The 56,745-nt window shown below is 55.1% G+C and carries 56 protein-coding genes and 2 pseudogenes (1 of these 58 only partly in view); 33 read left to right on the top strand and 25 right to left on the bottom strand.

What is annotated here, in order from left to right; genetic code table 11:
• A protein-coding gene (locus tag H6G52_RS16615; RefSeq protein WP_190529762.1) for an adenosine deaminase crosses the window boundary here: on the top strand, positions 1-510 show its 3' end. Its footprint begins 1,071 nt before the window's first position; the window shows 510 of its 1,581 coding nt (coding positions 1,072-1,581); its start codon lies beyond the left edge, outside the window; the stop codon is at positions 508-510.
• A 36-nt stretch (positions 511-546) separates the two neighbouring features.
• Here the strand turns inward: H6G52_RS16615 and H6G52_RS16610 are convergent, their stop codons facing one another.
• Genes H6G52_RS16610 through H6G52_RS16600 form a run of 3 tightly spaced genes read right to left on the bottom strand, consistent with a single transcriptional unit; the run spans position 547 to position 2,559 of the window.
• On the bottom strand, positions 547-1,092 hold the full coding sequence (locus H6G52_RS16610; RefSeq protein WP_190529760.1) for a Uma2 family endonuclease: 546 nt from the start codon (positions 1,090-1,092) through the stop codon (positions 547-549).
• A gap of 32 nt (positions 1,093-1,124) precedes the next feature.
• Entirely contained in the window at positions 1,125-1,670 is a 546-nt protein-coding gene (locus H6G52_RS16605) for a Uma2 family endonuclease (RefSeq protein WP_190355973.1), read from the bottom strand.
• Between the two features lie 55 nt (positions 1,671-1,725).
• Entirely contained in the window at positions 1,726-2,559 is an 834-nt protein-coding gene (locus H6G52_RS16600; protein ID WP_190529758.1) for an alpha/beta hydrolase, read from the bottom strand.
• A gap of 200 nt (positions 2,560-2,759) precedes the next feature.
• Here H6G52_RS16600 and H6G52_RS16595 point away from each other — a divergent pair, with 200 nt between their 5' ends.
• From H6G52_RS16595 to H6G52_RS16575, 5 genes are all read left to right on the top strand, one after another.
• Entirely contained in the window at positions 2,760-4,967 is a 2,208-nt protein-coding gene (locus H6G52_RS16595) for a phosphoketolase (RefSeq protein ID WP_190529756.1), read from the top strand.
• Positions 4,968-5,268: 301 nt separating this feature from the next.
• Entirely contained in the window at positions 5,269-5,814 is a 546-nt protein-coding gene (locus H6G52_RS16590) for a 7-cyano-7-deazaguanine synthase (RefSeq protein WP_370567730.1), read from the top strand.
• The gene (locus H6G52_RS16585; RefSeq protein WP_190529752.1) at positions 5,801-6,787 is read left to right on the top strand and encodes a hypothetical protein; all 987 of its coding nucleotides are present in this window, start codon (positions 5,801-5,803) and stop codon (positions 6,785-6,787) included. Before H6G52_RS16590 ends, H6G52_RS16585 begins: the two co-directional genes overlap by 14 nt.
• Positions 6,787-7,722 carry a CBASS oligonucleotide cyclase gene (locus H6G52_RS16580; protein ID WP_190529751.1) on the top strand — a complete coding sequence of 312 codons (936 nt, stop codon included), beginning with the start codon at positions 6,787-6,789 and terminating at the stop codon, positions 7,720-7,722. Before H6G52_RS16585 ends, H6G52_RS16580 begins: the two co-directional genes overlap by 1 nt.
• Positions 7,715-8,308: a hypothetical protein gene (locus H6G52_RS16575; protein ID WP_190529749.1), complete on the top strand. Its 594-nt coding sequence runs from the start codon at positions 7,715-7,717 to the stop codon at positions 8,306-8,308. Before H6G52_RS16580 ends, H6G52_RS16575 begins: the two co-directional genes overlap by 8 nt.
• Before the next feature lie 26 nt (positions 8,309-8,334).
• On the opposite strand, the gene H6G52_RS16570 is transcribed toward H6G52_RS16575, so the two are convergent.
• Positions 8,335-8,895, bottom strand: a complete 561-nt coding sequence (locus H6G52_RS16570; RefSeq protein ID WP_190529747.1) for a 3'-5' exoribonuclease domain-containing protein — start codon at positions 8,893-8,895, stop codon at positions 8,335-8,337.
• A 391-nt stretch (positions 8,896-9,286) separates the two neighbouring features.
• Between H6G52_RS16570 and H6G52_RS16565 the strand changes: the two genes are divergently transcribed.
• From H6G52_RS16565 to H6G52_RS16540, 6 genes are all read left to right on the top strand, one after another.
• Positions 9,287-10,234 carry a DNA adenine methylase gene (locus H6G52_RS16565; RefSeq protein ID WP_190529745.1) on the top strand — a complete coding sequence of 316 codons (948 nt, stop codon included), beginning with the start codon at positions 9,287-9,289 and terminating at the stop codon, positions 10,232-10,234.
• Positions 10,206-10,940 carry an HNH endonuclease gene (locus tag H6G52_RS16560; protein ID WP_190529743.1) on the top strand — a complete coding sequence of 245 codons (735 nt, stop codon included), beginning with the start codon at positions 10,206-10,208 and terminating at the stop codon, positions 10,938-10,940. Before H6G52_RS16565 ends, H6G52_RS16560 begins: the two co-directional genes overlap by 29 nt.
• A gap of 34 nt (positions 10,941-10,974) precedes the next feature.
• A complete protein-coding gene (locus tag H6G52_RS16555) occupies positions 10,975-11,121 on the top strand; it encodes a hypothetical protein (protein WP_190529741.1) in 147 nt (48 codons plus the stop codon).
• 245 nt (positions 11,122-11,366) lie between these two features.
• Entirely contained in the window at positions 11,367-11,678 is a 312-nt protein-coding gene (locus H6G52_RS16550; RefSeq protein WP_190529739.1) for a hypothetical protein, read from the top strand.
• 212 nt (positions 11,679-11,890) lie between these two features.
• Complete coding sequence (locus H6G52_RS16545; protein WP_190529737.1) at positions 11,891-12,028, top strand: hypothetical protein; 138 nt, start codon at positions 11,891-11,893, stop codon at positions 12,026-12,028.
• A 57-nt stretch (positions 12,029-12,085) separates the two neighbouring features.
• The gene (locus H6G52_RS16540) at positions 12,086-12,535 is read left to right on the top strand and encodes a hypothetical protein (RefSeq protein ID WP_190529734.1); all 450 of its coding nucleotides are present in this window, start codon (positions 12,086-12,088) and stop codon (positions 12,533-12,535) included.
• A gap of 122 nt (positions 12,536-12,657) precedes the next feature.
• Here the strand turns inward: H6G52_RS16540 and H6G52_RS16535 are convergent, their stop codons facing one another.
• The 10 genes from H6G52_RS16535 to H6G52_RS16490 all read right to left on the bottom strand — a co-directional run bounded on the left by H6G52_RS16535 (position 12,658) and on the right by H6G52_RS16490 (position 21,434).
• Complete coding sequence (locus H6G52_RS16535) at positions 12,658-13,260, bottom strand: sugar O-acetyltransferase (protein WP_190529732.1); 603 nt, start codon at positions 13,258-13,260, stop codon at positions 12,658-12,660.
• Between the two features lie 200 nt (positions 13,261-13,460).
• A complete protein-coding gene (locus H6G52_RS16530; RefSeq protein ID WP_190355961.1) occupies positions 13,461-13,820 on the bottom strand; it encodes a hypothetical protein in 360 nt (119 codons plus the stop codon).
• A 95-nt stretch (positions 13,821-13,915) separates the two neighbouring features.
• Positions 13,916-14,500, bottom strand: coding sequence for a hypothetical protein (locus H6G52_RS16525; protein WP_190529730.1), 585 nt, complete (start codon positions 14,498-14,500; stop codon positions 13,916-13,918).
• Between the two features lie 163 nt (positions 14,501-14,663).
• Positions 14,664-15,248, bottom strand: a complete 585-nt coding sequence (locus tag H6G52_RS16520) for a hypothetical protein (RefSeq protein ID WP_190529728.1) — start codon at positions 15,246-15,248, stop codon at positions 14,664-14,666.
• A gap of 258 nt (positions 15,249-15,506) precedes the next feature.
• Positions 15,507-16,319, bottom strand: a complete 813-nt coding sequence (locus tag H6G52_RS16515; RefSeq protein ID WP_190529726.1) for a hypothetical protein — start codon at positions 16,317-16,319, stop codon at positions 15,507-15,509.
• A 58-nt stretch (positions 16,320-16,377) separates the two neighbouring features.
• Positions 16,378-17,388: an S-layer homology domain-containing protein gene (locus tag H6G52_RS16510; protein ID WP_190529724.1), complete on the bottom strand. Its 1,011-nt coding sequence runs from the start codon at positions 17,386-17,388 to the stop codon at positions 16,378-16,380.
• Positions 17,389-17,567: 179 nt separating this feature from the next.
• On the bottom strand, positions 17,568-19,331 hold the full coding sequence (rlmB, locus tag H6G52_RS16505; protein WP_190529722.1) for a 23S rRNA (guanosine(2251)-2'-O)-methyltransferase RlmB: 1,764 nt from the start codon (positions 19,329-19,331) through the stop codon (positions 17,568-17,570).
• Positions 19,328-19,771, bottom strand: coding sequence for a Mini-ribonuclease 3 (locus H6G52_RS16500; RefSeq protein WP_199291639.1), 444 nt, complete (start codon positions 19,769-19,771; stop codon positions 19,328-19,330). The genes rlmB and H6G52_RS16500 overlap by 4 nt, the downstream gene beginning before the upstream one ends.
• Before the next feature lie 77 nt (positions 19,772-19,848).
• On the bottom strand, positions 19,849-20,226 hold the full coding sequence (locus H6G52_RS16495; RefSeq protein ID WP_099534531.1) for an STAS domain-containing protein: 378 nt from the start codon (positions 20,224-20,226) through the stop codon (positions 19,849-19,851).
• Positions 20,227-20,501: 275 nt separating this feature from the next.
• Positions 20,502-21,434 carry an inositol monophosphatase family protein gene (locus H6G52_RS16490; RefSeq protein WP_242026452.1) on the bottom strand — a complete coding sequence of 311 codons (933 nt, stop codon included), beginning with the start codon at positions 21,432-21,434 and terminating at the stop codon, positions 20,502-20,504.
• 183 nt (positions 21,435-21,617) lie between these two features.
• On the opposite strand from H6G52_RS16490, the gene H6G52_RS16485 reads away from it, so the two are divergent.
• The 6 genes from H6G52_RS16485 (at position 21,618) to H6G52_RS16460 (ending at position 30,573) form a co-directional block, all read left to right on the top strand.
• Positions 21,618-25,565, top strand: a complete 3,948-nt coding sequence (locus H6G52_RS16485; protein ID WP_190529720.1) for a glycosyltransferase — start codon at positions 21,618-21,620, stop codon at positions 25,563-25,565.
• Between the two features lie 76 nt (positions 25,566-25,641).
• The gene (locus H6G52_RS16480; protein ID WP_199291641.1) at positions 25,642-25,845 is read left to right on the top strand and encodes a hypothetical protein; all 204 of its coding nucleotides are present in this window, start codon (positions 25,642-25,644) and stop codon (positions 25,843-25,845) included.
• Positions 25,846-26,358: 513 nt separating this feature from the next.
• Entirely contained in the window at positions 26,359-26,739 is a 381-nt protein-coding gene (locus H6G52_RS16475; protein WP_190529718.1) for a YccF domain-containing protein, read from the top strand.
• A 101-nt stretch (positions 26,740-26,840) separates the two neighbouring features.
• The gene (locus tag H6G52_RS16470) at positions 26,841-28,721 is read left to right on the top strand and encodes a glycosyltransferase family 2 protein (RefSeq protein WP_190529716.1); all 1,881 of its coding nucleotides are present in this window, start codon (positions 26,841-26,843) and stop codon (positions 28,719-28,721) included.
• Positions 28,722-29,036: 315 nt separating this feature from the next.
• Positions 29,037-29,777 (top strand): dihydrofolate reductase family protein, encoded by a 741-nt coding sequence (locus tag H6G52_RS16465; RefSeq protein ID WP_190529714.1) that lies wholly within the window; start codon positions 29,037-29,039, stop codon positions 29,775-29,777.
• A 64-nt stretch (positions 29,778-29,841) separates the two neighbouring features.
• Positions 29,842-30,573 (top strand): prepilin-type N-terminal cleavage/methylation domain-containing protein, encoded by a 732-nt coding sequence (locus H6G52_RS16460; RefSeq protein ID WP_190529712.1) that lies wholly within the window; start codon positions 29,842-29,844, stop codon positions 30,571-30,573.
• A 20-nt stretch (positions 30,574-30,593) separates the two neighbouring features.
• Here H6G52_RS16460 and H6G52_RS16455 read toward each other — a convergent pair whose 3' ends face one another.
• Positions 30,594-31,007 (bottom strand): YbjN domain-containing protein, encoded by a 414-nt coding sequence (locus tag H6G52_RS16455; RefSeq protein WP_158234344.1) that lies wholly within the window; start codon positions 31,005-31,007, stop codon positions 30,594-30,596.
• 155 nt (positions 31,008-31,162) lie between these two features.
• Here H6G52_RS16455 and H6G52_RS16450 point away from each other — a divergent pair, with 155 nt between their 5' ends.
• Complete coding sequence (locus H6G52_RS16450) at positions 31,163-32,392, top strand: glycosyltransferase family 4 protein (protein WP_190529710.1); 1,230 nt, start codon at positions 31,163-31,165, stop codon at positions 32,390-32,392.
• Here the strand turns inward: H6G52_RS16450 and H6G52_RS16445 are convergent.
• Positions 32,389-33,321 carry a class I SAM-dependent methyltransferase gene (locus tag H6G52_RS16445; protein WP_190529708.1) on the bottom strand — a complete coding sequence of 311 codons (933 nt, stop codon included), beginning with the start codon at positions 33,319-33,321 and terminating at the stop codon, positions 32,389-32,391. The genes H6G52_RS16450 and H6G52_RS16445 overlap by 4 nt on opposite strands.
• Before the next feature lie 338 nt (positions 33,322-33,659).
• On the opposite strand from H6G52_RS16445, the gene H6G52_RS16440 reads away from it, so the two are divergent.
• The 3 genes from H6G52_RS16440 (at position 33,660) to H6G52_RS16430 (ending at position 36,483) form a co-directional block, all read left to right on the top strand.
• Positions 33,660-33,860 carry a hypothetical protein gene (locus H6G52_RS16440; protein WP_099532214.1) on the top strand — a complete coding sequence of 67 codons (201 nt, stop codon included), beginning with the start codon at positions 33,660-33,662 and terminating at the stop codon, positions 33,858-33,860.
• Between the two features lie 187 nt (positions 33,861-34,047).
• Positions 34,048-35,220, top strand: coding sequence for an AI-2E family transporter (locus H6G52_RS16435; protein WP_099532213.1), 1,173 nt, complete (start codon positions 34,048-34,050; stop codon positions 35,218-35,220).
• A gap of 177 nt (positions 35,221-35,397) precedes the next feature.
• The gene (locus H6G52_RS16430; protein WP_190529705.1) at positions 35,398-36,483 is read left to right on the top strand and encodes a pentapeptide repeat-containing protein; all 1,086 of its coding nucleotides are present in this window, start codon (positions 35,398-35,400) and stop codon (positions 36,481-36,483) included.
• 38 nt (positions 36,484-36,521) lie between these two features.
• Here H6G52_RS16430 and H6G52_RS16425 read toward each other — a convergent pair whose 3' ends face one another.
• The gene (locus H6G52_RS16425; protein WP_190529703.1) at positions 36,522-37,142 is read right to left on the bottom strand and encodes a hypothetical protein; all 621 of its coding nucleotides are present in this window, start codon (positions 37,140-37,142) and stop codon (positions 36,522-36,524) included.
• Between the two features lie 313 nt (positions 37,143-37,455).
• Between H6G52_RS16425 and H6G52_RS16420 the strand changes: the two genes are divergently transcribed.
• The gene (locus tag H6G52_RS16420) at positions 37,456-37,731 is read left to right on the top strand and encodes a YggT family protein (RefSeq protein ID WP_099532210.1); all 276 of its coding nucleotides are present in this window, start codon (positions 37,456-37,458) and stop codon (positions 37,729-37,731) included.
• A gap of 24 nt (positions 37,732-37,755) precedes the next feature.
• Here H6G52_RS16420 and H6G52_RS16415 read toward each other — a convergent pair whose 3' ends face one another.
• The 5 genes from H6G52_RS16415 to lysS form a co-directional block, all read right to left on the bottom strand.
• A complete protein-coding gene (locus H6G52_RS16415) occupies positions 37,756-38,436 on the bottom strand; it encodes a DUF1361 domain-containing protein (RefSeq protein ID WP_190529701.1) in 681 nt (226 codons plus the stop codon).
• Positions 38,437-38,649: 213 nt separating this feature from the next.
• Positions 38,650-40,722 carry a tetratricopeptide repeat protein gene (locus tag H6G52_RS16410; RefSeq protein ID WP_190529699.1) on the bottom strand — a complete coding sequence of 691 codons (2,073 nt, stop codon included), beginning with the start codon at positions 40,720-40,722 and terminating at the stop codon, positions 38,650-38,652.
• Positions 40,723-41,068: 346 nt separating this feature from the next.
• Positions 41,069-41,818 carry a hypothetical protein gene (locus H6G52_RS16405; protein ID WP_190529697.1) on the bottom strand — a complete coding sequence of 250 codons (750 nt, stop codon included), beginning with the start codon at positions 41,816-41,818 and terminating at the stop codon, positions 41,069-41,071.
• A gap of 90 nt (positions 41,819-41,908) precedes the next feature.
• Entirely contained in the window at positions 41,909-42,979 is a 1,071-nt protein-coding gene (locus H6G52_RS16400; protein WP_190529695.1) for an RsmB/NOP family class I SAM-dependent RNA methyltransferase, read from the bottom strand.
• Between the two features lie 87 nt (positions 42,980-43,066).
• Entirely contained in the window at positions 43,067-44,680 is a 1,614-nt protein-coding gene (gene lysS, locus H6G52_RS16395; protein WP_190529694.1) for a lysine--tRNA ligase, read from the bottom strand.
• 254 nt (positions 44,681-44,934) lie between these two features.
• Between lysS and H6G52_RS16390 the strand changes: the two genes are divergently transcribed.
• Positions 44,935-45,612, top strand: a complete 678-nt coding sequence (locus tag H6G52_RS16390) for a Uma2 family endonuclease (RefSeq protein WP_190529692.1) — start codon at positions 44,935-44,937, stop codon at positions 45,610-45,612.
• Between the two features lie 85 nt (positions 45,613-45,697).
• Here H6G52_RS16390 and H6G52_RS16385 read toward each other — a convergent pair whose 3' ends face one another.
• A complete protein-coding gene (locus H6G52_RS16385) occupies positions 45,698-47,029 on the bottom strand; it encodes an N-acetylmuramoyl-L-alanine amidase (RefSeq protein WP_190529690.1) in 1,332 nt (443 codons plus the stop codon).
• Positions 47,030-47,156: 127 nt separating this feature from the next.
• On the opposite strand from H6G52_RS16385, the gene H6G52_RS16380 reads away from it, so the two are divergent.
• The 5 genes and pseudogenes from H6G52_RS16380 (at position 47,157) to H6G52_RS18395 (ending at position 52,161) form a co-directional block, all read left to right on the top strand.
• On the top strand, positions 47,157-48,776 hold the full coding sequence (locus H6G52_RS16380) for a septum site-determining protein MinC (protein ID WP_190529688.1): 1,620 nt from the start codon (positions 47,157-47,159) through the stop codon (positions 48,774-48,776).
• A gap of 160 nt (positions 48,777-48,936) precedes the next feature.
• Entirely contained in the window at positions 48,937-49,746 is an 810-nt protein-coding gene (gene minD, locus H6G52_RS16375; protein ID WP_099533566.1) for a septum site-determining protein MinD, read from the top strand.
• Between the two features lie 252 nt (positions 49,747-49,998).
• Positions 49,999-50,256: pseudogene (minE, locus tag H6G52_RS19190) on the top strand (cell division topological specificity factor MinE); the annotation flags it as partial.
• Positions 50,257-50,371: 115 nt separating this feature from the next.
• Positions 50,372-51,193 carry a bifunctional 4-hydroxy-2-oxoglutarate aldolase/2-dehydro-3-deoxy-phosphogluconate aldolase gene (locus H6G52_RS16365; RefSeq protein ID WP_190529684.1) on the top strand — a complete coding sequence of 274 codons (822 nt, stop codon included), beginning with the start codon at positions 50,372-50,374 and terminating at the stop codon, positions 51,191-51,193.
• Between the two features lie 524 nt (positions 51,194-51,717).
• Positions 51,718-52,161, top strand: coding sequence for a L,D-transpeptidase (locus H6G52_RS18395; RefSeq protein ID WP_190529780.1), 444 nt, complete (start codon positions 51,718-51,720; stop codon positions 52,159-52,161).
• Here the strand turns inward: H6G52_RS18395 and H6G52_RS16355 are convergent.
• Positions 52,158-52,796 carry a hypothetical protein gene (locus tag H6G52_RS16355; RefSeq protein ID WP_190529682.1) on the bottom strand — a complete coding sequence of 213 codons (639 nt, stop codon included), beginning with the start codon at positions 52,794-52,796 and terminating at the stop codon, positions 52,158-52,160. The genes H6G52_RS18395 and H6G52_RS16355 overlap by 4 nt on opposite strands.
• A 64-nt stretch (positions 52,797-52,860) precedes the next feature.
• On the opposite strand from H6G52_RS16355, the gene H6G52_RS16350 reads away from it, so the two are divergent.
• From H6G52_RS16350 to H6G52_RS18645, 4 genes and pseudogenes are all read left to right on the top strand, one after another.
• The gene (locus H6G52_RS16350) at positions 52,861-53,436 is read left to right on the top strand and encodes an IS607 family transposase (protein ID WP_190529680.1); all 576 of its coding nucleotides are present in this window, start codon (positions 52,861-52,863) and stop codon (positions 53,434-53,436) included.
• A gap of 7 nt (positions 53,437-53,443) precedes the next feature.
• Complete coding sequence (locus H6G52_RS16345) at positions 53,444-54,517, top strand: transposase (RefSeq protein WP_199312478.1); 1,074 nt, start codon at positions 53,444-53,446, stop codon at positions 54,515-54,517.
• A 139-nt stretch (positions 54,518-54,656) separates the two neighbouring features.
• Positions 54,657-55,487: a 5'/3'-nucleotidase SurE gene (surE, locus tag H6G52_RS16340; RefSeq protein ID WP_099533571.1), complete on the top strand. Its 831-nt coding sequence runs from the start codon at positions 54,657-54,659 to the stop codon at positions 55,485-55,487.
• A 221-nt stretch (positions 55,488-55,708) separates the two neighbouring features.
• Positions 55,709-55,849 (top strand): annotated as a pseudogene (locus H6G52_RS18645) (IS982 family transposase); the annotation flags it as partial.
• Positions 55,850-56,008: 159 nt separating this feature from the next.
• Here H6G52_RS18645 and H6G52_RS16335 read toward each other — a convergent pair.
• Positions 56,009-56,398, bottom strand: coding sequence for a hypothetical protein (locus H6G52_RS16335; protein ID WP_190529678.1), 390 nt, complete (start codon positions 56,396-56,398; stop codon positions 56,009-56,011).
• Positions 56,399-56,745: the final 347 nt, after the last annotated feature.

Here is a 56,745-nt window from a genome sequence, read left to right as displayed (position 1 = left end):
AGTCGCATTGGCCATGGGGTGAGCATTCTCTATGAAAACAATCCCTTTCAATTGATGGCAGAAATGCGCAAACGGGGCGTGTTAGTCGAAATTTGTCTCACCAGCAATGAGGTGATTTTGAACGTGGCTGGCAACCAACATCCCTTCCGCGAATATCTCGCGGCCGGTGTGCCGATGACGTTGGCTTCCGATGATGAGGGCATTGCTCGCATTGATTTGAGCAACGAGTATGGATTGGCAATCTTGCGCTATCAGTTGAGCTATGCCGATCTCAAACGGTTGGCGCGCAATAGTTTGGAATATAGTTTCCTCTCGGGAGCCAGTCTTTGGAATTCGTCAAATTTTGACGCAGTGACTGCCGCCTGTGCCCAAGATTCGCCCAACGCTGCTTCCATTTCGGCGGGTTGTCGGGGCTTTTTGGCCCAGAGCGATCGCGCCCGGGTGCAGTGGAAACTTGAATCGGAGTTTGCCCAGTTTGAAGCCTTGCCCTCGTTTCGCACTGGCCCATAACGCAGGAAATTCACGATTTTCCTACGCCCGATTTTCCTACGGTTGAAAGAGCTGAACTAGATCGATCGCGCAGTCCGGGAAAGCCAGCGGGGCGATCGGGCGATCGCTCACCGTTTCTTCTTGGCTATAGCGGCCCGCTTCCGGTTGCCGAAACACCACCACCCGCCGATTCACCAAATCCACCACCCAATATTCCGGAATTCCCACCCGCGCGTAGAGATCCCGCTTGTGGGTCAGGTCTGTGGTCAGGGTCGATCGGGCAATTTCAATCACCCAAAACAGATCCGCTGGCCCCGGGTGGCGATCGCGAAAGGCTGATCGAGGCAACCGAACAATTGCCAAATCCGGCTCCGGCTCCGAGTCATCCAACGTAATTGGGTGTGCCTCACTAATCCAAGCTCGATCGCGCAACAACAACCGCAACCGATCGCCCAAACTGCTGCACTGGTAGCGGTGTTCTGGCCCTTCCGGTGACATTTCAATAATTTGCCCGTTCAACAGTTCCACGCGGCGATCGACCAGCAGGCCCGCCGCGATCATTTGGTGATATTCCGCCACAGTCCATTGCGCCAGGGTCAACATAATTGCGTTGTCGCGTCGTCACGCGGCAGACTCTACGGTTGAAAGAGCTGGGCCAAGTCGATCGCGCAGTCCGGAAAAGCCAGCGGGGCGATCGGGCGATCGCTCACCGTTTCCTCTTGGCTGTAGCGGCCCGCTTCCGGTTGCCGAAACACCACCACCCGCCGATTCACCAAATCCACCACCCAATATTCCGGAATTCCCACCCGCGCGTAGAGATCCCGCTTGTGGGTCAGGTCTGTGGTCAGGGTCGATCGGGCAATTTCAATCACCCAAAACAGATCCGCCGCGCCGGGATGTCGTTGGACAAATTGGGATCGATCGCCCCGCACCACTGCAATATCCGGCTCCGGTTCCGAATGGTCTAGGGTAATCGGTCGCGCTTCCCGCACATAGGCTCGCCCCCGCAGGCGATCGCGCAGCCACTCCGCCAGGGTTTCGCCGCGATAGGTATGCTCCGGCCCTTCCGGTGACATTTCAATAATTTGCCCGTTCAACAGTTCCACACGGCGATCGACCAATAGGCCCGCCGCGATCATTTGGTGATATTCCGCCACAGTCCATTGCGCCAGGGTCAACATAGGCGACCAGTTTCGATCGGGGAATTGTCCCCAGTCTATCAACAGGTTTGATGGCCTAGGGCGCGGCGTTTTGGGTCTCGACTAGGGCGGCAAATTCCGCGAGAGACTGCCGCAATCGATCGCCCGCCACTTCACTCAAATCATTGTGGCCGGCACCAGCGATCCAGAGCGATCGCTTCATTCCGGGAGCGGCGGCGTAGAGTTGCTGCCCGTGGGACCAATTAATCGTTTGATCCTGTTGACCATGAATGACTAAAACGGGCGATCGCACCTGGGCCAACTTACTGTGATTGGTGAACTTGTCAAAGGGGAAAATCGCAATCGGTAACACCACCCGAAAAGCAGAGGTGAAAGTGCTTTCCAAAATTAAGCCTCCCACCGGATGCCGTCGCGCCAACTCCGTGGCCGATCCACCCCCGAGCGATTGCCCATAAACCAGAAGATTGCGCGGCGCAATTTTCAAAGTTTGGGTGAGATATTGATATGCCGCTTCCGCATCTTCATAGGCATTGGCCTCGCTGGGGCTGCCGTCACTGGTTCCATAGCCACGATAATCGTAGGCAAACACCGGATAGCCCCAGTTATGTAACTGAAACAGCCAGGGCCGAATTTGCCCCAAGTCACTGGCATTACCGTGAATATAAAGAATGGTCGATCGGGCGTTTTTCTGTGGCAAATAAAGGGCTGAAATTTTTTCCCGAGGATTGACCGGAATTTTCAAAATTTCAGGGCTGTCAACATAGCTCGGCGGCGGTGGCAAAAAGATCATGCTATCCGCCCGAAAGAAGACATACAGCGTAATTGCCACATAGACAAAAACAATTGATCGAATCAATCGCTGCCAACTCAGTTCACCAATTAACAGCGATCGCAACTGGGAAGACCACATTACCAGTGACCCATTTTGATTTTTATCAGCTAGTTTGACCGATGGTCGCCGCCCGCGGCCCGCCAACCGGCCACCCGCACCACAGGCAGCCAAGGGGCCGGTTTTGATCGGCTTGCGACTTTAGCAACATCAAGGTTGTAAAATATCGCCTCAAGACTGGCCTTACAGTCGAGAGAGTCGAACCACTAGGTGAATTGCCCATGACCGCCACAACCCCCGCACCCACGACCACGCCTGCGTTTTGCGACGGCATTCAATACTTCGGTGCGCCTTGGCCCGAATTTGACACCCTGGGTGCTGCGCCAGCCGTGGATGCGACCACAGGGGCGATCGCCAGTCCGAGCGATCAAGCGGCGGCCTTCCAAACTCTCCTGGCGGCCGATGCCCTGCGCTACCTGATTGTGCAAATGACCGCCAGCAAGGAATCGGGCCACCCCGGCGGCTATGCCAGTTCCGCCGATGTGATGGCGGCGCTGATCATGCTGGGCTACAAGAACTTCACCACGGAAGTGGGTCACCATGCCCCCGGTTTCTATTCCCAGGTATTCTTGGATCGATCGCTCGAAGCCATGGGCATCACAACGGTGCAGCAACTGCGCGATCGTTTCCGGGAAACCCACGGGCTGCTGGGTCACCTGTCGGGACAAATTCCCGGCTTGCTCGCCCCCGCCGGCCCCCTGGGCCAGGGTCAGCACTTCGCCATGGCCGGCGCGAAGCTGTTTCCCGGCACGCTGTTCCCCGTAACGATCGGGGATGGCGGCCTGGGCGAACCCTACATCATGAGCAGCTTTGGCCACTTCAACACCGCCTATCCGCAGGCCACCAACTTCCTGCCGATCCTGATTTGGAACGGCTATAGCCAAGAGCACCACAGCATGGTCTCCACCAAATCCAACGCCGCCATGGAAGCCTACTGGCGCGGCAACGGCTTTGAAGAAGTGGTGTTGCTGGATGCCAAGGCTTTCGACGATGCCGACCAAGCGGGCGATTACGTCGATAGCACCCAGTTCTCCTTTGCCCAGCGGTTGGTTTTTGCCCAAGCGGTGCTGGAAGCCACCGACAAGGCGGCGAAGTTGGCCTTGGGTGGCAAGCTGACGGTGCTGATCATCAAGCAACTGAAGGGGGCGGGTGTCCACAAGCGCGGGGCCCAATCTCACAACCTCTATCCCGGTGACAACCTGGAGCGGGACTATATTGTGGCGGCCCTGAAGGAACGGGCCCTGTCGCCGGAGGCTTGGCAACTGGTGCGGACGAATTTTGAGCGATCGGGCGGTGGCCCCGGCTCCCAAGTGGCCGTCACCGAAAGCGTTCGGCCCCTGGCGGATTTGGGCAAGCTGAACCTGGTGGAATTCCCGGCCGGCGAAAAGAAAGTTTCGACCACGGCCATGGGCGATCTGGTGGTGCAAGTGGGCAAGGCTGACCCGGATTTCATCGTCACCAACGCCGACGGTAACGCCGCCTCGGGCATCAACAACATCAACGTGGGCCTGAAAATTGTTCACCCCACCACCGACCCCACCTATTTCCAACAGCCCGATGGTCAGGTCTACGAACCCCTGAACGAAGATGCCTGCGCCGGGTTGGCCGTGGGTCAAGCGCTGTTTGGGGCGCGATCGCTCTGGTGTTCCTACGAGTCCTTTGCGATCAACGGGCTGCCGATTTGGCAAACCGTCACCCAAGCCATGGCCGAACTGCGCCGCCCCACCCCCGCCACGGTCTGCCTGTTCACGGCGGGTGCGTTGGAGCAGGGCCGCAACGGCTGGACGCACCAACGCCCGGAAATCGAAAACTACTTCGCGGCGATGATGCGCAACGGCAATATCTTCCCGCTGTTCCCCTGCGATGCCAACAGCACCCAGGCTTGTTATGAGTGGGCGCTGGCTCAGGTGAACAAGGGGATCACAATTACGGTCAGCAAGTCGCCGCTGCCGATCGTTTCGACCTTTGAGCAAACGCGCCAAGCCTTGCAGGATGGCGGTTTTGTGTTGCAAGAAACGCCCGGTGAGAAAACGGTGGTCTTGGCGGTGATTGGCGATATGACGCTGACCCCGGCGATCGCGGCGGCGGAACAGTTGGCGGCCCAGGGCATCGGTTCGCGGATTGTGGCGGTGATCAGCCCCCGTCGCCTGTACCGATCGACCGATGTGGCGGTGGAGATGTGCTCGGAGCCGGATGCTCACTTTGTGGATGATGCGACGTTCGATCGGCTCTTTGGCGGTGATGCGTTGTTGGGCGTGACCGGCGGCACGAGTGCGATGCTGGAGCCGATCGTCTTGCGTAGCACGGCCCCGCGCGATGTGTTTGCCTGGAAGCGCGGCGAAACGACGGCTACTGCTGGCCAACTGATGGGTCTGAACGGTCTGACGGCGGAGAACCTGGTAAAACGGGCGATCGCGCTGTTGGGTTAGGGCTGTGACGATCCCAGGGCGATCGTCGTGGTAGAAGTGCTATAAGTGGGGGTATTATCTCGCAGTTGCGGGGTAATACCCCTTGGACTAGAGTTAGACTGTAGCTGATTGATAACACTCTGCTGAAGGAGTTATCCTGCATATACGGTCTAATAAATACCTGGCCCTCCAATCGGAGATGAGGATGTAGTGAAGATATCGTTTAGTAGCTTCAAAAGTAAAAATGATTAAGAAATAATGCACTGTCATACAGTACTGATTGTATACGAGAGGCTTTATTGTGGAGCTGAGATTACCTGAAGTGAATTTGCTGTTGAGTGGTGGGATAGATTCGACAGCCCTAGTTGCTTTTTATATTTCACAAGGATTGCTTGTGAAAGGATTTCACTTTAACTATGGACATCCTAGTAGTGCTGCCGAGAAGCGTGCAGTCAAAAATATTTCATCTTACTATAAAATTCCTGTAACAGAAATTAATTTAGGCTTATCAATAGTTAGTAACAAGGGAGAGTACTACTGCCGAAACGCTATTCTATTATTTTCTGTTGCTAGCCTTTCTTCCTCCAAATCAGCTAGACTCGCTATAGGTATTCATAAAGGTACTCCATACTACGACTCCTCTAAAGCCTTCGTCGATGACATGCAAAGAATTCTCGATGGATATTTTAGTGGTTCTACCCAAATTGAAGCCCCATTTTTAGAGCTTACAAAAAGCGAGATACTAAGTCTCTGTGACGAGTTGAAAGTTCCAGTTGAAATTACCTACAGCTGTGAGCGAAACAGCGACATTCCTTGTGGGGAATGCTCATCCTGTATTGATAGGAGAATATTAAATGAGAGTGAGTGAAATTTGTAAGTCACGACAAATTCTTACAATCAATACATCTACACCCATTATTATTCCGTCTTTTTCAAGTCGCGGCTTTCCTTTCATCGAAGACATTTACAACAACACAAAACGATATCTGAGTAAATCTTCTTTAATAAGTGCCTACGACATTCATTATGGAAACATTTCTCAAGATGATATATACTCTTCAGATATTCTCTTTATTGATAGCGGCGGTTATGAAGCTAAACCTGTTTCAGATTTAACTGAATCATATGTAGATGGGCGTTTATCAAACGGATGGTCAACCGATTATTACGAAGCCGTCCTAGAAAGATTACAGCCTCTTTCCAGACTAGTAATTGTGAATTACGATTACTCAGACCCTCATCCTATTAGCACTCAAGTTAATTTAGCAAAAAAACTTTTCCAAAAATATCCCAATTATGCTGCCAACTTTCTATACAAGCCAGAAGATGGTAAGAGCTTAATTAATTTAGGCACTTTAACTAATAACATTCAATTGATCGAACCATTCTCAATTTTAGGAATTACTGAGAAAGAGTTAGGAGGCTCACTTTTTGAGAGATGCTGCAATCTTCTTCAAATTCGTACTGCACTTCTAGAGATAGGACTGGAAACACCAATTCATATTTTCGGTTGCTTGGATCCTGCTACTATGGTTATTTACTTTTTATGCGGGGCTGATGTTTTTGATGGATTAGCTTGGTTGCGGTACACATTTGATCACGGGTTTGTGGCATATCATTCAACTGCAACCGTTTTGAAGAAACAATGGTGTATTTCTGAAGAGGATTTATTACTTACCCGTTGGATTTCCAACCTTGAGTATCTTGAAGCTTTAACTAGAAGCATGAAAAAGTTCTGTAAAACAGGCTTGATTAATGAATTTTGTCTAGGTCAAAGTCTTCTTACACAAGTGTTGTGTTTGGTTAAACTAACAGGTATTGAGTTTGAGGGAGGAAGCTGATGAGCAGTAGTAGTGGCTCAAGATATACCCCAAAGAGTTCAGAAATTGAGCGACTGATTCAGCAAGTTAGAGATTGCACTGAAGAATCGGTCTACAACAGCCAAGCTAATAGTCTTCTTCAAGAAGTATTAAAAGATTTTAACCAAAGGGATACTTCAAAGAACTGGAATTATATTAATGCCTTAAAAGATGCAATAAATGAGGGAATTGAAGGAACCTTTGATCTAGCTTTTGGTGGCTCGGTTCGCAAGCACACCTACATTAACGGTTTGAGCGATGTTGATTTACTTGTACAAATAAACAATACCTCGTTGGCGCAGGCATCACCACGGGAAGTTTTAAGGCATTTTGAATCTCAAATCAAAGCTGCGTTAAGGAATGTGGATGGCGTTCAGATTTCGTCCGGTAATTTGGCAGTAACAGTGTCTTACCCAGATGGCACTAAACTGCAACTGTTACCCACAATAAGAACAGCTTCAGGGTTCCGAATTGCAAGTTCTAGAGATCCGGGGCAATGGAGCAATGTTGTACGCCCAGCTTCTTTTGCTCGTAAGCTGACCGAAGTAAATCAAGCTAATTCTGGGAAGGTAGTGCCAATTATCAAGCTATTCAAGGGGCTGATGCATGAGTGTGGAGTAGACCTATCAGGTTATCACGCTGAATCGCTTGCTATAAAGGTTTTTGAGAACTATCAGGGTGGTACATCTTATAAAGAAATGTTGATTTTTATGTGCCGTGCCTCTACAGATTTTGTTAAATCACCAATAGCAGATCGTACTGGGCAGTCTTTGCATGTAGATGATTACTTAGGCTCAGCTAATAGTCTCCAGCGGCATCAAGTTTCTAAATCATTATCAAGGTTGGTAGCACAAATGGAGGTAGCTGACACACGACGATCACTAGCAAAATGGCAAGAGTGGTTTGGTGATGAGTAATCCTAACAATCCTCTAGTCGAACAACTCAAAACAATGAGTCGGCGAGCTAATCAGATGGCTACTATGCATAGTAGACTCAGAGACCACTACGATTGGTGGAATTCAACAACAAACATTTTCTTGTTAATCTTTTCAGCTTGTTTACTTGCGATCGCCTTTATTTCTGATGATTTCCTGCAACGTACTACGGGTATTTCACCTGATATCTTTAAGTGGATTAACGGTATTACTGCTACAGCCAATTTCTCGGTCAGTCTTGTGCTCCTCGCTTGGCAACCTGCTGAAAAAGCTGCGGCACATGCTCAGGCAGTAAATCACTATGCAAAGATGAGGTATGAAATTAAGCGATTGGAAGCCAAGTCAACCCAACTAACTGAAGATAAGGTTAGTACGCTAGAGGAGGCTTATTTCAACACACGTGACCTGCCTGGAATATCAGAGAGACAATTTCTTCCTCTGAAACAGTGGCATTTGTTTAAAATAGCCATCAGTAAGGAAATTGATGCAAATCCATATGTACCTTTGTGGTTCTTACGATTGAAGATCTTACTGAAAAGCAATAGAAGGCCCCCCAGTCAACCTTAGCCCCAGCTAGTTGGCACTAACAACGATCAGCTTTCAAATTTCATATTCTCTGCCAACATGTTGCAAAATAAAGTTCCTTGCTCGATAGCGTCATCCAAGGCAACGTGACTGTGTGAAATAGTAGAAATCCAACGTTTCGGCATATTTCGTTTGGCAGCTTGTGAATACTCTGTTTTAAGTATGGCCATTGCGTAAGTCTTGATATCTAATGCTGAATGAGAGAATGGGCTTTCGCCGGTGAATCGAATCAAATACCAGTACACAAATAAAAAATCAAACCCGGCGGGGTAAGCCACAAATACTGGGTTTTCAGGTAATGACTTCAACCAAGCCAGATAACTCTGCATAGCATTTGAAGGCTCTTGAGGGTCGATCTGAGTTGCTTGCCAAGCATCAGGTTGGCTTTGCCACCATTCCATTGTTTTAGGATCGGCGCTTCCGTCGGAAAGAGGTTTAAGGTTAATAGCGAAAGTTCCAACCAGGGTTTTATCTTTCAAGTAGGCAGCAGATGCAAGGCTAAGCATTGAGTTCGGCCCAGGGATAGGACCGTTAGTTTCAATATCGGTACTGACATAAACTTCAGTCATGATTGTTTAGACAAATAGTCAAGCTGCTTCTTAATTATGATCTATTTACTGACATCAGTCCAAAACCATTTTCATATGTGCTTAGTAATCAAGGTAAGGGCTGTATCTTGCCGTGGATGATGCACAGCGTTCGATCGCCCCTCTGGCAGTGATACGTTGTCGGGCGTGACCGGCGGCACGATCTCCACGTTGGAGTCGATCGTCTGATGGGCCTCAACGGTCTGACGGCGGAGAAACTGGTGAAACGGGCGATCATTGCAGCCGAATGAATCGTTAGCCGTCTTAAACTTCAGCCTCGCCCCCCTGTCGCCCTCAAAAAAATGCTTGAATTAAGCGATAAGCTCAAACCATCCTGATAAGCCACTGTAAGATCATTTGTCCTTGTATGGCGATGGCAAACCTACCCCACTTCATTCAATATCAAGGCAGCAAAAGGAAGCTAGCAAAACACATCCTCCAGTTCTTTCCCAAAAAACTCAATAGGCTAGTAGAGCCTTTTGCTGGAACTGCTGCAATTAGTGTTGCTACGTCCGCAAGTCAGATCACCCAGAGTTTTTGGTTAAATGATCTGAACCATCCGCTGATCAAGCTCCTAGAACTAGCTGTAGAAAAACCAGACGAAATAGCCGATTTTTACTTAGAGCTATGGAATCAACAACATCCCAATTCTGTAGACCATTACTTTGAAGTCAGATCAAAATTCAATGAGACTAACGATCCAAAACTACTTCTTTATCTACTAGCAAGATGCGTTAAAGGGTCAGTTCGCTACAATTCCGAAGGATTGTTTAACCAAAGTCCGGACAAAAGACGCAAAGGAACACGACCCGAAACAATGAGAAAAAACATAGTTGGTGTTTCTAGTTTGCTCAAAAGCAAATGTAAGTTTACCAATTTGGATTACCGAGAAGTATTAGAGCAAATCCAGGAAGATGATTTTATCTATATGGATCCTCCATACCAAGGTGTCTGCGGAAATAGAGATTCAAGATATTTGTCTGGAATAGATTTCGATGATTTTGTGTTGGTGCTTGAACAATTAAATCGCAAAGGATCTGCATTTATCATCAGTTACGACGGTAAATTGGGTGATAAGGCGTTTGGCAAAGTTCTTCCTAAGCGCTTAAACCTTGAAAAAATCGAAATCGAAGTTGGCAGATCTTCGCAGTCTACCTTACTAGGCAAAGCAGAAAATACAATTGAGTCGCTGTACTTGTCGCCAAGTTTATCCAAAAACTTAATGAATACTAAAATCTGTGATTTTAGCTATATTGACCAGCAACCAAAGCAGCTAACCCTCTTGGAAACGCATGGAGAATTCGCAGCAGCCACCCGATAACTTCCTGGAACTTTGCCGTTCTGTAACAGCAAAGAGACCGAAAGCAGTCATTGACCACATCTTGCAACACGGATTTATTACAACTGAGGAATTAAAAGAAACTTACGGTTATAACCATCCCCCAAGAGCAGCTAGAGATGTCAGAGAAAACGGTATCCCGTTAGAAACTTTTCGTGTTACTGGAAGCGATGGCAGAAAAATAGCTGCATATCGATTTGGAGATATTAGCAAGGCAAGATTCACTCGCCTTTCTGGCAGAACAGGTTTATCCAAGCAGATTAAAGAGGCGCTGATTAGCAGATATGGATGCAGGTGTTTTATTTATCTTGAAGAGGTCAATCAACGCGAATTACAAATTGATCATCGTGTCCCTTTTGAAGTTGCTGGTGAGCCGGATCTAGCCCCAGAAAATTTCATGTTGCTTTGTGGCTCAGCTAACCGGGCTAAGTCGTGGTCATGCGAACATTGCGAAAACTGGAACAGCATTAAGGATAAATCTATTTGTCTATCCTGCTACTGGGCTTATCCAGAAAGCTATGAGCATATTGCAATGCGGCAGATCAGAAGAATAGATCTGCTTTGGGAAGGAGATGACATTGAGATTTATGAAAGACTCAAGCAAAGGGCTGTCAGCCTAGAAAAGGAACTACCTGAGTTGGTCAAAGAGATTATTGAGCGTGAGCTTGAGCGCAGTGGCGACGGCTAACACTGCTTTCGTTCAGATGTAACAGAGGCTATTGATGAGTGTTCAAGGTTATCTGCCGTCGCACAGCTTCACCGTTATTTTGCTATGGATGATGTGCACAAGGTTCGATCGCCCCTTTGGTGGTGATCCGTTGTTGGGCGTGACCGGCGGCACGAATGCGATGCTGAAGCCGATCGTCTGATAAGCCTCAATGGTCTGACGGCGGAGAAGCTGGTGAAACGGGCGATCGCGCTGTTGGGTTAGAGCTGTGGTGTTGCTAGGGCGATCGTTGCGGTAGAAGTTCTATAAGTGGGGGTATTATCTCGTAACTGCGGGATAATACCCTTCATACTGAAATTACACTGCAACTGCTTGATAACGCTCTGCTGAAAGAGTCATCCCGCAGCTGCGGTCTAATAAATAATTAGGTGTCATTCGCACGTCTCTATGAATTCCAAGCACCAACAGTTGGTTGAGGTTCTCCGAGAGGTGCGCCAGTTCCTTTCGCGGCCCGACAATAACTTTGATTGGTCTTCATGGAAGGATGCACCGGCAGCACTTCGAGAGATTGACAGCATTGTTGCTCGCATTGACTCTGGCGACATACCCAAGCGTTCCGACATTGAGCTTTTGTTTCTTCCCACCGGCCCAATCCAGGAGGTCAGTGTGAGCAGTGGTTGGGGGCAGGAGTTCTGCGAGTTTGCCAGCCGTTTCGACACCGCGATTGCGAGAGCCTACGGTGAAGACGTTTTCGCGTAGTTAGGGCGATTCTTACCGGAGAGTTGGAGGCCGAAGTGAGGAAGTTACAAACCATGACACCTAGTTTGCAATCGTTACGCCCCGTGCGCCGGGTCGCTGAGCCTGGGTCGTTATCTTGCTATGGATAATGCGACGTTCGATCGCCTCTTCGGCAGTGATGCGTTGTTGATCGTGACCAGCGTTACGAGTGCAATGCTGAAGCCGATCGTCTGATGAGCCTCAACGGTCTGGCGGCTGAGAACCTGGCGAAACGGGCGATCGCGCTGTTGGGCTGGGGCTGTGGTGTTGCTGGGGCGATCGGTAAGGTTATAGACGTGTCTGGCAGACCCCTTGTCAGTCGTCAAGGTTAATAGCTCGAAGATGGAAGGTTGTTAGCATATCTGTAGCACTGGGAATGAGGCAGAAAATTGGATTACACCGTTAGTGACCGACAGCAGTATGAACCAATTCTGAGAGATTTTGTTGGGAAAACTTGCTCCCACTCGATCGCTTGTAATTCAATCAAAATCAGGTTTGAAGCAAGAGGCCAGTTAAAGAGGCAAGGTTATATTTGGATTGACCCACCTTGGTCATTCATGCAGCATGGAGAACTGATTACAGATGCCTCCTTCTGCCCACATTATGAAGATATTGATTACAATCCAAGATTCAAAGAATGGTGCAATCTATTTCATCCGTTAAATCAAAGCGTATTCACAGGGTATGAATTTTTGGAAGATAGCAGTCTCAATTTGTTTTTTCATGATTCTTACCAGATTCATATTCCAAAGTATGAGGACTATCCAGATGATGAGGATTTAGAACTGTGGTACGTACAGTGGTACGCAAACCCATTTCAAGAAGAGGAAACTAGTTGATAAGTACCAGCAGTGGAACAAACCTGTTAGAGCAAACTGAAAAAGTTGATTCGGTATTACAGCAACGAAAAAAACCGATAGAATGGGCGATCGCGATTGAGCACCAAAACCGAAATTTTGATTCATGAAATCCGACTTTCGCGTGGATTCTCTGTGCAATGTCGGATAATTTTGGCGGGGACACCGCCCACAATGTAACGATCGGGCACGTCTTTGGTGACCACCGCACCAGAGGCAACCACCACGTTATTGCCGATCGCTACGCCGGGGTTGATAATCGCGCCACCACCAATCCAAACGTTATTGCCGATCGAGATCGGCTTGCCAAATTCCTGACCCGATCGCCGCAAATCCGGGTCGATCGGGTGGGTTGCCGTTAAAATGCTGACCCGAGGGCCAATTAGGCAATAATCGCCAATTTGCACTTCACAAACATCCAGAATGATGAGATCAAAATTGGCATAGAAATGATTGCCCAAATGGATATTATAGCCGTAGTCACATTTAAAATTCGGTTCAATATAAATTTCCGGTGGCGCTGTGCCTAAAAGATCGCGCAAAATGCTGAACCTTAGGTTGGGTTCTTCCTCGGTGGTGGCATTATAGCGACGGCAAAGTTGGCGGGCCCGGGCCCGTTCTTGGATGAGTTGGGAGTCGGAGGCTAGGTATAGTTGCCCTGCGATCATTTTGCTTTTTTCGCTATGTTCTTCGGCAAAATTAGCCATTATCAGCCTCCCAGAATCGACCTTCATCAAAATCAAAATCCCAGGAGCGATTCACGAGTCATTGATCATCTCCTGGGGTTCTATGCAATCTGTACAGTGGTGGGATTAATCAAAACAAGCCGATCGGCTCGCTCTGAAATGTCTTTTGATTCGATCGAGCTTTGCCCATTTCAGTGTTGAATCGATCGAGAAACCTGGGCTTAATCGGTGTACGTATAGGTTTCCCCACCGCAAATTGTGCCTGAACTGACCGAATCTGAGCCATCAGCAAAGCGAGCCATGAAGTCATAGGTACAATCTTCACGGCCATCATCAATAGTGATGTCAACGGACTCGCCAGGGTTCAATACATCAACCCCCAAAATGTCCTCTTCCCAAGAACTGGTGCTGGGGGGCGAAGCATAGAAATGCGTCATGGTTGAGCTAGTGCCATTCACCAACGTGAAAGTCACTGACTCTGTGTCCGCTTTGGCCATGGCTGCCGACAGGGCCACCATCGGGACTGCAATAGTGGCCGCCAAGGCCGATTTCAAGGTCGATCGCATTGTCCATTGAGTCATATAAAATCTCTCAAGTTCTCAGAGGTGACGTGGAGAAATGGTCAAAAACCGAGGTTAAAAAATATTGGCTAGAAAACATTTCTCAGCCAACGATTTTAGTCTTGAATCGCAGCCAGCAGCAATTCCTCGATCGGGCGATCGCCAAAGGTACTGGCAGGGAACGTATCAACCACATCGAATTTGGCTCCCAACCCCATTAATTCATCATCCAAAAACTTTAAGAAGTTGGTTGCGCTCGGATCGTTCCCCACTTGAACAAAGCTAATGGCTAACTGTTCATCAACGGACATCTTTTTGGTGGCCGCGACGATCGCTTGGGCCGCGGCGGCTTTGTCATCGGGCTGACCATCGGTAATCACCAATAGGGTTAAGGGGACTTCCGCTTGCCATTTCTTTAGCAAAACTTCATTCAAAAGCCCTGCTAAGTTGGTGGAACCAAAGGGTTCATTTTGGCTAAAAATTTCGGCCACCGTCACCGCCGTTGCATTGCCAAATTCACGAATTTTGCTGGCAAAGGTGTAGACCTCAATTCCATCTGGATCTAGTTTTTCCACCGCTTGGGCCAGCCCAAAAGCCGCTTCAGCAACGGCGGCCCAGCGGGTTTGCCCATTGGGAAGGGTCATGCCCATGGAGCTGGAAGCGTCAATCGCCAAAATGTAATCACGCTTGAGGCTAATCATGTCTCAATTTGATAGAAAAAAGGTGGTTAAACGATCAGAGCGTCTAGAGAAGTGATGCAACTAGTGCCCATGGTTTTCAGGAAATTGGTCGCTGAATCATGACCCATTCGCTGATCGTTTTCACTGATCGTTGATGCTTGAACATTGCGCCCATTGATTTCTCTTAATCTTGGATGGCGGCAAGCAGAATTTCTTCAATTGATCGATTGCCAAATTCACTAGCGGAAAAGGTATCGACCACATCGAATTTAGCGCCCAATCCCATTAACTCGTCATCCAGGAATTTCAAGAAATTGGTTGCACCCGGATCATCGCCAATTTGGACAAAGGTAATCGCTAGTTGCTCGTCCGATTGCATTTTTTTGGTGGCAGCCACCAGGGATTGGGCGGCAGCAGCTTTGTCGTCTGGTTGCCCGTCCGTGACGATAATCAAGGTGGTGGGCACTTCGGGAACCCACTTTTGCAGCAACACCAAGTTCAACAGTCCAGCCAGGTTGGTTGACCCAAATGGGCGATTTTGGCTAAACAAATTGGCAACGGTTTGAGCGTTGGCGTTGCCATGTTCCTTGACCCCAGAGGCAAAGGTATAAACCTGGATGCCATCGGGATCAAATTGCTCGATCGCCTGGGCCAGTCCAAAGGCTGCTTCGGCAACGGCGGCCCAACGGGTTTGACCGTTCGGCATCTGAATACCCATGGAGCTGGAAGCGTCCACGGCCAAAATATAGTCTCGGGTTAGGTCAGTCATGGTTTTACACAGGCAATTACTTTCCAATATCCTAGATACCGCTAATTCACCCTCATTGATCCCAATTTGCCCTATTGAATTAATGCTGCTTGAATTTTTTGGATCAATCTTTCGGATTAATCTTTTGGATCAACCTCTTGAATCGATCTTTTGGATCAACCTCAGATTGCATCCTAGGTATCAATGCTGGCTAACGGCGAAATCGGGCGAGATTTGGCAAGATTTGGATTAACCCAATCTCTGGTGGCTCAATGCTAGCTAGATATCTGTGCCAGGTTGATTGTTAGGTAGCGGATTGTTGGGCAATGAATCGCTAGGGGCTGGATTGTTGAGGGTGGATGGTGAATTGGCGGGGCGATCGGGCGCGGCGGGGCTGGCGGCGGGGCTGGGTGACTCCAGCGGTGTGACCCATTGGAAGTCGATCGCGATTTTTTGGTCACCCACCTTCACTTGGGTCACTTCAATTTCTCGGGTTCCGGCGGCCAGGCGCTGAAAACTATCCGCCAAAAGCTGATTCACGGTGATGATTCGAGGGTCAGCCAAGGTGATACAGGGGGAATCCACGCGGGCAATTTTGGCTTCAAGCAGTTGCCGGGAGCTGGCTTGCAACACAAAATCGAGGCTCCCCGGTTCTAGGCGCTTGTCGGGACAAACGAATTTGCCAAAGGCGCGCACCTGTCCCTCTTGAATTTCAAAGCGATCGATGGTTTCCACAAAGGAAGCGGGATCGCCTTTGAAGCTGATGGGGCTTTGGTTCAGCAGGGTTTCGGAAATTTCGTAGCCGCTGTTCACCACCAAGTTGCCGTTTTGGATGTCGGCTTTGAAGCTGAATCCACAGCCCACCAAGGGCAACAGCAGGGCGATCGCCCCGAGGGTGGGAACGCCGGGCCGTGGCTGGAAACGGACTTGCGATAATCGAGATTGCCTAGCCGATCGATTCACGGCGATCGCCCCTCCCTCTGGGCTGGTTGCGGTGCGGAATGCTGGAGAATGGCTGTTGATCAGCCTGTTCGGTTCCCAACCTAGCGCGATCGCCCTAGGCAGCATCCACACCGGGAACCCGTACCGCATTCATCGGAAATCCGCTGGGGGGTTGATTTTGCCCTGAACAAACTGCCCGATCGCCTCCCTAGGGTTGGGGCGACAGATAGGGCGAGGCGATCGGGGCTTGGCGTTTTTGCCAAACCAAGGCTTGATAGAGCGCCACGGCCACATCCGCGCGGGTTGCTGGCCGCTGGGCATCCAGGCGATCGCGCAAGGGATAGTAAGTGACGAGGTTGCTTTGGCTGGCGGCGGCCACCTTGGGCTGGGCCCAGCGGGCCAGGGCCAAGCCGTCGCTGTAACGCTCCAGTTGTCGTTGGCGATCGGGCGGTTCCGGCAGCGGCAAATTCAGCCCAGAGGCGAGGGTGATATAGAGTTCAAGGCGAGAAATGGGTTGGTCGGGGGCGAATTGTCCATTGGGATAACCGCGCATCAGCCCTAACACAACGGTTCGATCGACAGCGGATTTTGCCCAATGGTCGGCAGCCAAATCCGGGAAGGGTAGGGGCGATCGCACCGTGGGCCCCGCCCAGGCATCTCGCAAAATGGCCGCCAATTCAGCCCGGGTCACCGGTTGATCGGGCTTGAAGGAGCCATCCTCAAACCCGGCAATAATTTTGTCTTTCCGCAGTTTTTCAATGAAGGGATAGGCCCAATGTTGCCCGTCCACATCCTTAAAGGGCGCGGCCACTGGCTCCGAGGCGGCTGGCTCAAGGGCTGGGGCAACAGACGGCGCAGGGGCGATCGGCTGGGCTGGGGCGGCGGGGATGGGCGCAGGAGCCGCAGGAGCTAGGGTTTGGCTAGCCACCGGGGGAGCCGTGGGGGAGGCGGCTGGGGCCTTGGCGGGCGCGTCGGGTTGGGGCGAAGGGGCGATCGCCCTCGTGGGTTCTTTGCCTGTGCCCTCAGGCGCTTCAGGGGCAATGGGGCGCGATCGCAGCAAGCCCTGCCAACCCACTGGGATTGATTGACGACTGGCAAACCACCAGAACAATCCCCCAAAGATTAGCAGGGCCACTAAGACCGCAATCCATTCGTCATTAGTCTCGCGGGCCGATCGCGATCGATCCTCGGGCAAGGGCCCATCCGGCAATTGAGACACGCACCACCTCCAAACTCAGACCATGGCCGGGGTTCTCATCAACTCGCACCGGAGGCACGAGGTAACCCCGGGGCTTAACCGTTCCCGGCCCCTTGAGGTTCGGTGGCGGCTAAGTCTCCGGACAGCCTAGCAAATGGCCCGCTGGGAGGCAAAATCAGGGCGCGATCGCAGCTGCGCTCCTAGGAGTCCCGCAAGTCCAAGGACTGATGGCGACGCTGACGGCTCATTTCATAGAGCGCCATGCCCGCCGCCACCGAAGCATTCAGGCTGGGCGTGTGGCCGCTCATGGGAATCGACATCAACACATCGCAGGTTTTTTGCACCAACAGGCTCAGGCCATCGCCCTCTGCGCCAATCACCAGCACGATCGGGCCCGTGAGGTCTACCTTGTCGATCGGTTCGCTGCCCTCAGCGGCCAAACCATGGATCCAGAAGCCAGCGGCCTTCAGGGTTTCCAGGGCTTGAACCAAGTTGCCCACCCGCGCGATGTTCAGGTGTTCGATCGCGCCGGCCGCCACCTTCACCACCGTGGAAGTTACGCCCACGGCCCGCCGTTGGGGAATGATGATACCCTTTGCGCCCAAGGCTTCGGCACTGCGGGCGATCGCCCCTAAATTGTGCGGATCCGTCACCCCATCAACTGCCACCAACACGGCGCGATCGGTGGCCGCCTTGGCCTTTTCAATCACATCCGCCAAGTCCAAGTAATCGTAGGCCGCCGCCTGGGCTGCCACACCCTGGTGATTGCCCCCATCCGTCAGCCGCGCCAGTTGGCTATAGGTGGCTTCATCGATGATTGTGCCGTTGGTCTTAGCCGTTTGCAGCAGCCCCATGAACCGGGAATCGTAGCGCAACTGGGGCACGATCCAGAGTTTGTGCAGGGTGCGCTCGCTCTCTAGGGCTGCCAACACCGAATGACGGCCGTAGATGATGTCATTGTTGGTTTCGGCTTCGCCCGTGGTTGGGTTGCCATTTTGGGTATTGCCATCAAAGGCATGGGCAGCGCGATCGCGCCCGCCGAAGTCCCGGCCTTGGCCATCCCGGTGTTGCTCGCGGAACCCATCCCGGCGGCCGCCAAACTTGCCCCCTTCGGGACGGCGACTGAAGGCCGGGCGATCACCCCCACGATCGAACCGAGGAGACCGATCCCCCCGTTCACCGCGATCGCTTCGTTCACCCCGATCGCCCCGGGGTGAGCCATAGTCACCATCCCGACGCTCATCCCGGTTCCGCTCCGGCCGGTCAGGGCGATCGGGTCGATCTCCAAAGGGCCGACTGAACTTGCCTTGACCCTTGCCAAATTTCTTGCCCCGGAAGTCTGAACCCTCGCCACCGCGCGAGTCCCGGTTCTCTTCCCGGTTCCAATCGCCCCGAGGGCTAAAGGGTCGATCTCCCCCACGGTTCGGGCGATCGCCATCCCGGCCACGGCGCTCAAAGGACTGGCCGCCCTGACCGCCACCAAAAGGCTTGCGGCCAAAGGATTTACCGCCAAAGTCCCGGGACTCGCCGTCACGCTGGCCGGAGCCATAGCCCCGCGATCCTTGCGATCGATCCTGGGATCCCTGCGATCCCTGGGAGCCATAGCCCGATCGCCCCTGGGAACCATAACCCGATCGACCTTGGGAGCCATAGCCCGATCGCTGGCCGCCGTAGTCCTTCTTTTCCTTGCCAAAGTCCCGGTCTTTGCCAAAATCCCGGCGCTCGCCCCCGTCATAGTTGCGGCGTTCCCGGTCTTCCCCGGAGAACCCAAAATCATCCGTGCGATCGCGCCGTCCCTCGTAACGCCCCTTCGAGCCTTCTCCCCCTTGGGAACCTTGATACCGTCCCTTGCCCTGAAACTGTCCGCCCTTAACCGGTTTCCCCGGACGCTCAAACTTGCTGGATTGACCGGCTTGGCCTGCTGAATTGCCGGTACGACCCTTACGATACGAAAAATCAGTCATGATGAAGAGTTGCGATCTAAAGTCGCATGAGAGGAAACAGACGGCGACAAATCCAACCGGGCCAACAACTCGGTCAGTCGGGACGGCTGGGTTAGGTAGAGATAACCCACCAAGGTTTCAAAGGCCGTGGCGGCCTGGTATATTCCACCCGCGAGCCGTTTTGGACGCTTATCAGTGGCATTGCGACCGCGCCGAACTATCTCACGTTCAGCCTCGGTCAGGTGGGGCAGCAGCGCCTCTAGATGGCGGGCTTGGGTTTCAGCGCGAACTTGGGCAACCACGCGATCGTGATAGGTGCGGGTGCGTGATTGCGGCAAGAGGTAATAGCAGCGGATGTAAAGTTCGTAAACGGAGTCGCCTAAATAGGCCAAGGCAGCCGGCGACAGACGTTGAATTTCGGCTGCGGGAATTGACGAACTGAGGGGGAGGGGCGATCGCAAGGCCGCGGCGGCTAGCCAGCCTGCTTCGACACTCGGAGAATCCGTCGCGATCGCCGGTTGTAACTCCACAGCCAATCTTAGCCTTGATTCGATTCAGAAACGCGCTTAATCGCCACTTCAACCGAATCCTGGAGCGATAGGAAGCTTTCGAGACGCACGAGTTTAACGGTCTGGGTGACGCGGGGATTCGTCACAATCTGGAAACTACCACCTGCACTCTGGGCCTTTTTCGCCAGTTGCACCAGAGCGCCTAGCCCAGAACTATCTACAAAATCGATATGCGCTAGATCCAGCACCACATGGGGCGGGCCGTCTTCAACATACTGCCCCAGCTTTTTGCGGAACGTGGGTTCCGAAAATGCATCGAGCAGCCCTGTGAGGCGGAACAGTTGACAATCTCCCTTAACTTCGCGCGTGCCTCGTAAGCTGACGGTTAGGGTAAGTTGCTCGGGAATAATGACCTCCTAAGAACACCGTCGCAATCTAGACAACATCCCAATATAAGGATTCCGAGCCTGGTTGTCCACTGAATTTTGTGCGGGTAGCCGCCCGGCTTCCGGGCCTTGGGTTCGTGCGGGAAAGTTTTGGGGAGGGGTTTTGCAGATTATGGGAATTTTGATTTTAGATTCCCTGGGAATCTAAAACTTGGGGATCGAAGAGGGGATCGAAGATCTGAGACTTGGGGATCTCATGACCCAACTGCCCCCAACCGCTGCCAAATCAGAGGCCCCTAAATCCCGATCGCCCGGCGGAAAAAATCGCCCAAATCAGCCCGAGCCACCACCAGACAGGCATTAGAACGTTTGCCATAACTGTCGCCAGGGGTGAGCGGAAAGGGTGGATAGGCTTCCAGGGAAATCCAGGTGGCTCCGGCCGCTTTCAGGATGGGCCAAACGGCGGCAATATCCCAGGCTTTGGGCGTTAGCTCGTAGGCTCCCACCATGCTACCGGTGGCGACGGTGAGCAAGTTGTAGCTAGCCGACCCGATCGCCCGGATTTTGCAACAGAAGGGGCGTGGGGCCCGCTCAATGCTGCGGGTGCAAAAACTGAAGGTTTGGTTGGGGCCCGGGTCGGCGCTGGTGGTTCGGATCGGGCGGCCGTTGCGAAAGGCTCCTGGTTCGAGATCCAATCCCGTTTCACCGGGCCAAAAGCCATAACAAGCTTCTTGAGTGGGGGGATAGTACAAATAGCCAAAGACGGGCCAGCCGCGATAGAGCAGCCCGATCGAAATGCCCCAAACAGGGATGCCGTGGCTGAAATTGGTGGTTCCATCGATCGGGTCAATGATCCAACACCAATCCCGATCGGGCAAATCATGGTTGCCCTCTTCGCTGAGCAAGCCGTGATCGGGAAATCGATCGGCGATCGCCTGGCGCAGGGTGGCATCGGCCCAGGTGTCCGATTGGGTCAGCAAGGTTCCGTCGTCTTTTTCGGTGGTGGCTCGATCGCCCGCAAAGTCCTTCAGCAGTTGCTGACCCGTGTGCTGGGCCAGGTCGGCGGTGAAGGTTAAAACATCAGTCCAAAAGGCGCGATCGATGGCGGTCATGGCAAAAATTAGGCAGCGGAGGGCAAGGGCAGAAGACGCAGGAACGATAATTGCTCGGGGTACAGGCAACACACAGACAGGATAGCGACCGGCGGGCGATCGTCCAATGGCCAACATTGGCCAAGGAATGCGATGGTCATTGGCGGGCGAGCTGGGCATTCGGAGGGCCAGCCATTGGAGGGCCGGGCCGGTGTGGTATTTTTCCTGAGAACCCCACCGGTTCCCAGATGCACGCCCAGATGCACACCCAGATGCACGCCCATTGCCACGCACCCGTTGTCGATCTTGCAACCCCCTCCTATGACTGAGCCGACTATTGCGATCGTTGCTGGACTGTTGCCGGTGGGATGCGATCGGGTGGCGGCGGCCCTCGAAGAGTTGGGCTGGCGACCGGTTTCCGTGGAACCCTGGCATCAGGCCGTATTGCGGGCCCAAGGTTTCCAAGAGTCCGGTTGGGTGACGCGGCAACCGGAGCCGGTTTCGGCCCTTTGGATCGATCGCCTGGGGCAGCTTTGTCGCCGCTGGCCCACGGGCCCAGTGGTGGTGGCGGATGCTTTGGCCACCTTGTTTTTGAGTGATTGGCAAACCCAGTTCCCCACCGCTCGGTTTGTGTTGGTGTCCTGTGCCCCTTGGGTGGGCGTTTCGGCCCTGTTTCGGGCGGCGGGCGATCGGGCCCTCGAAGATCCAGAATGGGCCCTGCGGGTTTGGCAAACCTACCACGAGGCGCTGTTGGTGGCCCTTGAGCAATTGGGCGATCGCGCCATTTTGGTGGACTTGGCGGCCGGAGCGGTGGAATGGGGCCAAGAAACCCTGATTTTGCCAGACTGGGAGGCGATCGCCGATGAACGCCAAGCCCTTTTCCAGCATTTTTATCCCACGGCCACCGCCCTTTATCACCAGCTCAACGCCCGGGCCCTGGCTCCGCACCCGCAATTGCCGATCGACCCCAGCGCGCCCACCGATGCCCTTACTTGGTTGCAGGATTGGGCCTTGGCTGAACAGACCCGCGATCGCCAAGGGCAGTTTCGGCAACTGCAACGACAACTGGCCCAACTGCAACCGGCCTTGGCCCAAAGCCAATTTCAACTGGAGCAAACCCGCGCGGATCTCAGTCGCTATCAGGCCCGCGTCCTGACCGCCGAACAGGGGGCGATCGAGGGGCGATTGCAAGTGGATCAGTACCAAGCCCTGATTGGAACCTATGACAGCCGGCTGCAATGCACAGAAGACCTGCTGCAAGCGGCTAATCAAGACCTAGAAAGCCTGCGGGATCAAATCGCTGACCTCCACGAGGAATTGGAACTGGCGGAGTTGGAAGTGAAGCACGGTCGCCAGGCGATCGCCCGGGCCAACGAATTGCGGGATCACGCCAAGGCCCAAATCGCCGCCGCCCAAGATCAGTTTCGGGAGTTGCGATCGCGCCTTGAGGAAACCCGTCGCCTGTTAGACATCATTCGTAGCAGCAAGTTTTGGGCCCTGCGGAATTTTTGGATCAAGCTGAAATACAAACTGCGGCCGCCAGCGGCCGATCACTTTGATCCGGAGCTGTTTGCGCGCACGCTGGTGGCCCTGTCGCAAATTCCCCCGGAACTGGCGATCGCCCCCGATCCGGCGGCCCAACAGTCTGCGATCTATGAGGCCATTAAGCGAGAGCTGCCCAGCCTGGACTTGCGCAAGCCCCACGCCCTCCTGCGGCTGTTTGATGCGGCCTACTATCTGGAAACCCAGCCGGATGTGGCCAACTGTCTGCCCAATGCCACCTATAGCCAGGCCTTTACCCACTTTGTGGCCAACGGGGCAACGGAAGGGCGCGACCCCAGCCCCCTCTTCAAAACCCGCTACTACCTGGAAACCTACCCTCAGGTGAAAGCGCGATTGGCGGCCAAGGACTTCAACAGCGCGATCGAACATTTCCTTGAAGTGGGAATGGCGGAGGGGCTGAATCCCAATCCCAACTTTGACAGCGAATTTTATTTGCAAACCTACGGCGACGCGGCCTTGGCGGTGGAACTGGGGCAATATCGCAGTGCCTTTGAGCATTTCCTGTTGGTGGGGGTGCGCGAAGGACGCTTGGCGGCTCCAGTGAAGGTGCAAACGGCGGACGATCGCCCGATCGGGATGTTTGCCTTCATCAGCGGCTGCGGCGGTGCGCCCTACCGCTACCGTTGCCTGCACCAGGCGGAGGCCCTGCGCTATTTGGGCTACAGCGTTGAGGTCTACGACATTGCCCAATATCCTTACCGAGAACTGTTGGATCAATACCGAGTGGTGGTGATGCACCGGCCCACCTTCCATCCCAATCTGGAGTCAGCGATCGAGGAAGGGCGAAAACAGGGCGTGCGGTTTGTGTTTGAAACCGATGATTTGGTCTTTGATCCGGATCTGCTCTACCAGTTGGAAGATGCCAACAGCGGCGAAGAGGAACTGCGGCAGGTTTACAAGGAGATGATGCACCAATACCAACGGGCGATCGCCCGGGTGGATGGGGTCAGCACCAGCACCGCCAACCTGAAACGGTCGATCGAACAGCGATTCCCCGGCACTCCTGTGGCGCTGTTGCCCAACCGAGCCAGCGCCGAAATGGAACGGCAAGCGGCCGAAACCCTGGCGGCCAGCACCGATGAGCGCGATCGCTCCGTGGTGCGCCTGGGCTATCTCAGCGGCACCAAAACCCACCAGCGGGACTTTGCGGAATGTGAGGCCGCCTTGCAGGTCATCGCCACCCGCTATCCCCAAGCGCGACTGTTGGTGGTGGGGCATTTGGAACTATCGGCGGACTTCGCGGCAACCTGGGGCGATCGACTGGAGCGGTTGCCGATTTTGCCCTGGGAAAAACTGCCGGAAGTGTATGCCCGTTTGGATATCAACTTGGCTCCCCTAGAGCGCGATCGGGAATTCACCGCCGGTAAGAGCGAGCTGAAATATTTTGAGGCGGCCCTGTTGGCCGTGCCCACGGTGGCCTCCCATTGGGGAACCTATGCGGAAGCCATTCAACCGGGAGTTACGGGGTTCCTGTGTGGTGATTCGGAAGACTGGATCGCCACCTTGGGCCAGTTGATTGAGGATCGGGATTTGCGCGATCGCCTGGGGCAAGCGGCCAACCAAGCGGCCCGCCAGCGCTACCTCACCCGCGCCGCCTTGGGAGAAACCTGGGCCGGCTGGCATCACCTGTTAGCCCGATCGATCCCGGAACCCATTGCGCTGACCGTGGCCGTGGTGGTCTCCCTCGCAGCCAGCGACAGCGTGGAGGTCGATCGAATCGCTGCCCTGGCCCGGGCCCTGGATGCCCAAGGTCATGAGGTGCGGCTCGTGGTGCAACCCTTCGGAGCCAGCAGCAGCGGCCAAGTCCATCAGGCCTGTCGTGCTTGGGAAACCCAGTTGCAAGGCAGCGGTGTGCAGGTGTTGGAAGGCCAAACGGGGCTGCCGGCCTTGGATGTGGCCCTGGCCACCGATTGGCGATCGGCCTGTGCGGTGGCCGATTGGACCACCGTGCGGCTGCGGGTGCGTTTGGTTCAAAACTGGGAAGTGGATTGCGAAGCCCCGGGCACTCTTGAGCGCGAAACGGCCCTCGGTTCCTGTGGGTTGCCGTTGCGGCCGATCACCCTCGGCCAGGCCCTCGCCGATCGCTGGGAAACGGCCCGGGCCCTGCGAGTGCCACCCCTGTGGCTAGAAGGCGGATTAACGGCAGACTTTTTACCCGCCACGCCCAATTGGGTGCGCCACAGCGGCCCCGCCCGATCGATCCTTTGGTTAGACGATCGCGCCGCCGATGCCGACCAGCGATCGGCCACCATTGCCGGGTTAAGCCTCCTGGCCGCCCAGCAACCGGATCTCCAAATTCGCCGCTACGGTTCCCACGCGCCGGAGCCACTGCCCTTTGCTTGCGAGGAACTGGGCTGGCCCGATCGGGCCACCTTGGCCGCCGCGTTGCAAACGGCCCAACTGCACTTGGCCCCCTCCGCCGCCAACAGCGCCCTCCCCACTCTGCAAGCGATCGGCTGCGGTTGTGCGGCTCTGCTGGTGGGCGAAGATTTACCCCTGCATCCCACCCTGTCCGCCGGGATTCACTACGGCACGGTGCTGCCCGTGGCCGAGTCGATCGCCCAAACCCTGCTGCAACTGACCACCGACGCAGTGTCGCGGGTGAACCTAGCCCAAACGGGACGAGCCACCGTGGAAACCCTCGGCATCGATCGCACGGCCAACGAACTGGAACAACTGCTGCGTCGTCTGCTGTTTTTAGAGTAGGCAATTGCTGAAATTTCGCTATCCTGGGGCCATTGGGACAATTTTGCTCAATCAGGAGTCCAAATAGGAGTCCAAAATGGTTCGTAAAATGGTGATGAGCTGCCGCATTCTCAACATGAAAGATGATCAGGCAGCCAAAGCAAGCGACCTAGCCTATTGGCGCAGTCAACCCGCCGAGGCCCGTTTGGCCGCCCTCGAAGAAATTCGCCGCGAATATCATCAATGGGCCTATGGTTTTGAACCCCGATTTCAGAGAGTTTATCGAGTGCTTAAACGCTAACCAAGTTCGCTATCTCGTTGTGGGTGGCTATGCCGTGGCATTCCATGGACATCCTCGATACACCAAAGATTTAGACATTTGGATTCAGCCAACCCTAGAAAATGCCCAAAAGGTGATTCAGGCTCTCGCTGCCTTTGGCTTTGCGAGCTTGAATCTAGTAGCTTCTGATTTTGCCCAATCCGATCAAGTGGTTCAGCTCGGTTATCCTCCCAATCGAATTGACTTAATCACGTCACCGGATGGAGTTGATTTTGAAACCTGCTATCAGAGCAAAATCGAGTCTGATCTAGATGGGCTAAAGATTTGCTGGATTGACTTGGAAAACTTGCGGCTGAATAAAAAAGTATCGGGCAGATCCCAAGACTTAGCTGATTTAGAAAGTCTGTCAGGCTCCCAGGATCAAGCTTAAATTAGAGCTTCGAGAAATGTTTGAACTGTTTCTTTGTGACGAGATTCACAAGGTTAGTTGAGTTAATTTGACCAAGCAAGACTTAGATCACCAAACCTAAAACCATGAGCTTATTAGGTAACATCATCTGGCTGATTTTCGGTGGCCTCATCAGTGGGCTGGGCTACATCATCGGCGGTCTCAGCATGTGTTTAACGATCGTGGGAATTCCCTTTGGTCTTCAACAGGTTAAGGTTGGTTTGGCAACCATGACTCCCTTCGGTAAAGAAGTGGTGGCGGTGGAAAATGCCGATAGCCCTTTGCGGGTGATTTTGAATGTGATTTGGGTGTTTCTCTTTGGTTGGGCGATCGCCCTTTCACATCTGATTCATGGCGTGATTTTGGCGATCACAATCATTGGTTTGCCCTTTGCTAAACAACATTTCAAGCTGTTGGTGATGGCGCTGTTGCCCTTTGGCCGAGAACTCAAGGAAGTGGGGCGTTAATTCAGAAACACCGCAAGGCAAGAATGGTGAATCCTTGGGGCATCATTCTGGGCGGGCCCTGAAGCGATATACTGCTCACGGCATAGGGCTAATCAACAGGTATGGCGATTGCGCGGTTGGCCAGTTGGCCCGGACGAGCTTGGCGGTTGTGGCAACGAGGCGGTCTGAGGGCGATCGCCCAAAAATTGCGCACCAAACTCCGGCGGCGACTGTTGGGAGAACGGGCCCAACTAGCCGCTTGGGATCAATATCGCCGGGGTCTGTCGCCCGAGAATCGACGGCGATTTGCTGATCGAGCGGCGGCCCTGGAAAATCCGCCCCAAATCTCGATCATCATGCCCGTTTACAACACGCCAGAGCGTTGGCTGACGGAAGCGATCGAGTCTGTGCGGGCCCAAATTTATCCCCATTGGGAGCTGTGCATTGCCGATGATCGATCGCCCGATCCCCAGGTGAAGGCCACGCTCGATCGACTCGCGGCCGAGGATTCCCGAATCAAAGTGACCTGCCGCGATCGCAATGGGGGAATTTCCGCCGCCTCCAATTCGGCCTTGGCCTTGGCCACCAGCGATTTTGTAGTGCTGATGGATCATGATGATCAACTGCCGGAACATGCCCTGCTGCGGGTGGCGGAAACCATCTTGGCCGATGATCCAGACTTGTTTTATTCCGATGAAGTGCTGGTAACTCCCGAAGGCGAGCCGATCGAGTTTGCTTTTCGGCCGGCCTTTTCGCTGGAGTTGCTGCGATCGCACCCCTACATCGTGCATTTGGTGGGGTTTCGGCGGTCTCTCTTGCAGGAAATTGGTGGATTTCGGGAGTTTTTGACCGTTTCCCAGGACTACGACCTGATTTTGCGGGCCTGTGAGCGGGCCAAACGAATTAGCCACATTCCCGAAATTCTTTACCTGTGGCGACAACACCTGACCAGCACCGGCAATCAACGGCGATCGGATGTGTTGGAGATTTCACGGGCCGTTTTAAGCGAACATTTAGATCGATCGGGCGATCCGGGTGAAGTGCAAACGGGATTTCGGTTTAATTATTTCCGAGTGCGCTATCCCCTCCAGGGCCCCATCCGCATCGCGATTGTGATCCCGACCAAAAATTGCGGAGAGTTGGTTAAACAATGCATTGATAGCATTGCCAAAACCGTGCATCAGGTCGCCTACGAAATTGTTTTGATCGATCACGATTCCAATGATCCGAAATCCATTCGCTATTTTCGATCCCTCAAGGATCAACACCGCGTTTTAAATTATTCTGGCCCTTTTAATTTTTCAGCGATTAATAATTGGGCCGTTGCCCAGTTGCCGCCCGGGTATTTTACCCACTATCTCTTTTGCAATAACGATATTGAGGCGATCGAGGATGGGTGGTTGGAGCGAATGGCAGAATTTGCCCAAAAACCAGACATTGGCATCGTGGGCGCTAAGTTGCTCTATCCCGATCGCTGCTACATCCAACATGCGGGTGTTTGCGTGGGAATGCATGGCATGGCGGAACATTTCGGCAAATTCATGCGGGATTCCTTGCCCTCTGGAGAGGCAGAACCGGGCTATATTGGCGCTCTAATTTCCTGTCGCGAAATGTCCTCGGTCACGGCCGCTTGTTTGCTGATGCGGGCCGATACCTTCGCCAAAATTGGTGGCTATGACGAGTCTTTGGCCGTTGGGTTTGGGGATGTGGATCTGTGTTTGCGGGCCCGAGAAGTGGGTTATCGGGCGGTTTTTTGTGCCGATGCCACCTTGGTTCACCACGAATCCTACACAAGGGGCAAAACCTTTGAAGGGGATCCGCACCCGGAAGATTCCGCCAAGTTTTTTAAACGCTGGAAATCGATGATTCAAGCAACCGATCCCTACTTCAATCCCAATTTGGATATTACGCGCCAAGATTGGGCCATGAAGGAGTTGGAAATTCCCGAAAAACCCCGATCGCGCTGTTACGACACCCAAACCCACCAGTTCCGATCGCTCTAGGATAGCCATGGGGGCGATCACCGGGAGAATTTCCCTCAATCTGATCCCGATCGGGGTAATTTTGGGCAAGGTGTACCTAGAGATCTGACCGATCTGAGAGATCTACAGAGATCTGATCAGCGAAATCTGATCAGCAAAATCTGATCAGCGAGATCTGACTCAGCCCCCTCAATTCCACTTCAAAGGGGCCAGCCCCGAAGCCCCGGTGGCCGATAAGGGTCTGAAGACAGGGTTGCAGACAGGCTCCCGATCGCGGCTGCCCCGATCGCGGCCGTCCTGTGGCATTGGTTGTTTTGTGGCATTGGGTGAACGCGGGTGAACGATCAACCCCAAATTACGGTGGTGTTTGCCATCACCGCTGACGGCAAAATCAGCGATGCGCATGGGTCGCCGGGACGCTTTGGCAGTCCGGCCGATCGCGCACATTTGGAAAAACAAGTGGCCCAAGCCGATGCGGTGTTGATGGGAGCCGGAACCCTCCGCTCGGAAGGGTTGGCCATGCCGGTTCTGAGTCCAGAACTCATTCAGGGGCGAGTTGACCAGGGCAAACCTCCGCAACCCACCCAAATTATCTGTTCTGCCTCCGGGGCGATCGACCCTGGCTATGGCTTCTTTCGCCAGGCCGTGCCTCGATGGCTGTTGACCACGGAAGCCGGATCTCGGCAATGGCTCGATCGCTGGTCTGCCTCAGGAGATTCCGAGGATCCGTCCCCCCATTCAAAAGCAGCCAATGGATTCGATCGAATCTTGCTCGGCCCGTTGGGCGATCGGGATTTTCAATGGCCCGAAATTCTCGCCCAACTGGCCCAGGAAGGAATCCAACAGCTCGCCGTCTTGGGTGGTGGGAACTTGGTCGGCTCCCTGTTGTCAATGAGAGCGATCGATCACCTGTGGCTGACGGTTTGCCCCCTGTTGGTGGGTGGAGCCGCTGCCCCCACGCCCATGGATGGTGTGGGTTTGCCGCTTCACGGGGCCCAGTGGCTCAATTTGGTCAGTGCCGAAGCCCAAGGCCAAGAAGTGTTCTTGCATTACCAGCGGCGCGACACCGAACCTTAGCGCCCGGTGGGTTTCTGCTTCTTGTTCTGCTGTTTGTTGCCCTTCCCCGAACCCGAGGTTTCCTATGCTTGCCTCTCGCCGTTTTCCCCGTCCCGATCGTTTATTGCAATTTCTGAGTCAATCTCGGAGTCAATCTCGGAGTCAATCTCGGAGCCAATCTCGAAGCCAAACAATCCATTGGCTGTTGGCCCAAACCCTGCGCCATCGCCAGGCAACCCAGCAACCAACCGCGCGATCGGGCTTTACCTTGCTGGAACTGTTGGTGGTGCTGTTGATGGTGACCATTCTGATGGCCATTAGCGCGCCCGTTTGGCTGTCGATGGTGGATGGCCAACGGCTCGGAGCCGCCCAAGACGATGCGTTTCGGGCCCTGCGATCGGCCCAATCCAAAGCCAGACAGCAACGACGACCCTGGGAAGCCTGTTTTCGCACCAACCCAGAGGACAAGCGTGCCATTCAATATTCTGTGCATCCCGCCGTGGGCGCAAAATGCAGCAAAGCCGTTTGGCGGCCCCTGGGAGCCGAAGCATCGACCTATGCCGCGATCGACGGCGGGAAATCAGACTTCACTCGCGACGGTGGGAGTTATGTGGTGCAGTTTAATGGTCGCGGCTGGCTAGCTTCTTCTCAGGACGGCACTGAGTTTAGTAGCAATGACAACGCTGGAAAGCGGATCACCTTCCAAATGGCAGGCCGTCCTGATTTGACCGATCGAAGCTGTGTTTATGTGGAAACCTTGCTGGGTTCCCTGCGAGCCGGGCGCAATGATCGTTGTGTCTCATCACCAACACCCTAGGAGTGCTTCAACCTGCGCGGTTACTCCACCACATCACGGGCATATTCTTCATTCACAGCCCGACGGGGAATGGTGCAAAAACGCTTGACCGTCAGGGCAATTGTCTTTTTAGGAACGCCGCCCTTGAGATAAATGTCATATTCCATGGCCAGGGTTTTTTCGGAAGCAATATAGGCCTTGACCATAATATATTCACTGTTAATGGCATTCACGCACTCCAAACATTGGGCGCGGGTGGCCGTTTCCGCAATGCCAAAAAGAGTCAGCAATCGCACCCGATCCTTGTTTTCGCTCAGGAACACATAGCACTTGATTTCTTCCTGAATCAGAATGTCGCCATCGTCATCGATCGAAACATCCATCAGCGCTTCATCAAAGATGGATTGCAACAGAGCTTTTGAAGCATTATCAGGTGTGACTAGCTCTTCGTTCATGATTTTGGCCTGCGATGAATGGATGTGATGATTGTTGTTGGCCGAGTGGTGGTTAAAAGTCATTCAGCAAGATCAATTCAGAAGGATTAATTGAGGACTGTGGCCAACAGGATGTTGAGTCCGTTCTTGTTTCGGCCTAATCTTAACAAGCGAAAGTGGGGACTGATGGCGTTGTGGTGGCGGGCAGATCGGCAATGCGGTTTTTAGTGGAAGGTTGGCTGTCGGCTCCCCACTCCTACACAACGGTGAATCAGTTCCAATGCTTGGCACTGCTGGAGCGATCGGGGCTGCAACTGTTTCATCGCGAGCAACCCTTGGCCCATGGTTGGCAGCCGATCGCGGGGCAATTGGATCCGGAGCGATCGCGTCGATTGGCCCAAATTCCGGCCCCCGATGGCGACCCGGTGGATGGACTGTTGCGGATCGATTCGCCCTACCGATTGCAGCCAGACCCGATCGCCTGTCGATCGTTTGTGTTTGCCACGGCGGAATTTGGCAAGCTGCACCATGAATATTGGCAATGGATGGGGTGCGCCCAAAAAACGGGCAAATGGGCAGCGGCCGGGGGCGATCGGGGAGCCGTGGTGCTCACCCCTTCGGCCTGGTCGCGACAAGGGCTAATCCACAGCGGCGCAGCGCCCGATCAGGTCGTGGTGTTGCCCCATGGGGTCGATCCGCAGATTTATCACCCCTTGGCAGCGGCCGATCGGGCGAATCTGCGGCGGGCCTGGGGTTGGGAGGGTTGCCAAGTCTTGCTGAACGTGGGGGGCACGATTCCCCGCAAGGGTGGCGATTTGTTGATTTTGGCGGTGGGGGCAGTGATGGAGCGATCGCCCCAATTGCGCTGGGTTTTGAAGGCCAATGACGCGGTTTATGGACGCGATCGGGGGCGAGCTGCCTGGGTGAATCAGGTGCGATCGCTGTTGCCGACCGATCGGGCCCAACGGTTGCTCGATCGAACGATTTACCTCAACAAATTTTTGTCCTACCAAGACATGGCCAAGCTTTATCAAGCGGCCGATGGCTATGTTTCGCCCTACCGCGCGGAGGGGTTTAACCTGCCCGTGCTGGAAGCGATCGGCTGTGGGTTACCGGTCATTTGCACCCAGGGTGGGCCCACCGATGAATTCACCAACCCCGCCTTCACCCTCCCGATCGCCAGCCAACTGATTGAGAAACCCGTTCAATACCCGGATGGCGTTTCCGAAACCGTTTGGATGTGGGAGCCGGATTGCGATGCCCTGGTTGATTGTCTCGAAACCTGGCTCGATCGCCCCCAATGGCAAACGGCCGCCCGGGCGGCCGGCCCCGCTTGGCTGCAAAGCCGGTTCACCTGGGATCACGCCGTGGATAAACTCCTGAGCCTAGTGGCCCAGCAACCCTAGTGCGCCCGAGCCACCAAAGCCCGGTGACGCACCGTAGTGGATTGGACAGTGATCAGCTCAAAGCCCGCTTGCTCGATCGCCTCGCCCAAATCCAGCGCAAAGTACTGATCCAAAAACGGCTCCGTACTCTTGAGCAGGGTCAGGATATAGGGCGGCATTTGGGCATAAATCTGGGATTTGGGGTTCATGTCCATAATTCCCAGATAGCCGCCGGGCTTCAGCAACCGCCGAGCCTCTTGCAAAATCGCGATCGCCGCCGTCTGGGGCAGCTCATGGTATAGCAGGCAAGCCGAAACTAAGTCATAGCTCGCGGCCGGTAAGCCGGTGTTTTCCGCTGCCGCATGAACCCAACGGGGCTGGGCCCGATCGGGATTCATGGGGGAATGGTGAGTGTTGTAGGCAGCCACCGCCAGGAAATTCGGCGACAGATCCACCCCCGTCAGTTGGGCTTGGGGATAAATTCGCTGCAAGGCAAAGGTGCTCATCCCCACGCTGCATCCCAAGTCCACAATCTCCCGAGGCTCGATCGCCACCGTGGCCTTCAGCACGTCATGATAAGCAGCCCGCAATTTTGCGTCCCCTTCCGGGGTTTTTTCGCCAAAAATGGTGGAATGCACCGAATAGGCCGCCACTTCCACCTCGCTGGCCGGCTCCCAGCCCAAATTCCCCTCAGGATAGGCATGGAAAGGATTGAGGTAATAGTCTGGATAGGTGAGGTTGGGGTTGCTGACCTGGGCCAGCTCCGCCGACCAATCCCGACTTTGCAACTCAGCGGCCGTTTTGCGCCAGGGAATGCCCATGCTTTCGGCCCGCTCAATCATCATCTTGCGGGCGCGGCTACGAGCAAAATTAGCCAGGGGTTCGATGGATAGCAGCCCATTCACCAAACGCGAGGCGGGGCCGGGTTTCACAAAGGCAGTGGCGGTCATGGAAAGGTCAGGCAATAGTTGTTTGGGTTAAAGCTTTTTTGAGTTAAAGCTTTGGGATGGAATTTTTAGGGTGAAATCTTTGGGATGGAATCTTTGGGGCTAATTGAGTTTTTGGAAGTTTTTTGAATTTCTTTGAATTTTGAAGATTGAGTTTTGAGGGTTGGATTTGGATTTTTTGGATATTGTATCAGTCCTCACGGTTGCGGTTCGATCGCCCCACCATCAGGGCAACTGAATCGCGCAGGGCGATCGCGCAGTTGGTCGCTTCCCAAGCCGTGAGCTATGATGCTGCCTGAATTTGCGAAAACCGCCGCCCAGGGAAGAAACCCTGAATCTTGATGCGATCGCCCAACCCAGAAACCTTGAGCATGGTGCTGAAAGTCGCGGTCTTGTCCGTGGTGCTGTCGGTGGCCATCAAGCTAACTGCCTATGGATCGATCGGCACGCCGCCAGACTGGGTGGCTTGGGTCATGATCCTGTTGCCATCGCTGATTTTGGCGGGTTGGATGTGGCAGCAGAGCAAACCCGATCGCCCGTAGATCGCCCGTAAGTCATCCGTAAATCACCCCAACATCCATAGATCACCAGAGATCGCCAGATCACCCCAAGATCACCCCAAGATCACTCCAAGCAATTGCCCCGTAAATCACCCCGCAAATCGCCCAGGCAGTTGCACGGGAAATTGCACAGGAAATTGCACAAGAAATCGCACAGGACGCTCGGTTCATGACCCTCGGACGCTGGTTAGGCTTACTGGTTTTTATTGCGGCCCTGTATGTGCTGTGGGCTGTGCGGCAGTTGGTGCTGATGATTTTTGGGGCGATCGCCATTGCCGTCGCGATCGATCGGTTGGCCCGCGCCCTGCTCACCCTCCAGTTTCGGGGGCGCAACCTGCTCCAGGATCGAACAAAGGCAATTTTTGGGGCGATCGGGCTGTTGGTGGCTTTTTTCTTGGGGGCCATGTTGTTGGTTGTGCCCCCCTTTGCGGCTCAGTTTCGGGAGCTGACCGAGTTGGTTCCCGTGGCGCTCGATCGCCTCGATACCTGGTTCAGCAACCTTTCCCAACAACCCTTGGGCCAGTGGTTACAAACGGTTCTCCCCAACCCCGACTTCCGCAGTTTGCTCACCCAGGCCCAACCGGCCATTAATCCGCTCTTTCGGGGTGGGTTTGCCCTGTTTGCCAGCACCCTGGGCGGGTTCTTCAACCTGCTGTTGGTGACCATCTTGGCCCTGATGATGCTGTTCGATCCATTGCCCTATCGCAATGCCTTCGTGCAGCTCTTTCCCTCCTTCTATCGGCGGCGGGTAATCACGATTCTCGATCGCTGCCGCAATTCTCTCGATGCTTGGCTGTTGGGCATTTTGTTGAACATGTCGATCATCGGTGTCCTCAGCGGCACGGGGTTGGCCTTGATGGGGGTGAAGCTGGCCCTGGCCCACGGGGTTTTGGCGGGCTTGCTGACGTTCATTCCCAATGTGGGGCCGGTGTTGAGCGTGTTGCCGCCAATGTTGGTGGCGCTGTTGGATGATCCGCTCAAGTCTCTGTTGGTGCTGGGTTGGTACGTGATTGTGCAGCAGTTGGAAACCAATTTGCTCACGCCGATGGTGATGTCCAAACAGGTGTCCCTGTTACCGGCCGTGACGCTGATTGCCCAAATCTTTTTTGCGACCTTTTTTGGGTTCACGGGGCTGGTGTTGGCGTTGCCGCTGACCGTGGTGGCTCAAGTTTGGTTCCAGGCATTGTTGGTTGAGGATGTGCTGGATCATTGGGATCAGGGGCCGCGTTGGCTGCGATCGAGCCGCGAAGGGGCGATCGACCCCGACCCTGAACAGGCGCTACCGGCGGCCGTGGCTGTGGGCGGCGATGATTCTCAGACTCCTGAGCCATCAGACTCCTGAGCGACATGATTGGCGATCGCGACCCATACAGCACCTTGGATTGTTGAGTTGAATTTTTGATCAGAACAGCCCATCATCCCCCACCGCCGCGAAACCCAGATCGCGCGATGGCAGCCACCCGGCTAAAATGGCAACAACTCACCACTTGCTCATGGTTGGGGCAAGTGCTTGCGCTACATGGCCTTTAGCGACAGTCGGCGCTACTATCAAATTTTGGAATTGGAACCTGGCGCTTCAGCCGAGGAAGTGAACCAGGCTTACAAAGACCTGGCTTTCGTTTGGCATCCCGATCGGATCCCAGACGACAATCCCCGTTTGAAAGCCAAGGCCCAAGAGAAGCTGAAGCAGCTCAATGAAGCGCGGGGCTTTTTTCGGGCCCATTTTCGGCAGCGGCCCAACAGCGGGGCCCCAACGGAACGAACCACCGCCCAACCCCATGGGCGATCGACGGCCCATCACCACAAAAATCCATACCATGCCGGTGTGCATCACCAAGGGGCTAGCCATAGTGCCAGCCACGGTGCGAATCACAGCGCAAACCACGGCACAAACCACAGCACGAACCATAACGGCTCCGCTCAAGGATTTGGGGTCAATGGGCAATCAACCCCCAAGGCGGGGGCCTATGGATCCAGTGCCAATGGTTCCGGTGGATACAGCACCTATGGATACAGCACCCAAGGCCCATCAGCGGGTTCGGTTCCTGGCCAAGGCATCCATCCCGAACCGGAACCGTTCGCTTGGAAAACACCACGCCGATCGCCCTTTAATAGCCATCCCCCCGGTGACCCCACGGTGGAAACGACCGCCAATCGATCGCCCGAACCGCCCCCAAGACGACCGCGCCCCCCGATCGTGCCGCCCCAATGGCAAGATCAACCGCCGCCTCGTCCCGCTGCCGATTTGAGCGGAGCCAAGATGCGCGGGGCCAATCTGCGGGAACGGGATTTTGCGAGCCGAAACCTCAGCGGGGCTGACCTCGCGGGAGCTGATTTGACGGATGCCTTTATGCACCGCGTGAACCTGAGCGGGGCCAACCTGAGCGGGGCCCGGTTGTTTCGGGCCAATCTGCTGCAAGCAAACCTGAGCGGGGCCGACCTGAGCGGCACGGACTTGATCGGGGCTGACCTGAGTGGGGCTGATCTCCGGGGAGCCAATTTGACCAATGCCAAAATGACCGTCGGTGGGCGGCTGATGGTGCGGTTAACGGGAGCCAAGCTGGATGGGGCGATCGTTCCGGCCGATCTGAGGCGATCGCCCTAGAAACGGGTCAGGATTGCACCCCAGTCCTGGAATTGCACCTAAGCTTCCCAATCCGGACAAGCACCCTCCGTCCAACCAAAGGGATACATCCCGCAGATCAGCAGCGTGCCGTTGTAGACCCGGCCATGGTAGTGACGACAGCCCACACAGGCGGCATGGCGGTCAACCGGCGGCACTTTGGGGTTGAGTTGGTCGTAAAGCGCATCGTATTGGTTCAGGGTCGGCGGGGCCAACGCTGCCCGATCGCCCTCCGATTCCGGTTCTTCGGTGGTGAAAGGATTGGCCGGAAAACCGGTTTCCGCCCAGTCTGACCATAGGGGCGCTAACCAATCGTTCACCTCGGTGGCCCACTGTTCGATCGCCCCGTCCACCTCCTGGCACAGTCGATCGACCTCAATTCCCCACTGTTCAGCCAAATGGGTTTCCACTTGCTCCTGAAGGTCAAGGGCCGTTTGCTCCAGTTCCCGGGCCGAATCCGTCAGCCATTGATCCACCTGGGTCACGGTTGATTCCACCGACTCGGCCATGGTGATGATCACTGCATCCAACGTGGCTTCCACTTCCCGGGCGATCGGCTCCCAATCCCGAGCGATGGGAGTCAACCACTGTTCAAGATTCTTAGCCCAGTTCCCGGCCCAATCATCTTTCCAATCGTCCATTCATATCTCCGCGTTTCCGCTTGGGGCCCCATGTCACCAACTGCCGCCACCTCGGTGATGCGATCGAGGGGCCAACTTGAGGGGCTATTCCCAGCTTAAGAGCTGGATCCCGATCACTGCCAAGGGGGGCCCTCTAAATTCCTGGGGGTAATTCTTGGGGGCAATTCCGAGAGACGATCGGTTATCTCCTCAAAGCGGGACAGGATCCCGATCGCCCCGCCACGGGTGTTTGCGCCTATGATGCCTACTATGATGTGCGTTGCACTTTTGCGCTGCTGCCTTTGAAGGCGCGATTTTTTTCCGGTACTTGCCCATGGATACTTCAATCAACCTGCTGGCCAACACCATCCTGCAATTCGTCAATATCTATACGCTGGTGATCTTCATTCGGATTCTGCTGAGTTGGTTTCCGAACATCGATTGGTTCTCCCAGCCCTTTGCCACGGTGGGGCAGTTAACCGATCCTTACCTGAACCTGTTTCGATCGATCATCCCGCCCTTGGGTGGCTTAGATTTTTCGCCCATGCTGGCCATTTTGGCGCTGCAATTGCTGTCCCAATTAGTCAGCAGCGCTGTGATGGCCTTGTAGCCAAAGGGCCCGGTCACCAATGGCTCAGAGCTGGCCCGGAGACGAGGGGCGATCGGGCTGGTGTTGTTGCTGGCGATAGAGACCATAGCCAATGGCGAAGGGTTTCAGCAGCCCATACAAACCAGCCAACACGCCCCAAATCAACCCAATCACCAGGGCCGGACGATGGGCCGCCAAGTCGTTGGCCATCCGCTCCAGCAGGGTATGGGGCTGGGTGAACAAGTCCCAACTGTTGAAGCGCCAAAACCGACCCACAAACACCCCCACCGCCGACAGGCCATGGAGCAACTGTTCCATGAGCGGAATCCAGCGGCTGCGCCCGATCGCCCGGAGCCATCCATCCAGCCACACCAGCGACCAAACATAGGCCCCAAAGCCCACGGCCACAAACAGAACGTATTGCGGAATCACGATCATCACCGTGGCCCAAAGGGACGTGTAGCGATAGCGAATGTCATTGACCAAATGAATCAAATCGGTCAAGACATAGGGCGCATTGGGTAAGAACAAAATGAACACGATCGCCAGCCCCCACCATAGGGGCGATCGGGGCGATCGAGCGGGGCGGTGTCGAAAAAGCCAAGCGGCAATTCCCAAAGGGACAATGGCCAAGAATAAATTCCAAGCCATCCAATAGCTGTTATCGGCCCAGAGTGCGATCGTAATCCGCAGCCACTGCGCCAATGTTTTGAGAAGGGGTTCCATAGCCGATCGCCTTGATCAGAAGCGTGTGAGATCAGAAGCGTTTAAAAACGGATCAGATTGAGTCAGGCAGATTGCATCAGGCAGATTCAACCGGGCAAATTCAATCAGGCAAGTTAAGCCGGGCAGATTTAACCAGATAGATTCAACCAGGCAAGCTAAACCGGGCAAATTCAATCGAGCAAAACCCGACCCAAATCCTCTCAGGAAGACCGATCAAGAAGACTGAATCAGGGTTTGCAATCGATCGGCCGCCGGTTGGTCTCCCAAGGCCAAGTAAAGATCTCGGGCCTGTTTCAGATGCTCGATCGCCTCAGCAGAACGGTGTTGAGATCGACGTAGACGGGCAAGCACCAGGTGTGGCTCCGGGTCATGAGGATTATGGGCGATCGCCTGCTCCAGTTCCTTCGTGGCCTCGTCCCACTGTTCCTGTTGGATCAGCACCCCAGCCCAGGCCACCCGATAGGCCGCCTGATCCGGGTCAAGCCCCCTTGCTTGCCAAGTCTGTTCAATCGCCTTAGCCGCTTCGCCACGGCCTTGATAGGCATAAAGATCTCTCGCCGCGATCGCCGCTTGCAGGGCCTGGGCCTGTGCGCCGTGGGCCTCCAGGGCCTTCGCCAGAGCCAAATGGGCATCGGGATCGCTGGGATGTTGCCGAATCGCCGCCTCCAGCAGGGGAGCCGCTTCCGCCGGTTGGTCATTGTCCAGCAGCGCAATGCCCGCCATCAGAGGCGATTCCGTCAAAGATGAAGCATTAAACGCGCTGCTGCCGCCGGTTTGAACCGTTTCCGCGATCGCCCGTACTTGCTCCAACTTGCCCAGGGCCCAACTCGCAGTCTGTTGCACCTGTTGATCTGGGTCGCGGGCCGCCATGCCCATCATTTGGCTGAGGCGAGTCACTTGTTCATAAACCTGCGTTAAATCCCGAATCGCATTGGTGCGCACTTCCGGATTCGGATCCCGCAGGGCCAGGGCCATCGCCTCCAGGGTGGGTTCCAACACCCGCGACCCGATCGAGGTTAAAGCTGCGATCGACAGGCTTCGTTGTTTGGAATCCCCATTCAGCAACACATCCATCAGGGGACGCAGGGCCCGAGAGTCGCCCCGTTGTCCCAATTCCCAAATGGCCTTGCGGCGATCAGCCGCGTTATCGCTGCGGAGATTTTGAATTGCCCGCTCAATCAGGCTCGGTTGCACCACCCGAGTAGGCGCAAGGGCCGTTGGGCTGGGCAAAGGAGCCGTCGGGTTGGGTGCTGCATTGGGTGCTGCATTGGGTGCGGCTTTCGGCGCAGCCGCATTAGCCGCCGGATTGGGCAAGGGCGCAGGCGTGGCCGGTTCAGGCGCTTTGGATTCCGCAGGAGCCGGATCCGCCGCCTCTGAAGGGTCGGCAGAGAGTTCGGAATCGGCTGCCGGGGTTGGTTTTTGCCAGGGAAACAACCGGCGACGGGGTTTTGACTCTGGCTTGGATTCCGACTTGGATCCTGGCTTGGAGTCGATCGGGGCGGCCGTTTCCAGCGCCATGGCATTTTGACCATTGTGGGCTGCCGCACTGTGGGCATCGAGGGTGGGGCCCACATCCCGGGGCCGGGTCGATCGCGCCGCCGGAGCCAACGGAGCACCCCAAGGGTCGATCGCCTCCAAACCCTCTACGGCATCTGGATCCGCCAAAGGATCAAAATCCGCCTCTGACTCCGCATCCGCTTCATCCCAACCAAAATGCTCATTATTCCGAACTTGGCGAACAAACCAAACCAAGCCCCCCAACAAACCAAGCCCCCCAATTCCCGCCGCCCCCAACAACACAATTCGGCGCTGGAAAGCCCGTTGATCGTTTTTGGGTTTCTTGGGCTTTTTATTCTGTTGGTTTTGATTATTATTCTGATTATTGTTTTGAGTATTGCCTGAATTGCCTGAATTATTAGGCTGATTATTTTGATTATTCTGGCTATTGGAATTATTACTATCGGAATTATTATTTGAACCGTTGTTGGAATTGCCTTGATTGCCCGAATTGTTTTGCCCAGAATTTTGCCCAGCATCCGCCGGTTGAGATTCATTGGGAGCTGCTTGGGCCAGGGGCATCGATGCGGAGGATGGCGAAGACTGGCTAGAGCTGCGGTTGGGGCCGCTGATGGCCGGTTGAACTTGGAGCAAGGCTTGGGCCACCGTTTCCGTGGCCGCCAGTCCACCGCCGGGGGTGACCAAACTGCCCAGCATCACGATCGCCATGGCCCGGGCTGCGCGATCGCGGGTGCGGGATTTGGCTCCTGTCCAACTAGCTCGCTTCATAAACAACCGATCGAAAGGGGGCGCGAAATTTGCAGAAAACTTGCGGAAAACGCCTGAAACAGACGCTTGCAAGAGCCTAAAGGCCAAGGCTCCTATTCATCATTCCCTGAGATGCCACAAGCAAGACAATCGTAGGCCAGGAGTTTCAGATTCTTTGCTGATGTCCTGAATGCACCCATCCAAACAGGTTTGCATCTTCTAGACCAATGGGAGCAGATCCGTTTGCCGATCCGTTGGCTTGTGGCCGCGATCGATACGTCTAGCAATACATCTCCTGTCGAGACTTCCGTTGATATCTCCATTGTGGCATTGGTGCTTGTGGCATTGGTGCTCGCTCTCCATCCCCCTAGGGTCGCGGTGTGCCGGTGGGGCTGGGATTGCTTTGGGCGGGCGCTGCATTAGGTTTACGTGGCTCCGTGGGCGACATCAGTTGAATTGAGTCAAAAAAAGCCTGCACTTGGGGAACCTTGAGTTTGCCGTCTTCGGCCGCCACAATGGCCCGATACCAAATTCCGTTGGCATAGAAAATTCGCACCCGGGCCGCGAAACCGCCCGATCGCGACAATTCCAGATCGCGCCCCTGAAAACCACTTTGTTGCAAGGGTTTTTCGGAAACCACCTTGGCGGAAATGCCCTTGGCGATGCTGTCGCGACTGGCATCCAGAGCCTTGGCCACATCCACCCCCGTGCCCGCCGGAACCGGAAAACGATTGTGAGCAAACAGATAAAACCGCTTGGCCGGTCGGTCTTGGTAGCGGAGCATAATCACTTCCGCCGGGCCCACTTCGGTGGGGACGCGGCTGGTTTCTTCCTGAGGCTTGGCGGGAAACGCCACGGAAAAGCCGGCCTGGGGCGATTGGTAGCGTGGCCAGGTTTTCAGTAATCCGGCGATCGTGTTGGGGGTGGCGGAAGGGCTGGGCAACAGGGCCGCCGGGGCCATATCCGGCAGTGTGATGCCTCCCGGTTGGGCAGCGGGCTGGGAGGTGGTGACTTGGTTGGTGCAGCCGATCGAGAGGCTACCCAGACCCAAACTTAGCAGGATCGGCCCGATCGGGCGAAACCAGTGAACGGACAACGGAAGAACGCGATCGAGCATGGAACGCCGACAGTGAAACAGCAAAAAGGCTTGGGCCCGAAACGCCCTCCATTATGCGTTGCTGATTGCCCTGCTGCTAATTGGATCGGTTTAGATCGGCTTAGATCGGTCTGATCGCCAACGAATTAGGGACTGCAAGGCTTCGTGATCACCGAATAAGCTCGATCGCCCTGGATTGGCTGGCTCTGGATTGGCTGGCCCATTTCGCCCATCCCGCAGCAGCACCACAAAGGAACCGGCCCCCAAGCCTTCCTGGGGAAACATCCGATAGCAGGGAAAAGCCCCGTGGGTCGATCGCCAAGACTCCAGGGCTGGGACGGGTTGCGGTTCCAGGTGGGGAAAGCGATCGAGCAGCCATTGGGTGGCCCCTTCGTTTTCCTCGATCGCGTAGGTGCAGGTCATGTAGGCCAGCCAGCCGCCGGGAGCCACCAGGGCCGCCGCGTTGGCCAAAATCCGTTTTTGGCGATTGGCATTTTTCCCGATCGTCAGGGGATGGAAACAGCCGGGATTTTTTTCCCCCTTCGCCAGCAGGGATTGGCCCGAGCAGGGCGCATCCACAATCACCAAATCCGCCCAGCCGGGAATCGCCTGGGCCAAGGTTTCCGGGTCGGCGCAGGTGGCGATCGCCGGGTCAAGGCCGCAGCGCTTCAGGTTACTGACCAACATGCCGATCCGTTTGCCGATCGCCTCATTGGCCACCAGCAGCGACGGTTGCAGCGCCCGCCAGGCAAAGACACTTTTGCCCCCCGGCGCGGCACAGAGATCCACCAGTCGATCGACCCGATCGGGAATCGCCAGCAGGGCCGAAGCCGCAAACACCGAGGAAAAATCCAAACAATAGAACGCCCCCGCCTCGTGCAGGGGATGCTTGCCGGGTCGCCGATTGGCCGGTTGGTCGGCGGTCAAATCGAGCCGATCGACCCAGGCCGGCTGCATCGCCAAGGGGGGCAGGGCCGCGAAGGGAAACGGATCGGGGCGATCAGCCAGCCACAACAAACAGGGCGCAAACCGCTGGGCTTGGCCAAGGCTCTGGACAAAGGCCGCGCGATCGGCCGCTTCCCCAAACAGGCGATCGGCCAGCTTCAGCAACAGACGCGACGGCCCCGTTGCGATCGCCTCCGTTGCCGCTGGTTTAGCCGATCGTTTCTTCGATTTGCCCATCTCCACTCGCCCCAAAGGTAAGTAGACAAGCGGCTTAAGCCCCTTGCCCCCCAGGATCACAGCCCGGATCAGCGCTCCAATGGTTCCTTAAACCGCCGCGCGATTCAGATCCAACACCGCTTGCAGGCGATCGAGCACCAGTTGTCGATCCAAATAGGACAGCAGCGGCCCCGCCTTCGGCCCCCGTTCCTTGTTCAAAAACGCCAGATAAATCGCCGAAAAGGCCACCGGCATTTTCAAATCCAGCTCCCGCGTTGTGGCAAACAGCGCCGTTTGTAAGGATTCGCCGTCCCAGCTTTCCACCGTTGCCAATGTCTTCAGCAAAGCTTCCACGTAGCCGACTTGTTCCGGCGAAAGTTGATTCGCCCGCTCCGGAATCGTATCCAGATAAAGCACCAACTTTTCTTCTTCGTCGGCGTAGTCATTCAGCCACTTTTGAGCAGCCGAAATCCGTTCGCGAGCAATTTGCCAATCGTAATCACTCAAAGGTTCAGCCGATCGCGCCGCCACTTCCTTTTCCACATCCAAATGGGGCACTTGCAACAGAGAAATTGCCGTGCTCAATTCAAAGGGTTGGTAGGGCTGAATTTCCCCATCCAACTGGGCATAAAACAGTGCCATCCAGTCTTCATTCAGTTCCGGCGGTTGGCCGCCATTGGCGATCGTTTCCCGGCGATATTTGTCGATCAAATTGTCGTAATCCCGGAACACGCGCGTAATACTTTCGTAGTTGGGCGCAAAGTTGATGGCCGTGCGGGGCGGCGTGCGCAACATCAAAAAGCGCAACAACTGCGGCGGCAATAGATCAGCAATTTCGCGGGCACTGGAGCCGATCCCCTTGGAAGAACTCATTTTCGTGCCATTGACCAAAATGAATTCATAGGGCGAGTGGAAGGGCGGTTGTTGACCCAAGACCTTGCGAGAAATAGCGTTGGCCACGTCGCGGGAGCCGCCTTTTTGGGAGTGGTCTTTCCCGGCTAGCTCGATCGTCACGCCCAGCAATTCCCACTTGGCCACCCACTCGACTTTCCAGGGCAGTTTGCCGTTGCCGTCGAAGGGCGAAACCCAACCGGAATGGCCACAGCCTTGGGTGTAGTCCGTGGCGTTGGGATCGCAGGTGTAGAACACCTTGCCATCTTGATAGTCGGTGACTTGGGTAGTGGCGATTTTGCCGCAATGTTCGCAAATTACCTGGAAGGGATACCAGTTGCTGGGGCGATCGGCCTTGCTAACTTCTTTGTAGGCTTCGCGCACCAAATGGGCGTTTTTCAAGAAGCGATCGATCGCAGGATTCAACTTGCCCGATCGATACAAATCCCGCAGGTAATAAATCTCGGGCCGCACACCCAAATACTCAAACACATCCAGAAATTCGCCCATGAAATATTTGGCGTAATCACTGGCGCGATCGCCCGGCGCGGTGTCATCGGGCGAGGGCACATTGCAGAGGGGCCAGCCCAAATAGCGCTCAAACTTTTCCCGATCCAAATAGCGCGGCACGGTGTCCAGCGCGTCGTAATCATCCACGCCGTAGATGAATTTCACGGGCTTGCCGGCCTGTTTCAGAGCGCGATAGATCGTGTCGTGAATCACGACTCCCCGCAAGGAGCCAACGTGAACACGCCCCGATGGCGTTTTGGAATCGTTAACGATCTGTGGACCCTGTGCGTCGGCGGCGATTTTATCTGCCCAGAAACTCATGGCGGTGGGGCGGTGATGACGAGGTAATGGTTACAGAAAAAGATGGGTGCAGAATGCCAAGGTTGCAAAATGCCTATTCATTTTAGGGACTTGGGGCCTTTTACGCGCGATCGCCCCGAAAGGATGCTGAAAAAGCTTTATCTAGAAATTGATCAGGTTGAACCAGTTAACCCCGCCCCTTCAATACCCCCAGTCCAAACCAGCCGATCGGCCATTGGCATAATGAGACCAATCGCAATCTTGAGGAAAAACCGATGGTTGCTCAAATTCCCCCCAGTGAGCCGGGAAAAGTTCAGCCCAAGCCGATCGAATATCCCGACAGTGACGGCCAGCCGATGGCAGACAACACAAAGCAATTTCACTGGATCCAAACTATTCAAAGCAACCTCGCCACTATTTTCAGTGACGATCCGCAGGTGTTTGTGGCCGGTGATTTGCTTTGGTATCCCCTGGAAGGCAGCAACACCATTCGCCAAGCGCCCGATGTGATGGTTGTCTTTGGGGTTCCCAAGGGCGATCGGGGTTCCTATATGCAGTGGCGTGAACACAACATCGCCCCTCAAGTGGTGTTTGAAATTTGGTCGCCGGGCAATCGCTTTGGGGAAATGCTGAAAAAGCAGATGTTCTATAACCGCTATGGCGTTGAGGAGTATTACATCTATGACCCCGATCGCAATGAATTGAACATTTTGACGCGGGGAGACAGGGGCGATCTGGAACCCGTTGAGAATCCCCAAAACTGGGTCAGTCCTCGGCTGGGCATTCGCTGCCAACTGGATGAGGAAACTCTCACCCTGTTGGGGCCCGATGGCCGGCCCTTTTCCACCTTGCTGGAAGAGCGGCAACGGGCCGATCGGGAACGGGAGCGGGCCGATCGGCTGGCGGCCCGGTTGCGGGAACTGGGTTTGGATCCCGACGCGATCGCTCCCTAGGTTCTTGAGCGATCAGCCCGAGTAACCACCATCAGCGATCGCAGCCATCGGGATTGTGGCCAATATCACCCCTACAGCATCACCCCTACAGCAGCCCAGAAACCTCGTAGAGCTGGCGCGTGCGGGACAAAATCTTATCGCCATAGTTCATATCCGCCTCCCAACGCCCACTCAGCAGCGCCACCGTGGGAGCCACGCCGCGCGGCACAAAGCTAAACCGAGGATCCACCACCGCATTCGCCAAGGGTTCCGTGCTGGCGTAGGCCTTGAGGTGTTGGATGTGGGCCCGCACGCCCAGCCGCGCACTGGCAAAGGAAGCCCCCTCGGGATTGCCCCCCAAGGCCCCCAGCCCCCCAAAGTTGTTTTGGCTGGATTTGGTGGGGCCCGGAAATTGCAGAAAGTCCGTTTCCACACACATTTGGGCAAAGGCTAGATCAAAATTGACCCCCTCGGTGATCGCCTCTTCGCGGTAAAGGCGCGGTAAATCGGGAAACTGGCTACCCGCATTGGGGTTAAAGGCCCTCAGAAAGGTCAGCATTTGGGCATCAACGGTGCTGCCCAGTCCCATAATTTGCCCCTTCAAGGTGTTGGAAACCAAGAGGTTGGTGCGGAGGGTGACGGCGCGAGTTTGGCTGTTCCAACCCACAGAGATGTTGTATTGCCGCAGGTCGATCGCCTTGAAGTAAACGATGTTTTGGTAGCGCACTCGGACGATTTGCGGGTTGGTGGCCACTTTGATGCCCAGGCGATCGGCCAGGTCGATCGGGATGTAGGAATTGCCATTGATCAGCACGCCCCGCTCGGGATAGCGCTGATTATTCACCTCGATTTGAATGCTGCTGTAGGGCTGGGCGGGGAATTCCAGCAAAATTTGTTGCAGGCCATCGCTGAGGCCGGTGGCAATGCCCCAACCTTGATTTTTGAGAATCGTGCGATCGGTCTCGTTGGTTAAAAAGCCCACTTCCACCAACAGCGAAGGAACCGTGAGTTGACGACAAAACAGCCGATTCCCCAACCCCGTGGCCGTGTCGGGCAATGCCCCCCGCGAAAGGAGTTGGGGAACCCGCGCCAGGGTCGATCGCAACAGAATTTCTGCCTGGGTTTGGCGCACCTGATTATTCGCAATGAAATAGACCGTCGTGCCTCGGGTGGCGGGGTTGCTGGAACCATCCAAGTGAATTTCCAAGGCCACATCCCCGGCGCGTCCTCGGGCATTGATCCAAGCAATCGTCTGTTGCAGGCTCAAGTCATCGGGAACCGTCAGCACTTCAATGCCCCGCCGTTGCAGGGTTTGGGCCGTGGCTTCCCGCAGCCAAATCATTTCCCGGGCTTCGGTGGTTCCTGCCGCCATAATGCCAGGATCCAAAACCCCGTTTTCATAGCCCCCATGGCCCGCTGAAAGGAGAACCCGCCCCATGAATTACTCTCGATCGAACTTCGACCAATGCTAGATCACCCGATTCCAAAAAATCACTAGGATGCGGTGCTGTTCAGAATCATCCCGAGGGCGATCGCGCGGCTGATTCGCGCAAGAGGTCTATGGGGTGACCGACTTGGGATTTGGGTTGCGATTTGGGTTGCGATTTGGGTTGGAATTTGGGATTGTCCACCCCGCGCTCGAAATTTGCCGTTTTGGAGCCGCAAGCAACGGAGCCGGCGGCCGTCCGGTACACTGCATAGATCCGTTGTCGGGTCGATCGCCCGGTTTGCTGATCATGGTTGAAGCTGCTGCATTTTCTGAGCACCCACATCCTGAAGAATTAGAGAATTTAGAAAGTTTAGAGAATTTAGAAAGTTTAGAAACCCTTGCAGAAGAAAACCTGGAAGCCTTAGAAGATTTGCCAGAGCCGGAGGAATTACCCGATCGGCCGGTGGCCCACGGCGATGACTTGCCCGATGATTTGGTGTCGGCCTTGGCGATGCCCTTGCGGGGAGCCAAATTGCCCTCCACATCCGCAACCACCCAGCAGCCGGCCGAACAGCCTTCAACTGCGCATGACCCGGCTGAATCGCCCACCGAAACCGGCTCGGAAACCGGCAGCGAAGTTCCTGTGGCCGAGTTGCCGCCCCTGTCGCCGGAAGCGGCCAAGCTGGCGCGAGAATTGCTGACGGGAGCCGATCGCCCCGTGGCGGATCTGACCGGGGAACGGGGGCCCCAAGTGCGCCTTTGGATTCCGGGCTGGGCTGAATTGACTGGATCTACTGGATCTATTGGATCTCTCGAATCTGCTGAATCTGCGGAGACAGAACCCGCGACGGGTCGGGAATCGCCGCCATCCCCAGCCGAATCCCAGCCAGAAGCGGCGGCTCCTGAGGCGAGCGAACCTATCCCGGCTGCCGAGATCAATCCTTCTGCCCAAACGCTCTCCGAGGCCAAACCCTCCGAGATTAAAACCAGCAACACCAAAGACAGCCAAGAAAGCAAAGAAAGCGCCGATCGAACCCAACCGGTGCGCCTGGTGCTGCCGCCGGACTTTGTGGCCGAACAGCCCGATCGGGGCTTGGCCTGGACCGATTTGTGGCAGCAATTGATGCATCGGCTGTATGGGGGGGAGCGGGGCTGGACACCCGACGGGCCCGTCACGCTGCAAGCGATCGATCGCACCTTGGAAGCCAGGCAACTGAAGGCGATCGCCGATGCCCTTCAGGAGGTGCAATTGCGGCTGACCCGGGTGGAAACCAACCATCCCGCCACCGCAGCCCTGGCGATCGAAATGGGCTATGCCCTTCAGTTCACACCGCCCGAACCCACCCAGGAACCGATTGCGGCCGATCCTGAACTCGACCTTGCGCCCGATTGTTTGTATTTGGACAAAACCTTGCGATCGGGGGTGGAAATTCGTTATCCGGGCACGGTGGTGATTCGCGGCGATGCCAACCCCGGCAGCGCGATCGTAGCCGGGGGCGACATCCTCGTCTGGGGGCGGCTCTGTGGCGTGGCCCACGCGGGCATTAATGGCAACGAAAACGCCATCATCATGGCCCTGAACCTGGCGACCAATCAGGTGCGCATTGCCAGCCGCACGGCCCGGGTTCCCGAGTCCAAGCTCGATGTGCCCTGTCCGGAAGTGGCTTACATTTCCGGAAAAGGGATCCGAATCTCACCGGCCGCCGACTTTGCCAAAAATGAAGTGCGATCGCGCCTGGGGGAATCACCCGCCTAAACGCTTGCCTCCGCCCCCGACAGATAGTCAAATCGCCCTTCGATCGCCATGCTAAATTGAGGTGTCTTTTCGGGTTCCGCCCGATCGCACCGCCCTTGGCCGTTCTGAATCCACCCTTCTCGATCGACCCTTCAGCCGTTGTCAACTATCAGGCAATCCCATGAGCCGCATCATCGTAATCACCTCCGGCAAAGGTGGCGTAGGCAAAACCACCTGCACCGCCAACTTGGGCATGGCCCTGGCGCAACTGGGGCGAAAAGTGGCGCTAGTGGATGCCGACTTTGGCCTGCGTAACCTAGACCTGTTGTTGGGTCTGGAAAATCGCGTGGTCTACACCGCCGTGGAATACCTGGCCGGTGAGTGCCGCCTGGAGCAGGCCCTCGTGCGCGACAAACGACAGCCCCGATTGGTGCTGATGCCCGCCGCCCAAAACCGCACCAAAGAATCGGTCACCCCCGACCAAATGAAAGCGTTGGTTTTGACCCTGGCCAAAAGTTTTGACTATGTGTTGGTGGACTGTCCAGCGGGCATTGAAATGGGCTTTCGCAACGCGATCGCCGCCGCCCGCGAAGCCATCATCGTCACCACTCCCGAAATTGCCGCCGTGCGCGATGCCGATCGGGTGGTGGGTCTGCTGGAGGCCGAGGGCATCAAAAACGTTCGGTTGGTGGTGAACCGGCTGCGGCCGCAAATGGTGCAAGCCAACGACATGATGTCCGTGGACGATGTGCGCGAAATTTTAGCGATTCCGTTGGTGGGAATTTTGCCCGACGATGAACGGGTGATCACCTCCACCAACCGAGGGGAACCGCTGGTGCTGTCGGAGCAAGTCTCCGTGCCCAAGATGGCGTTTAGTAACATTGCCCGCCGTCTGGAGGGTCAAAACGTGGAATTTTTAGATCTCACCGCCAGCCACGATTCCTTGCTGAAGCGGCTGAAGCGCTGGCTGAAGGGTAGCCCTCGCGGTTAGCCTGGATGGGCGAGCCGCTCCCGATCGGCCGCTGGAAGCTCCCTGACCGCTGGCTCAACCTTGGCCAAGCTGGTCTCATCCCTTGGGTGGTGTGTCTTGACTGCAAGGGCTGTTGCGATCGCCCGGGGCCCATGACCGGCACAAAACCAAGCAACCGGGCGGTTTTGGCTCCGTTGGCAACCAGCCCTCAACCCACAACTCGTTTTTTCCCTCAGATCGCCCTTCGATCCAGCGCGCTGCGTTATCTGCGTCATGTTAAGCGAACTTCTCGATAAACTTTTTGCCCGCGATCCCGACAGCCGCAGCGTGGTGAAACAGCGGTTGCAATTGCTGTTAGCCCATGACCGAACTGATCTTTCGCCGCAGTCGCTCGATCGAATGCGCCAAGAGATTTTGGATGTGATTTCTCGCTATGTGGAAATTGATAGCGAGGGATTGCAATTCATGCTGGAAAACGACCTTCGCACCACGGCGTTGATTGCCAATGTGCCCATTCGGCGGGTGCGCCCGGACAATGAACCCTCGGAGGAAGCGGCCGCAGCCATGGAAACCCCGATCGAGAGTGTGATCCCGGAAGCCCCTTCCGAAACGGACGAAATCATCGATTTGGAATCCTTGCCCCTTGATGGGCCCACGGAAATTACCCCCTAGCAAGGTGGATCAGTCAGTGTTGGGTAATGGCGATGCGGCAGACCCCCTGAAACCGCAGGAAGGCAGTCAGTTCCAATCGGGGGAGCCATTGGACAAGGGGGAAACAACGACCTTGGCAACGGTGCGATCGCGCTGGGTGCAGCGGCTGCGGCATGATCGCGCGATCGCCGTGATTCGATCGCACAACTGGCTTCAGGGGCTGGCCATGGCCCAGGCGGCCGCCGAAGGGGGCCTGCGACTCATTGAAATTACTTGGAACAGTGTTCGGCCGGCGGAATTGGTGGCCGAACTGCGCGATCGCTTGCCCCACTGTCAAATTGGGGCCGGCACGCTGCTGGATGCGGCCATGGTGCGGGAAGCGGTGGCAGCGGGGGCCCAATTTGGCTTTGCGCCCTTTGGCGACTCGGGGGCGATCGCAGCGGCGGTGGCGGCCGGCATCCCGATCGTGCCGGGAGCCTTGACCCCCACGGAAATTGCCCAGGCTTGGCGGGCCGGAGCCAGCAGCGTCAAGGTGTTTCCCATTTCGGCGGTCGGCGGAGCAGCCTACGTGCGATCGCTCGTGCCCGTGTTGCCCATGCCGCTGATTCCCACCGGGGGGGTCACTTTGGCCAATGCGGCGGAATTTTTGGCGGCCGGGGCGATCGCGATCGGCCTGTCGGGGGAACTGTTTCCAGCGGAAGCCGTGGCCGCTGGTCGTTGGGATCAAGTGCGCGATCGGGCCCGTCGCTTGGCTGAACAGGTGGCCCCCCACTGTCTTCCAGAGACAACCCCGCCGCTCGAAGATCTCCGCCCCTAGACCAACCGCCCGGCGACAGTCTGGCCAATTAACCGGATACAGCAGAAAATCAACTGGGAAACCGATCATCTTTCAAGCACTTCGTGGCCCCAATCATTGGCCCCACGAAAATTGCCCGGTTAAAATGCGAAACAATCTGCTCGATCGCTGTGCTGCGGACTTGGCAGATTTTTTTGCAGACTTGGCAGATTTTGCAAATTTTTTTAGGAACCTCCATGACAGGGCTGCTGGCAAAACTCGATGACACCCGCGATCGAGTGGTCGATCGTACCCGAGAACTCAGACAACGGCCGCCCCAGTGGTTACGTCGGCCCAAGTTTTTGATTGCGGGGGCACTGGTGACCTTTGCCGCCTCCTGGGCCGGGGCCCAATCCAGTGCCGCTCACTACTACTTCGATCAGTGGGAGCGGGCGCAACTGACCAAAACCCTGGCCGTTTTGAACCAACCCACGCCCGACCAACAACCCCGCTGGGCCGCTATCACCGATCAGCGCTGGAGCTTTTTGGAGCGATCGACCCGGGCCATGGCCCAAGCCGCCAGCACCGGCCTGGTGAACTTCAAAGAACTGCCCTTTAATCCCAAGGCATCGATGGCGATTCTGAAGCGGCTGGATAATGTTCGTTGGCTCCAAGTCGATATCGGCAACCAACGCTTAACCGCCTGGGAAGGAAATCGCCAAGTCCGCACGGATGCGGTTTCCACCGGCAAAGCCCGCACACCCACCCTGCCCGGCACTTGGACGATTTACACCAAGCTGCGATCAACCCGGATGCGTGGCCCTGGCTATGACGTGCCCAATGTGCCCTACACGATGTATTACGACGGGGGCTATGGCATCCATGGAGCCTACTGGCACAACAACTTCGGCACACCCATGAGCCACGGTTGCACCAATCTCCCGGTGTCCACCTCCCGCTGGTATTTCAACTGGGCAGAGGTGGGCACGCCCGTGGTGGCCCATCGCTAGGGCCGATCGGGGCTGGTTGGCCCTGGATCCCGCACCCACAGGGCCAAGCCACCACTGCGCCCCCGAGCCGCCAGCCCCGACTCACCGGCCCAGCAGAACGCAAAAAAGGGCAAATAGCCGACCGCCCGGCGGTTAAATGGCTCCTGGGTTAGGGCCTTTGTGGCCGGCCGCTCGCCCCGAACTGGGCCGCGATAAACCACCCGATCGCCAATCCCGATCGCCAGTTCCAAAAAATCAAAAGCCAGCAAATTCCGCTGACCCACCCACCGGGCCGGGCCCGAAAACTCCATAAAAATTGGCCCCACCTGCACTCGGTTCTTGATCCGGGCGATCGCCCCCGTGGCTTCGTTGGCCAAAAAGGTCAGATAGGCCGGGGCAAAAGCCGGAAAATAAAACCCCCGATCGCGCTGGGCCGACTTTTTGGGCGACACCACCCCCAAACGCCAGCGACCCACCAGCGACCCTTCCGAGAGCTGCACCCGATCGCGGCGGGTTTGGGTTTCCACGGTTTTCAGCGCGGTCACCACGGCAGCCGGCCGCGGACGCTCAGGCTCGGTCTGGGGATTTTGGATCGATCGCGCCGTCTGTTCCAGCAGTTGCGCAGCGGCCGGTTGCATTGCGATTTCGGTTGCCATGATGGGGGGTTGATCAACAGTAATTAATTTACTAACATTCGCTAACGTATGCCAATGTTTAGATATGGCATACATTCCTCTCAGAAAAGCGGTCGAATTTCTGGGATTGCATCCAAATACGCTAAGAAAGTACGCAGATGAAGGGAAGATCGAAACCATCCGCAACGAGGCGGGCCAGCGGCTTTATAACGTCGAGTCATATGGACGCAAGGCAACTCGATCTACCGTTGTTTGCTATTGCCGCGTCAGTTCACCCAAGCAACGGGACGATCTCGCTAGACAAGCCCAGTTCATGCGAGACCGCTATCCCGAAGCCGAAATCATCCAAGACATCGGATCGGGTCTCAATTTCAAGCGAAAAGGATTGCAATCCCTACTGGTCAGACTCATGCGCGGCGATCAGCTCCAAATTGTGGTTGCCTGTCGAGACCGACTCTGCCGATTCGGATTCGAGCTGTTCGAGTTCATGGTTCAACAAAACGGTGGCGAACTCGTGGTTCTCGACCAATCTGTTCACTGCCCAGAATCAGAACTCACAGCGGATCTGCTCGCCATCCTTCACCTCTTCTCTCGTCGAATGCCCGGACTCAGAAGCTACCGAAAGGCGATCCAGGAAGATCCGAATCTTCCTAAGCCCTGATCAGAAAGTGCTCCTGAAGCAATGGTTTGGCGTTTCGAGATACGTCTACAACGCCACGATCAAACATCTTCAGGAACCGGGAACCAAAGCCAACTGGATGGCGGTTGCACCCATCATCTTGGGTGCGCTTCCCGAATGGGCCAAGCCAGTTCCCTACCAGATCAAAAAGATTGCGGTTAAAGATGCTTGCACTGCCGTTCGAGAAGCTAAAAAGGGCTTCAAAAAAGATGGTCAGATTCGCAAGTGTCGTTTCCGTAGTCGCAAAGATCGACAACAAACGATCTATATCCCCAAATCAGCCATCAGTGAAAACGGTGTCTATTACACCATCTTGGGAAAAGCAGCCCTAAAAGAATCAATTCCTGATGGCTTCAGTGATGGTCGGTTGACACTTGCCTATGGTGAGTATTACCTGATCACCTCAACAGCAGTGCAACCCATTCAGTCCGAAAACCAAGGGCGAGTGGTTGCCTTAGATCCCGGTGTTCGCACATTCATGACCTTCTTTGCTGAGTCATCCTATGGATGGATTGGCAACGACTCGAACTTGCTGATTCAAAAGCTGTGCTTCAAGCTAGATCGCCTGGTTTCCAAAATCACCAAGGCTAAATCAGCCCAGAAGCGCCGCTTCAAGAAAGCCGCCGATCGCCTGCGTTCCAAAGTGCAACACCTGGTGAAAGAACTTCACCACAAAACCGCACGGTTCCTGACTGAAAACTTTGATGTGATCTTGTTGCCCAGCTTTGAATCCTCTCAAATGGTGAGCAAATCACGTCGCAAGATCAAGTCAAAAACCGTGCGGCAGATGTTGACCCTATCGCACTACCAGTTCAAGAAACATCTAGAGTGGAAAGCTTGGGAGTTGGGCAAGATTGCCTTGACCGACATCAATGAAGCCTACACCTCTAAAACCGTTTCGTGGACAGGTGAAATCATCAAGATTGGTGGCTCTCGGGTCATCAAGTCGAAAGTTGATGGACGGTCAATGAATCGGGATCTCAATGGTGCTCGTGGGATTTTCCTACGGGCATTGGTTGATACGCCTTGGTTGAGAGACCACCTCAACTTATGCATTTGTTAGCATCCGTTAGCAAAAAAGTATCGGCAGTCATAGTCAATAGCCATAGTCAATAATAGTTCTGCTCTTCGGGATTCCAACGGCTCCCGGCCACCCCTCCTCGATCGGCTATTCCTTCTCGATCCGCCATGCATGTCTCGCCATGAATATTTTGATTAGCAACGATGACGGGATTTTTGCCCTGGGCATTCGCGCCCTTGCCAATGCCTGCGCTGAAGCGGGTCACCAAGTGACGATCGTTTGTCCCGATCGGGAACGTTCCGCCACAGGGCACGGCCTGACGCTTCAGGATCCAATTCGCACGGAACTGGTTCCTAACCTGTTTCACCCCAGCGTCACCGCTTGGGCCTGCTCCGGAACGCCCGCCGATTGCGTCAAGCTGGCCCTGGGGGCCCTGCTCGATCGCAAGCCCGATGTAGTGCTGTCGGGCATTAACCACGGCCCCAACCTGGGAACCGATGTGCTCTACTCGGGAACTGTTTCGGCGGCCATGGAAGGCCTGCTGGAGGATATTCCCAGCTTTGCCTTCAGCCTGGCCAAGTTTGGTCATCTTGACTTCAGCGCCGCCGCCGAGTTTGCCGTGCAAGCGGTGGCCCAACTCATTGCCCAGCCGCCTGCCCGGCCAATGCTGCTGAATGTGAATATCCCAGCGCCCGACGGACCGATCGCGGGTGTGCAGCTCACCAAACTCGGCTTCCGGCGCTATCACGACCTATTTGAAAAGCGGGTGGATCCCCGTGGCCGCACCTACTATTGGCTGTCGGGAGAAGTGCTTGAAGAAATTGACCCGGAAACCATGCCCGGAGGCCAAACTTCGCCCCTGATCACCGATGTACAAGGAATTCGGCAAAACTACATCACCCTCACTCCCTTACATTTCAATTTGACCGATTGGGCGGAGATGACCCCCTGGCAACCTTGGATCGATCGACTGGCCGAGAGCTATGGGCCAGCCCCCAATCCCGCAGCCTAAGCCAATGTCAGTTCGGAATAGGGGAAGCAGCAGAAAGACGGGACTGGTTAAGCTGAGGTGTTAATCCAAACAAGCCTTAGCTCAACCCCGTCGTGCTCAGGTTAGAAGCTCTGTTCTGCAAAATCGACGACTTCTGCCAAGATTTTGAAACGTGATGGATGCGACGCTTGCTCAAGGATGGTTTCAAGCAACACCAGCGTGAGCACTCCATGAGTTTCGGTCTCAAGAACTGTTACCAGATTGAACACTCTCGTCACTGCAGTCCGGTCAATTGTTGTGTGTATCTGCCCAGTGAACTGATTGCCTACTGTCATCAACCCCAGAAACCGTCCCTCGATCGATTTGGCTGTGTTGGGAATTGAGCTACACAATTAACCCGAACTGACGTGTACTGAATTTGGCAAGGCAAAAGCCGTAGATTTTCCTTGAATTTGTGCGATCGCCCCCACCAATAACTCAGCCGTATGCGATGATCGCCACATCAGCTCATTTGCTCAAACAGACTTCGTTTTAGCAACAACTTATGCTCTTAAAAGTATTGCCAGCAAGTTGACTGAGAGCTTAGTAGGTCTAATTTCATCACCCAGAGTTAAATTTTTCTCGTCAGTGTCTTGAACCAGTTCAGTCACAAAGTCTAAAGTCTCTAGCTGAGCCTTTGTTCCGTCAGTATAGTCACGTAACAATTTCTGGACTGATTTGATGCCTTTCCAAGTGTTTAACTTTCTGAGCGTGTCTTTCACCGTTTTGCGATCGAGTCCATTGGGAAGGCTATCTAGCGTACTAATTCTCTGCTGAATTTTATTGAGCCGCTCTGAGGTGACGGTAACATTCTCATTCGGCTCCACCTGGCTGAGTTCCTTCGCTCTCAGGTTCTTTAAGGTAACTAATTGGGTATAGACTGTTTGAGCCATTGAACGGAGATAGCGAGCAGAGAAGACATCGCCCGCCTCCGGTGTTTTGAAGGCAGTTGAGAGAGCAATACCATAGGCATCCCGCTCAACCGTCTGATCATTCCAGAAAACTAGCTCTTGACGGTCTGGAATAGGTTCGCCATTGGGGCCAAAATACTCGATTGAGATGGCAGCTAACCCGATCGGCTCGTCTTTTTCGCCTGTTCGCCTGCCTAGAGCAATCGGATTTGCCTGAGAGCTGATTTATAAAGACAATATTAATCAGCCATCCCCGCTAATCGTTTCACCATCAAATGCATTAAGCAGCCGTAGATCATCCCTTCGCTCGTCTCCGAATACAACTCATA

Origin of the sequence: Limnothrix sp. FACHB-881 (assembly GCF_014698135.1) — a bacterium.
Classification (GTDB): domain Bacteria; phylum Cyanobacteriota; class Cyanobacteriia; order CACIAM-69d; family CACIAM-69d; genus CACIAM-69d.
The sequence above is the reverse complement of the archived record's forward strand: the minus strand, read 5'-3'. Positions and strand labels throughout refer to the sequence as shown.

Coding starts and splice junctions, on each gene's coding strand:
- H6G52_RS16335 (WP_190529678.1), bottom strand. CDS start 56,398: ATGGCTCAAACAGTCTATACCCAATTAGTTACCTTAAAGAACCTGAGA.
- H6G52_RS16435 (WP_099532213.1), top strand. CDS start 34,048: ATGACCCTCGGACGCTGGTTAGGCTTACTGGTTTTTATTGCGGCCCTG.
- H6G52_RS16420 (WP_099532210.1), top strand. CDS start 37,456: ATGGATACTTCAATCAACCTGCTGGCCAACACCATCCTGCAATTCGTC.
- H6G52_RS16610 (WP_190529760.1), bottom strand. CDS start 1,092: ATGTTGACCCTGGCGCAATGGACTGTGGCGGAATATCACCAAATGATC.
- H6G52_RS16430 (WP_190529705.1), top strand. CDS start 35,398: ATGGCCTTTAGCGACAGTCGGCGCTACTATCAAATTTTGGAATTGGAA.
- H6G52_RS16425 (WP_190529703.1), bottom strand. CDS start 37,142: ATGGACGATTGGAAAGATGATTGGGCCGGGAACTGGGCTAAGAATCTT.
- surE (WP_099533571.1), top strand. CDS start 54,657: ATGAATATTTTGATTAGCAACGATGACGGGATTTTTGCCCTGGGCATT.
- H6G52_RS16575 (WP_190529749.1), top strand. CDS start 7,715: ATGAGTAATCCTAACAATCCTCTAGTCGAACAACTCAAAACAATGAGT.
- H6G52_RS16445 (WP_190529708.1), bottom strand. CDS start 33,321: ATGACCGCCACTGCCTTTGTGAAACCCGGCCCCGCCTCGCGTTTGGTG.
- H6G52_RS16560 (WP_190529743.1), top strand. CDS start 10,206: ATGGAGAATTCGCAGCAGCCACCCGATAACTTCCTGGAACTTTGCCGT.
- rlmB (WP_190529722.1), bottom strand. CDS start 19,331: ATGACTGATTTTTCGTATCGTAAGGGTCGTACCGGCAATTCAGCAGGC.
- H6G52_RS16565 (WP_190529745.1), top strand. CDS start 9,287: ATGGCAAACCTACCCCACTTCATTCAATATCAAGGCAGCAAAAGGAAG.
- H6G52_RS16405 (WP_190529697.1), bottom strand. CDS start 41,818: ATGCTCGATCGCGTTCTTCCGTTGTCCGTTCACTGGTTTCGCCCGATC.
- H6G52_RS16385 (WP_190529690.1), bottom strand. CDS start 47,029: ATGGGGCGGGTTCTCCTTTCAGCGGGCCATGGGGGCTATGAAAACGGG.
- H6G52_RS16580 (WP_190529751.1), top strand. CDS start 6,787: ATGAGCAGTAGTAGTGGCTCAAGATATACCCCAAAGAGTTCAGAAATT.
- H6G52_RS16480 (WP_199291641.1), top strand. CDS start 25,642: ATGGTTCGTAAAATGGTGATGAGCTGCCGCATTCTCAACATGAAAGAT.
- minD (WP_099533566.1), top strand. CDS start 48,937: ATGAGCCGCATCATCGTAATCACCTCCGGCAAAGGTGGCGTAGGCAAA.
- lysS (WP_190529694.1), bottom strand. CDS start 44,680: ATGAGTTTCTGGGCAGATAAAATCGCCGCCGACGCACAGGGTCCACAG.
- H6G52_RS16515 (WP_190529726.1), bottom strand. CDS start 16,319: ATGCGGTACGGGTTCCCGGTGTGGATGCTGCCTAGGGCGATCGCGCTA.
- H6G52_RS16530 (WP_190355961.1), bottom strand. CDS start 13,820: ATGACTCAATGGACAATGCGATCGACCTTGAAATCGGCCTTGGCGGCC.
- H6G52_RS16350 (WP_190529680.1), top strand. CDS start 52,861: ATGGCATACATTCCTCTCAGAAAAGCGGTCGAATTTCTGGGATTGCAT.
- H6G52_RS16390 (WP_190529692.1), top strand. CDS start 44,935: ATGGTTGCTCAAATTCCCCCCAGTGAGCCGGGAAAAGTTCAGCCCAAG.
- H6G52_RS16400 (WP_190529695.1), bottom strand. CDS start 42,979: ATGGGCAAATCGAAGAAACGATCGGCTAAACCAGCGGCAACGGAGGCG.
- H6G52_RS16545 (WP_190529737.1), top strand. CDS start 11,891: ATGAGCCTCAACGGTCTGGCGGCTGAGAACCTGGCGAAACGGGCGATC.
- H6G52_RS16585 (WP_190529752.1), top strand. CDS start 5,801: ATGAGAGTGAGTGAAATTTGTAAGTCACGACAAATTCTTACAATCAAT.
- H6G52_RS16595 (WP_190529756.1), top strand. CDS start 2,760: ATGACCGCCACAACCCCCGCACCCACGACCACGCCTGCGTTTTGCGAC.
- H6G52_RS16355 (WP_190529682.1), bottom strand. CDS start 52,796: ATGGCAACCGAAATCGCAATGCAACCGGCCGCTGCGCAACTGCTGGAA.
- H6G52_RS16475 (WP_190529718.1), top strand. CDS start 26,359: ATGAGCTTATTAGGTAACATCATCTGGCTGATTTTCGGTGGCCTCATC.
- H6G52_RS16410 (WP_190529699.1), bottom strand. CDS start 40,722: ATGAAGCGAGCTAGTTGGACAGGAGCCAAATCCCGCACCCGCGATCGC.
- H6G52_RS16535 (WP_190529732.1), bottom strand. CDS start 13,260: ATGGCTAATTTTGCCGAAGAACATAGCGAAAAAAGCAAAATGATCGCA.
- H6G52_RS16455 (WP_158234344.1), bottom strand. CDS start 31,007: ATGAACGAAGAGCTAGTCACACCTGATAATGCTTCAAAAGCTCTGTTG.
- H6G52_RS16605 (WP_190355973.1), bottom strand. CDS start 1,670: ATGTTGACCCTGGCGCAATGGACTGTGGCGGAATATCACCAAATGATC.
- H6G52_RS16555 (WP_190529741.1), top strand. CDS start 10,975: ATGAGTGTTCAAGGTTATCTGCCGTCGCACAGCTTCACCGTTATTTTG.
- H6G52_RS16525 (WP_190529730.1), bottom strand. CDS start 14,500: ATGATTAGCCTCAAGCGTGATTACATTTTGGCGATTGACGCTTCCAGC.
- H6G52_RS16470 (WP_190529716.1), top strand. CDS start 26,841: ATGGCGATTGCGCGGTTGGCCAGTTGGCCCGGACGAGCTTGGCGGTTG.
- H6G52_RS18395 (WP_190529780.1), top strand. CDS start 51,718: ATGGCCCAAGCCGCCAGCACCGGCCTGGTGAACTTCAAAGAACTGCCC.
- H6G52_RS16460 (WP_190529712.1), top strand. CDS start 29,842: ATGCTTGCCTCTCGCCGTTTTCCCCGTCCCGATCGTTTATTGCAATTT.
- H6G52_RS16490 (WP_242026452.1), bottom strand. CDS start 21,434: ATGTTGGCCATTGGACGATCGCCCGCCGGTCGCTATCCTGTCTGTGTG.
- H6G52_RS16520 (WP_190529728.1), bottom strand. CDS start 15,248: ATGACTGACCTAACCCGAGACTATATTTTGGCCGTGGACGCTTCCAGC.
- H6G52_RS16600 (WP_190529758.1), bottom strand. CDS start 2,559: ATGTGGTCTTCCCAGTTGCGATCGCTGTTAATTGGTGAACTGAGTTGG.
- H6G52_RS16415 (WP_190529701.1), bottom strand. CDS start 38,436: ATGGAACCCCTTCTCAAAACATTGGCGCAGTGGCTGCGGATTACGATC.
- H6G52_RS16485 (WP_190529720.1), top strand. CDS start 21,618: ATGACTGAGCCGACTATTGCGATCGTTGCTGGACTGTTGCCGGTGGGA.
- H6G52_RS16365 (WP_190529684.1), top strand. CDS start 50,372: ATGGGCCCACGGAAATTACCCCCTAGCAAGGTGGATCAGTCAGTGTTG.
- H6G52_RS16440 (WP_099532214.1), top strand. CDS start 33,660: ATGCGATCGCCCAACCCAGAAACCTTGAGCATGGTGCTGAAAGTCGCG.
- H6G52_RS16550 (WP_190529739.1), top strand. CDS start 11,367: ATGAATTCCAAGCACCAACAGTTGGTTGAGGTTCTCCGAGAGGTGCGC.
- H6G52_RS16570 (WP_190529747.1), bottom strand. CDS start 8,895: ATGACTGAAGTTTATGTCAGTACCGATATTGAAACTAACGGTCCTATC.